Source organism: Coleofasciculus sp. C1-SOL-03, from assembly GCF_040220555.1.
GTDB lineage: Bacteria > Cyanobacteriota > Cyanobacteriia > Cyanobacteriales > Coleofasciculaceae > Coleofasciculus.
The window spans coordinates 1-57,671 of sequence record NZ_JAVJUO010000078.1 but is presented as its reverse complement, the minus strand read 5'-3'; the positions used below and the strand labels follow the sequence as shown (position 1 = coordinate 57,671).

General features: G+C 44.9%; 56 protein-coding genes (1 of these 56 running past the window's edge). 29 read left to right on the top strand and 27 right to left on the bottom strand.

The window, feature by feature from the left end; translation table 11 throughout:
* Positions 1–2,981, bottom strand: partial view of a PAS domain S-box protein gene (locus RIE73_RS13840; protein WP_446401722.1) — the 5' portion only. The gene continues 1,240 nt to the left of window position 1, outside the view; the window shows 2,981 of its 4,221 coding nt (coding positions 1–2,981); it begins with the start codon at positions 2,979–2,981; its stop codon lies beyond the left edge, outside the window.
* Positions 2,982–3,352: 371 nt separating this feature from the next.
* Between RIE73_RS13840 and RIE73_RS13835 the strand changes: the two genes are divergently transcribed.
* The 3 genes from RIE73_RS13835 (at position 3,353) to RIE73_RS13825 (ending at position 5,811) form a co-directional block, all read left to right on the top strand.
* Entirely contained in the window at positions 3,353–4,561 is a 1,209-nt protein-coding gene (locus tag RIE73_RS13835) for a NupC/NupG family nucleoside CNT transporter (RefSeq protein ID WP_446401721.1), read from the top strand.
* Positions 4,562–4,787: 226 nt separating this feature from the next.
* The gene (locus RIE73_RS13830) at positions 4,788–5,135 is read left to right on the top strand and encodes a translation initiation factor (protein ID WP_446401730.1); all 348 of its coding nucleotides are present in this window, start codon (positions 4,788–4,790) and stop codon (positions 5,133–5,135) included.
* 106 nt (positions 5,136–5,241) lie between these two features.
* The gene (locus RIE73_RS13825; protein ID WP_446401720.1) at positions 5,242–5,811 is read left to right on the top strand and encodes a Uma2 family endonuclease; all 570 of its coding nucleotides are present in this window, start codon (positions 5,242–5,244) and stop codon (positions 5,809–5,811) included.
* Positions 5,812–5,878: 67 nt separating this feature from the next.
* Here the strand turns inward: RIE73_RS13825 and RIE73_RS13820 are convergent, their stop codons facing one another.
* From RIE73_RS13820 to RIE73_RS13800, 5 genes are all read right to left on the bottom strand, one after another.
* A complete protein-coding gene (locus RIE73_RS13820) occupies positions 5,879–6,688 on the bottom strand; it encodes a DNA adenine methylase (protein WP_446401729.1) in 810 nt (269 codons plus the stop codon).
* Positions 6,684–7,811, bottom strand: coding sequence for a hypothetical protein (locus RIE73_RS13815; RefSeq protein WP_446401719.1), 1,128 nt, complete (start codon positions 7,809–7,811; stop codon positions 6,684–6,686). The genes RIE73_RS13820 and RIE73_RS13815 overlap by 5 nt, the downstream gene beginning before the upstream one ends.
* Positions 7,812–7,890: 79 nt before the next feature.
* Positions 7,891–9,603: a helicase HerA domain-containing protein gene (locus RIE73_RS13810; protein WP_446401718.1), complete on the bottom strand. Its 1,713-nt coding sequence runs from the start codon at positions 9,601–9,603 to the stop codon at positions 7,891–7,893.
* 194 nt (positions 9,604–9,797) lie between these two features.
* A complete protein-coding gene (locus tag RIE73_RS13805) occupies positions 9,798–11,117 on the bottom strand; it encodes a hypothetical protein (RefSeq protein WP_446401717.1) in 1,320 nt (439 codons plus the stop codon).
* Positions 11,118–11,332: 215 nt separating this feature from the next.
* Positions 11,333–13,396: a serine hydrolase domain-containing protein gene (locus RIE73_RS13800; protein WP_446401716.1), complete on the bottom strand. Its 2,064-nt coding sequence runs from the start codon at positions 13,394–13,396 to the stop codon at positions 11,333–11,335.
* On the opposite strand from RIE73_RS13800, the gene RIE73_RS13795 reads away from it, so the two are divergent.
* Positions 13,395–13,601 carry a hypothetical protein gene (locus RIE73_RS13795; protein ID WP_446401715.1) on the top strand — a complete coding sequence of 69 codons (207 nt, stop codon included), beginning with the start codon at positions 13,395–13,397 and terminating at the stop codon, positions 13,599–13,601. The genes RIE73_RS13800 and RIE73_RS13795 overlap by 2 nt on opposite strands.
* Positions 13,602–13,850: 249 nt before the next feature.
* On the opposite strand, the gene RIE73_RS13790 is transcribed toward RIE73_RS13795, so the two are convergent.
* Positions 13,851–14,648: a glutathione S-transferase family protein gene (locus RIE73_RS13790; protein WP_446401714.1), complete on the bottom strand. Its 798-nt coding sequence runs from the start codon at positions 14,646–14,648 to the stop codon at positions 13,851–13,853.
* A 75-nt stretch (positions 14,649–14,723) separates the two neighbouring features.
* Positions 14,724–15,500: an MBL fold metallo-hydrolase gene (locus RIE73_RS13785; protein WP_446401713.1), complete on the bottom strand. Its 777-nt coding sequence runs from the start codon at positions 15,498–15,500 to the stop codon at positions 14,724–14,726.
* Between the two features lie 95 nt (positions 15,501–15,595).
* On the opposite strand from RIE73_RS13785, the gene RIE73_RS13780 reads away from it, so the two are divergent.
* Entirely contained in the window at positions 15,596–15,787 is a 192-nt protein-coding gene (locus RIE73_RS13780) for a hypothetical protein (protein WP_446401712.1), read from the top strand.
* Positions 15,788–15,882: 95 nt separating this feature from the next.
* Entirely contained in the window at positions 15,883–16,125 is a 243-nt protein-coding gene (locus RIE73_RS13775) for a hypothetical protein (protein WP_446401711.1), read from the top strand.
* Between the two features lie 160 nt (positions 16,126–16,285).
* On the opposite strand, the gene RIE73_RS13770 is transcribed toward RIE73_RS13775, so the two are convergent.
* Positions 16,286–16,978: a carbonic anhydrase gene (locus RIE73_RS13770; RefSeq protein ID WP_446401710.1), complete on the bottom strand. Its 693-nt coding sequence runs from the start codon at positions 16,976–16,978 to the stop codon at positions 16,286–16,288.
* A gap of 211 nt (positions 16,979–17,189) precedes the next feature.
* Between RIE73_RS13770 and RIE73_RS13765 the strand changes: the two genes are divergently transcribed.
* A complete protein-coding gene (locus RIE73_RS13765) occupies positions 17,190–19,469 on the top strand; it encodes a GspE/PulE family protein (protein WP_446401709.1) in 2,280 nt (759 codons plus the stop codon).
* A 125-nt stretch (positions 19,470–19,594) separates the two neighbouring features.
* Here the strand turns inward: RIE73_RS13765 and RIE73_RS13760 are convergent, their stop codons facing one another.
* Positions 19,595–20,926 (bottom strand): ATP-binding protein, encoded by a 1,332-nt coding sequence (locus RIE73_RS13760; RefSeq protein ID WP_446401708.1) that lies wholly within the window; start codon positions 20,924–20,926, stop codon positions 19,595–19,597.
* Between the two features lie 255 nt (positions 20,927–21,181).
* Complete coding sequence (locus tag RIE73_RS13755) at positions 21,182–22,234, bottom strand: diguanylate cyclase (RefSeq protein ID WP_446401707.1); 1,053 nt, start codon at positions 22,232–22,234, stop codon at positions 21,182–21,184.
* Positions 22,235–23,238: 1,004 nt separating this feature from the next.
* Between RIE73_RS13755 and mnmA the strand changes: the two genes are divergently transcribed.
* Together mnmA and sat are read left to right on the top strand one after the other, a co-directional pair.
* The gene (gene mnmA, locus RIE73_RS13750) at positions 23,239–24,303 is read left to right on the top strand and encodes a tRNA 2-thiouridine(34) synthase MnmA (protein WP_446401706.1); all 1,065 of its coding nucleotides are present in this window, start codon (positions 23,239–23,241) and stop codon (positions 24,301–24,303) included.
* Between the two features lie 288 nt (positions 24,304–24,591).
* Positions 24,592–25,761: a sulfate adenylyltransferase gene (gene sat, locus RIE73_RS13745; protein ID WP_446401705.1), complete on the top strand. Its 1,170-nt coding sequence runs from the start codon at positions 24,592–24,594 to the stop codon at positions 25,759–25,761.
* 226 nt (positions 25,762–25,987) lie between these two features.
* Here the strand turns inward: sat and RIE73_RS13740 are convergent, their stop codons facing one another.
* Positions 25,988–28,024, bottom strand: coding sequence for an ATP-binding protein (locus RIE73_RS13740; protein ID WP_446401704.1), 2,037 nt, complete (start codon positions 28,022–28,024; stop codon positions 25,988–25,990).
* 106 nt (positions 28,025–28,130) lie between these two features.
* Here RIE73_RS13740 and RIE73_RS13735 point away from each other — a divergent pair, with 106 nt between their 5' ends.
* The 10 genes from RIE73_RS13735 to RIE73_RS13690 all read left to right on the top strand — a co-directional run bounded on the left by RIE73_RS13735 (position 28,131) and on the right by RIE73_RS13690 (position 37,268).
* A complete protein-coding gene (locus tag RIE73_RS13735; protein WP_446401703.1) occupies positions 28,131–29,303 on the top strand; it encodes an eCIS core domain-containing protein in 1,173 nt (390 codons plus the stop codon).
* A 66-nt stretch (positions 29,304–29,369) separates the two neighbouring features.
* Positions 29,370–30,479 carry a WG repeat-containing protein gene (locus RIE73_RS13730; RefSeq protein WP_446401702.1) on the top strand — a complete coding sequence of 370 codons (1,110 nt, stop codon included), beginning with the start codon at positions 29,370–29,372 and terminating at the stop codon, positions 30,477–30,479.
* Between the two features lie 91 nt (positions 30,480–30,570).
* Positions 30,571–30,975 carry a hypothetical protein gene (locus RIE73_RS13725; protein ID WP_446401701.1) on the top strand — a complete coding sequence of 135 codons (405 nt, stop codon included), beginning with the start codon at positions 30,571–30,573 and terminating at the stop codon, positions 30,973–30,975.
* Positions 30,976–31,087: 112 nt separating this feature from the next.
* Complete coding sequence (locus RIE73_RS13720) at positions 31,088–32,569, top strand: eCIS core domain-containing protein (protein WP_446401700.1); 1,482 nt, start codon at positions 31,088–31,090, stop codon at positions 32,567–32,569.
* 66 nt (positions 32,570–32,635) lie between these two features.
* Complete coding sequence (locus tag RIE73_RS13715; RefSeq protein WP_446401699.1) at positions 32,636–33,271, top strand: hypothetical protein; 636 nt, start codon at positions 32,636–32,638, stop codon at positions 33,269–33,271.
* Positions 33,272–33,553: 282 nt separating this feature from the next.
* Positions 33,554–34,183 (top strand): hypothetical protein, encoded by a 630-nt coding sequence (locus RIE73_RS13710; protein ID WP_446401698.1) that lies wholly within the window; start codon positions 33,554–33,556, stop codon positions 34,181–34,183.
* A 64-nt stretch (positions 34,184–34,247) separates the two neighbouring features.
* The gene (locus RIE73_RS13705; protein WP_446401697.1) at positions 34,248–34,874 is read left to right on the top strand and encodes a hypothetical protein; all 627 of its coding nucleotides are present in this window, start codon (positions 34,248–34,250) and stop codon (positions 34,872–34,874) included.
* 360 nt (positions 34,875–35,234) lie between these two features.
* Positions 35,235–35,927: a peptidoglycan-binding domain-containing protein gene (locus RIE73_RS13700; protein WP_446401696.1), complete on the top strand. Its 693-nt coding sequence runs from the start codon at positions 35,235–35,237 to the stop codon at positions 35,925–35,927.
* Between the two features lie 99 nt (positions 35,928–36,026).
* Positions 36,027–36,485 (top strand): hypothetical protein, encoded by a 459-nt coding sequence (locus tag RIE73_RS13695; RefSeq protein WP_446401695.1) that lies wholly within the window; start codon positions 36,027–36,029, stop codon positions 36,483–36,485.
* An 18-nt stretch (positions 36,486–36,503) separates the two neighbouring features.
* Positions 36,504–37,268, top strand: coding sequence for a hypothetical protein (locus tag RIE73_RS13690; protein WP_446401694.1), 765 nt, complete (start codon positions 36,504–36,506; stop codon positions 37,266–37,268).
* Between the two features lie 39 nt (positions 37,269–37,307).
* Here RIE73_RS13690 and RIE73_RS13685 read toward each other — a convergent pair whose 3' ends face one another.
* The 3 genes from RIE73_RS13685 to RIE73_RS13675 all read right to left on the bottom strand — a co-directional run bounded on the left by RIE73_RS13685 (position 37,308) and on the right by RIE73_RS13675 (position 43,578).
* A complete protein-coding gene (locus RIE73_RS13685; RefSeq protein WP_446401693.1) occupies positions 37,308–38,486 on the bottom strand; it encodes an SUMF1/EgtB/PvdO family nonheme iron enzyme in 1,179 nt (392 codons plus the stop codon).
* 24 nt (positions 38,487–38,510) lie between these two features.
* Complete coding sequence (gene ileS / locus RIE73_RS13680) at positions 38,511–42,014, bottom strand: isoleucine--tRNA ligase (protein ID WP_446401692.1); 3,504 nt, start codon at positions 42,012–42,014, stop codon at positions 38,511–38,513.
* A gap of 124 nt (positions 42,015–42,138) precedes the next feature.
* Positions 42,139–43,578 (bottom strand): Ycf66 family protein, encoded by a 1,440-nt coding sequence (locus RIE73_RS13675; protein WP_446401691.1) that lies wholly within the window; start codon positions 43,576–43,578, stop codon positions 42,139–42,141.
* Positions 43,579–43,592: 14 nt separating this feature from the next.
* On the opposite strand from RIE73_RS13675, the gene RIE73_RS13670 reads away from it, so the two are divergent.
* The 4 genes from RIE73_RS13670 to RIE73_RS13655 all read left to right on the top strand — a co-directional run bounded on the left by RIE73_RS13670 (position 43,593) and on the right by RIE73_RS13655 (position 44,940).
* Entirely contained in the window at positions 43,593–43,889 is a 297-nt protein-coding gene (locus tag RIE73_RS13670; RefSeq protein WP_446401690.1) for a hypothetical protein, read from the top strand.
* A gap of 34 nt (positions 43,890–43,923) precedes the next feature.
* The gene (locus RIE73_RS13665; protein ID WP_446401689.1) at positions 43,924–44,208 is read left to right on the top strand and encodes a hypothetical protein; all 285 of its coding nucleotides are present in this window, start codon (positions 43,924–43,926) and stop codon (positions 44,206–44,208) included.
* Positions 44,209–44,269: 61 nt separating this feature from the next.
* On the top strand, positions 44,270–44,539 hold the full coding sequence (locus tag RIE73_RS13660) for a hypothetical protein (RefSeq protein ID WP_446401688.1): 270 nt from the start codon (positions 44,270–44,272) through the stop codon (positions 44,537–44,539).
* Positions 44,518–44,940 (top strand): type II toxin-antitoxin system VapC family toxin, encoded by a 423-nt coding sequence (locus RIE73_RS13655; protein ID WP_446401687.1) that lies wholly within the window; start codon positions 44,518–44,520, stop codon positions 44,938–44,940. Before RIE73_RS13660 ends, RIE73_RS13655 begins: the two co-directional genes overlap by 22 nt.
* 276 nt (positions 44,941–45,216) lie before the next feature.
* Here RIE73_RS13655 and RIE73_RS13650 read toward each other — a convergent pair whose 3' ends face one another.
* Genes RIE73_RS13650 through RIE73_RS13640 form a run of 3 tightly spaced genes read right to left on the bottom strand, consistent with a single transcriptional unit; the run spans position 45,217 to position 48,011 of the window.
* Positions 45,217–45,582 (bottom strand): hypothetical protein, encoded by a 366-nt coding sequence (locus RIE73_RS13650; protein ID WP_446401686.1) that lies wholly within the window; start codon positions 45,580–45,582, stop codon positions 45,217–45,219.
* Positions 45,572–47,041: a tetratricopeptide repeat protein gene (locus RIE73_RS13645; protein WP_446401685.1), complete on the bottom strand. Its 1,470-nt coding sequence runs from the start codon at positions 47,039–47,041 to the stop codon at positions 45,572–45,574. Before RIE73_RS13645 ends, RIE73_RS13650 begins: the two co-directional genes overlap by 11 nt.
* Complete coding sequence (locus tag RIE73_RS13640) at positions 47,028–48,011, bottom strand: ImmA/IrrE family metallo-endopeptidase (RefSeq protein ID WP_446401684.1); 984 nt, start codon at positions 48,009–48,011, stop codon at positions 47,028–47,030. The genes RIE73_RS13645 and RIE73_RS13640 overlap by 14 nt, the downstream gene beginning before the upstream one ends.
* Before the next feature lie 233 nt (positions 48,012–48,244).
* Between RIE73_RS13640 and RIE73_RS13635 the strand changes: the two genes are divergently transcribed.
* Both RIE73_RS13635 and RIE73_RS13630 read left to right on the top strand, forming a co-directional pair.
* Positions 48,245–48,541 (top strand): BrnT family toxin, encoded by a 297-nt coding sequence (locus RIE73_RS13635; protein WP_446378304.1) that lies wholly within the window; start codon positions 48,245–48,247, stop codon positions 48,539–48,541.
* The gene (locus tag RIE73_RS13630; protein WP_446378306.1) at positions 48,531–48,815 is read left to right on the top strand and encodes a hypothetical protein; all 285 of its coding nucleotides are present in this window, start codon (positions 48,531–48,533) and stop codon (positions 48,813–48,815) included. The genes RIE73_RS13635 and RIE73_RS13630 overlap by 11 nt, the downstream gene beginning before the upstream one ends.
* Before the next feature lie 156 nt (positions 48,816–48,971).
* On the opposite strand, the gene RIE73_RS13625 is transcribed toward RIE73_RS13630, so the two are convergent.
* Positions 48,972–49,241, bottom strand: coding sequence for a hypothetical protein (locus tag RIE73_RS13625; protein WP_446401683.1), 270 nt, complete (start codon positions 49,239–49,241; stop codon positions 48,972–48,974).
* A gap of 616 nt (positions 49,242–49,857) precedes the next feature.
* On the opposite strand from RIE73_RS13625, the gene iscB reads away from it, so the two are divergent.
* A complete protein-coding gene (gene iscB, locus RIE73_RS13620; protein WP_446401682.1) occupies positions 49,858–51,141 on the top strand; it encodes an RNA-guided endonuclease IscB in 1,284 nt (427 codons plus the stop codon).
* 94 nt (positions 51,142–51,235) lie between these two features.
* Positions 51,236–52,702, top strand: coding sequence for a Fic family protein (locus RIE73_RS13615; protein ID WP_446401728.1), 1,467 nt, complete (start codon positions 51,236–51,238; stop codon positions 52,700–52,702).
* A 117-nt stretch (positions 52,703–52,819) separates the two neighbouring features.
* Here RIE73_RS13615 and RIE73_RS13610 read toward each other — a convergent pair whose 3' ends face one another.
* From RIE73_RS13610 to RIE73_RS13590, 5 genes are all read right to left on the bottom strand, one after another.
* Positions 52,820–53,116 (bottom strand): type II toxin-antitoxin system RelE/ParE family toxin, encoded by a 297-nt coding sequence (locus RIE73_RS13610; RefSeq protein ID WP_446361209.1) that lies wholly within the window; start codon positions 53,114–53,116, stop codon positions 52,820–52,822.
* On the bottom strand, positions 53,116–53,337 hold the full coding sequence (locus tag RIE73_RS13605; RefSeq protein ID WP_446401681.1) for an addiction module protein: 222 nt from the start codon (positions 53,335–53,337) through the stop codon (positions 53,116–53,118). The genes RIE73_RS13610 and RIE73_RS13605 overlap by 1 nt, the downstream gene beginning before the upstream one ends.
* A 30-nt stretch (positions 53,338–53,367) precedes the next feature.
* Positions 53,368–53,712, bottom strand: a complete 345-nt coding sequence (locus tag RIE73_RS13600) for a hypothetical protein (protein ID WP_446401680.1) — start codon at positions 53,710–53,712, stop codon at positions 53,368–53,370.
* 286 nt (positions 53,713–53,998) lie between these two features.
* A complete protein-coding gene (locus RIE73_RS13595; protein ID WP_446394472.1) occupies positions 53,999–54,568 on the bottom strand; it encodes a hypothetical protein in 570 nt (189 codons plus the stop codon).
* A 185-nt stretch (positions 54,569–54,753) separates the two neighbouring features.
* Entirely contained in the window at positions 54,754–54,963 is a 210-nt protein-coding gene (locus RIE73_RS13590) for a helix-turn-helix domain-containing protein (protein ID WP_446394474.1), read from the bottom strand.
* 305 nt (positions 54,964–55,268) lie between these two features.
* Here RIE73_RS13590 and RIE73_RS13585 point away from each other — a divergent pair, with 305 nt between their 5' ends.
* A complete protein-coding gene (locus RIE73_RS13585) occupies positions 55,269–55,751 on the top strand; it encodes a hypothetical protein (protein ID WP_446401679.1) in 483 nt (160 codons plus the stop codon).
* Between the two features lie 265 nt (positions 55,752–56,016).
* Here RIE73_RS13585 and RIE73_RS13580 read toward each other — a convergent pair whose 3' ends face one another.
* The gene (locus RIE73_RS13580) at positions 56,017–56,259 is read right to left on the bottom strand and encodes a helix-turn-helix domain-containing protein (protein ID WP_446401678.1); all 243 of its coding nucleotides are present in this window, start codon (positions 56,257–56,259) and stop codon (positions 56,017–56,019) included.
* Between the two features lie 364 nt (positions 56,260–56,623).
* On the opposite strand from RIE73_RS13580, the gene RIE73_RS13575 reads away from it, so the two are divergent.
* Positions 56,624–56,830, top strand: coding sequence for a hypothetical protein (locus RIE73_RS13575; RefSeq protein ID WP_446401677.1), 207 nt, complete (start codon positions 56,624–56,626; stop codon positions 56,828–56,830).
* 7 nt (positions 56,831–56,837) lie between these two features.
* On the opposite strand, the gene RIE73_RS13570 is transcribed toward RIE73_RS13575, so the two are convergent.
* Both RIE73_RS13570 and RIE73_RS13565 read right to left on the bottom strand, forming a co-directional pair.
* Positions 56,838–57,062, bottom strand: coding sequence for a helix-turn-helix transcriptional regulator (locus tag RIE73_RS13570; protein ID WP_446401676.1), 225 nt, complete (start codon positions 57,060–57,062; stop codon positions 56,838–56,840).
* A gap of 19 nt (positions 57,063–57,081) precedes the next feature.
* The gene (locus RIE73_RS13565) at positions 57,082–57,324 is read right to left on the bottom strand and encodes a helix-turn-helix transcriptional regulator (RefSeq protein ID WP_446373621.1); all 243 of its coding nucleotides are present in this window, start codon (positions 57,322–57,324) and stop codon (positions 57,082–57,084) included.
* Between the last annotated feature and the right edge of the window lie 347 nt (positions 57,325–57,671).

Below are 57,671 nucleotides of genomic sequence, written 5' to 3'. Positions count from 1 at the left end.
TTATTGCCTTTAAGCGCTAATTGCCAGCGTTCCTCACTCTTTCTCAGTTTAATTTCTGCCCGTTTGCGTTCCGTGATATCTTGTCCGATGCCAATACTGGTGCCATCACTGAGGCGAATATTTGCCCACGAGGTTTCCAGAATTTGACCGTTTTTAGTCCGCAGGCTGAAATCTTGCCATTTTCCGGAAGCCTTGAACATAAAATCCAAAACCTTCTGGCGATCCGTTGGATTGGGATAACATTCGGTTAACAAATCAATCGTATCTAGTTCTGCTTTATCCCACCCTAAAACCCGTTCCACCTCTCGGTTAACTAATCGAATATGACCCGTGGCATCATAAAAACAAATCATCACCGGAATATGGTCAAAAATCTTTTGTAACAGTTCTTTCTGATAGCGGAGTTGTTCTTCAGCTTGTTTACGTTCGGTGATATCGCGGGTAGACCCCACCAGTCGCACCGGATATCCGGCGTCATCCCAGAGGGCTTGGGCGCGAGACTGGAGCCACTTATAGGTTCCATCCTGACACCGGAAACGATATTCAATCGCGTAATGGGGTATTTTTTGCGCCAGGTAATCTTGTAGACTCTGATTAACTAGGGAAAGATCATCGGGATGGAGACGATTTTGCCATCCCTGAAAATCAAGTTCAAATTGATCGTCATCGTAGTCCAAGATTTCCCGGTAGCGATCAGAAATCAAGGCTTGACCCGTAGTTATATTCCAATCCCAAATCCCATCCTGATTCCCCTGAAGCGCTAATTGCCAACGTTCTTCGCTTTCCCGCAGGGCGGCTTCGGCTTGTTTGCGATCGCTAATATCAGTGGCGGTTCCTAAAATTTGCTCCGGCTTCCCTTCCTGGTTCCAGGTAAAGACTGTCTCCCGACTAGACAGCCAGCGCCATTCCCCATTTTTGTGCTTAATCCGATATTCTAAATCAAACACCTGGTCAGCTTGGGCGGTTTCCAAGTGCTGAAAATGGTGGAGAATTCTTGGTAAATCATCGGGGTGCATCAGCGTCACCAGAAGATCATCCTCCATCTGGATCACGTCTTCCGGTGTATAGCCAAGTAGGTTCTGGATTTTGCGATTAAAGTAAAGAATTTGCTTATGGATGCGGTCATAAATATACAAGATGCTGGGATTTGCCTGCGTAATCGCCCGCAGCAACCGTTGGTTTCCTTGCAGGGCTTCTTCAATCTGTTTTCGCTCGGTAATATCTTGCATTTGAGCAAGACTATACAAGGGGTTACCCTGACTATCTCGCACCAGGGAAACGCTCAAGAGAATCCAGATACTATGTCCTTGTTTATGACTATATCGCTTTTCTAAATGGTAGTAACGAATGTCACCGTTGAGGAGTTGACGGGTATAATCGCGTTCTGCTTCTAAGTCGTTGGGATGGGTAATTTCTGCACAAGTCTTGGCTAATAATTCGGCTTCGGAATAGCCAAGAATGTCACACAAGTAACGATTCACTTTCAGGAAATGTCCATCGAGGGCGACTAACGCCATCCCACTAGCGGCGTAGTTAAACGCCTTACGGAAACAGTCTTCACTCTCTCGCAGTTCAGCTTCCATCCGTTGGCGATCGCTAATATCCCGCGCCACCCAGACAACTGAGTGTTCGGCGATCGGGGAAATACTGGCGCTAAACCAAACCTCTCGCCCCTGTAGCCACAGACAGTAATCTAAAGTCAGGGTTTGCTGGGTTGCGATCGCCTGTTGAATTGTTTCCACCCATACTGAATCGGTTTGGCTGGGATCTCCTAACAATCGCTGGATCGTCTGATCCATAAACGTGGTATCGTCGTACAGACAACTTGAAGCAGTGGGAATAACTTCAATCTCTTGAATCTGGTGATCATGAGTATCAATCACCAGGACGATATCCGTCATTGCCTCAAACACAGCCCGGATCTTGGCTTCAGAGGATTGAAATTTTGCTTGCAGTAATTCACGCTTACTAATTTCCTGTCGCAGTTGCTGATTTAACTGGCGTAATTGAGACGTTTGCTGATCTAACAAATGTTCTAAGGTATCCACGGTTTGATAAATATCAATGGGATTAATCGTGTTCAGGATTTGTGTCTGCGTAATTAAACCCGCCAATTCTCCGGCTTCACTTGAGACAACCAACCGTCGCACGCGATGCTGCTGCATGAGTTGATGGGCACTCCAAATCGAGTCAGTGGGTTGAATGAGTAATAGCGGGGTACTCATTACGGTGGTAACGGGGGTGTTTGCCAGATCCAATCCCAAGTTGCCAAACTGGACAATATCCCGTTCGGTGACAATACCGATTGGGCGGAGTAAGTTTTGAGTGTGTAGGGACGGGTTTAGGAAATTCGATTGGGCTATTGATGGTAATGTTTCTGCAAAACCCGCCTTGACTGAATTTTGCGGGGAAACCGGAAATTCAGTCTCTTCAACAATCACCACACAACTGACTCGTTGTGCATTCATCACTTGTGCGAGTTCCAGAATAGAAGTTGTCTCCATGGCGTGAATCACACGGGTAGCCATCACATCGGAGACTTTTTTGTGGTTCAGTAAATCAACGGGTTGGAGAACATCCCGAATCGTTTGCGGTGTGATTACACCGATTAAATTTCCCCTCTCTCCCACCACCGGAAGATGACGAATTTTATACTGACGCAACCGATTAATCACGGTAACAATATCTTGGGCTTCAGTTTCGGTGATCGTCATCACTGAAGTTGTCATCACCGACGCCAGAGATAAGGTTCGCCAGTCAACACCGGAAGCAATGAGTTGCACGGTATCTCGTTCAGTAAAAATACCTACAACCGGACTATTCGGTTGATGATTTGCTAGTACAAGTAGACAACTGCTGTGAGTCTGAGTCATCCGCGCCAAAGCCTCCTCCACCGAGATATCGGGTGTCGCGGTGAGAGGATAGCGATTGATCGCTAAACCATTGTTATGATTCAGTTTGAAAGCAGTAGCAATGCTCATGGAGAAGCGCTCCTGAAGCCAACGGTTTTTCTGTCTTCCTATTTAATTCAAGATTTCTAGACTTGTTTCAGGGTTTTATCTAATTTTTTCTCTGGATACTTCATACTGGCTGGCTGGGGCGATGATTTTTTTTCTGCGATCGCCACGAAATGACTTAGGATTAAACCTGTCAAGTCCAATGCGTAAACCTTAAGTATAGACGACTTTTGGAAATAAGTAGTCGGACAAAAGAAAACGGTACTGTATTAAGTTTCGTAAATCACTCTCAAACCCTTACTGTTCCCTGTTCCCTGTTCCCTGTTCCCTAACCTCAACCGTTAACTTTAATTGTATCCACCTACTTATCTGTATTTTGTGGTCAGAGAAATACTATGGAACGCTTAATTTCTGCCTCGGGGCTGCTGGTGTTCATCGGTTTAGGTTACGTTTTATCTGTCAATCGGCGGGCGATTCGCTGGCAACCTGTATTATGGGGTATTGCTTTGCAGTTAATTCTGGCGGTGTTAATTCTCAGAACAGCACCAGGGTTGGTTGTCTTTGAATTTTTAGGACAGTTAGTGACTCAGTTCCTGAATTTCTCTGATGCTGGGGCAAAGTTTGTCTTGGGGGAAAATTTAGAGGAGCGCTTTGTTGCCTTCAAAGTCTTACCTACGATTATCTTTTTCTCCTCTTTCATCACGATTCTTTATCACTATAAAATTTTGCCGCAGGTGGTTAAGGCGGTGGCTTGGGTAATGTTCAAAACCTTGAAAACATCGGGTGCAGAAACTCTGAGTGCAGCAGCGAATATCTTTGTCGGTTCAACGGAAGCCCCGCTATTAATCAAACCTTACGTATCGACAATGACGCTTTCGGAGTTACACGCCGTCATGACAGGGGGATTTGCCACTGTCGCTGGAGGTGTCTTGGCGGCTTATATTTCCTTTGGAATTCCTCCCGAACATCTCATCGCCGCTTCGGTGATGTCTGCACCAGCCGCTTTAGCCATGTCTAAACTGTTGTATCCGGAAACAGAATCCTCGAAAACCGCCGGGAAAATTACCCTGGAGGTGAAGCCGACAACAGTGAATGGGATTGATGCGGCGGCGACAGGGGCGCTGGATGGGTTAAAATTAGCCGCCAATGTAGCAGCAATGTTGATTGCATTCTTGGGACTGTTAGCCATGGTGAATGGTATTCTGGGGTGGTTGGGTGGATTAGTGGGACTACCCCAGCTCACACTAGAATCAATTCTAGCGATTATTTTGGCTCCTGTGGCGTGGTTAATGGGTGTTCCTTGGTCAGATTGTGGTCAGGTGGCAGTTTTATTAGGAAAAAAGACGATTTTGAGTGAGTTTATTGCTTATCTGGATTTGAAGGCATTGATTGAGCAATCTCAGCTATCGGAACGGTCAATTATTATTGCTACTTACGCCTTGTGTGGCTTTTCCAATATTGGTTCAATTGGAATTCAACTGGGTGGAATTGGCGGAATCGCACCAAATCGGCAACCTGATTTAGCACGGTTAGGGGTGCGAGCATTAGTTGGCGGCACACTTGCTTGTTTTATGACGGCTTGTATTGCTGGAATGTTATTGTAGAAATTAGAAACTAACATGGCACGTCTTTCCTTAAAACTCGTCCTCGCCACCAATAATTGAACAAGCCACTGTAAGGGCGGGTTTAGGCACAATTGTAGGGGCGGGTTTAGGGACTAAATTCAGATATTCACCGATAAATGAATAACAAAACCCGCCCTCTTGACCGATAATGAAACAACAAAACCCGCCATCCACACCGATAATTGAACAAAACGATTTAACAGCTATGTCTAAACGCAAATCTTCTAACTCCTCCCAAAAGCGCGTAGCTTACCAAGAATTTGGTAGTAATTCGGCGGCTACGGAACGGGCGGTTCAAGAACTTCCACCCAATCAGCAAAACTTGCGCGTTCAAGCGTCTCGCAAGGGGCGCAAGGGGAAAACTGTTACGGTGATTAGTGGTTTTCAATGTAAACCAGATACCTTAACTCAACTGCTAAAACAGCTTAAAACTAAATGTGGTAGTGGTGGTACGGTTAAAGATGATACGTTGGAAATTCAAGGGGATCATGCTCAGAAATTGCTGGAAATTTTGACCCAGTTGGGGTATAAAGCCAAAATTAGTGGCGGTTAGTGCCTTTTGAAAAATGTTGTAGTCAGTGTATCTAATTAGTTGGGGGCGCAAGCCTTGCGCCCCTACATTTGCTATACTATGGAAAACCTTTTATAACAAAACTACGATGATTGCTTCTCCTCAACATCCTTATCTTACACCTGACCAATACCTCAAAATGGAGGAACAGAGTCCGATCAAACATGAATATATTGATGGGCAAATCTATGCTATGGCGGGAGCAAGTGACCCTCATGTTACGATTGCTGGAAACCTTTTTGCTCTACTCCGTAGTCATGTCCGTGGTTCGGGTTGTCGAGTCTATATTGCCGATATGAAAGCCCGCATAGAATCGTTAAATCGGTTCTATTATCCTGATGTTATTGTTACTTGTGATCCACGAGATCAAGAAACCTCGACGTATAAGCGATTTCCAACTCTGATTGTTGAAGTTTTATCGGATTCGACTGAAGCATTTGATCGAGGCGATAAATTTGCCGACTATCAGGAATTGGAAAGTCTGCGTGACTATGTATTAATTAATACTAAACGGCAACGAGTTGATTGCTTCCGCCGCAATGATGAAGGGCTGTGGCTGTTGCAGTTTTATACTCCTATACAGCAAGAATTTAAACTCGAAAGTATTGGTTTTACCGGAACGTTGGTAGCGATTTATGAAGATGTAGATTTTTCCTGAAATTTTAGTGGTGGTCAAGGAAGATTATCACGCTGTATCTCTATCTTCAACACAGATAAACTACAGATTAGTAATTTTTGATAAATAACTCACTCCCTTTTGCTGCACGCTTTTTCTTATAATTATTCATGCCATACTGGAGTTTCCATTCGACTATTTTCGCAAAACTGAATAGTTCCCTAATTTCAGGTGAGTCATCATAGGTGATTAACCATCTATGATTGCACTTTTGCATAATCTTAGCAAATCGCTGATGATCAAACGAGGTATGTAAATTACCTCTAACACCATACAATTTAGATTTTTGTGCTTGATAGTAAGGTGGATCAAGAAATATAAATACATTTTCACCATCTTGGGAAATTAGTTTTTCATAATCTCCATGAGTAATCGTTACAGATGAAAGAAATGGAGCTACATTAATTAGCCTATCTATAGAAGACTCTGTGAATCTCTGTTCAAAAGCTTTCTGAGAATATCCTCCTGAATCGACTGTTCCTGAAAAAGTAATTCTATTCAATATGAAAAATCGAGAAGCCAATTCAAGCTCGGATAGATTACTATGTTTTGATGTCAATGACTTGTACAAGTCTCTACCGTTTGGATAGATGTATCGAAGCTTTTTTATCGTTTCTACAAGTTCTTCATTATTTAATTTTGCCATTCTCCAAAAGCAGTATAAATCATAATTCAAGTCGTTGATCCAGTAATGTATAGGAAACAATATCCTACTACCTTCTAAGCCTAGGAAGACAGAACCTCCTCCGACAAATGGTTCTCTAAATTCTTGAATATCCCAAGGTATATGCGGTAATATTTGATCTAATGCCTTGGATTTGCCTCCGGGATATCGTAGTGGACTTTTACTCATGTTAATTTGCTGAGGTTATTAATATAGACAGCTTATGATTGACAGTACACTCTTGAGCCAGTGTCCAAATGGTTTGTGATTGCACACGACTAAATCGATTGATTTTACAGAATTCTCTGATTACAGCATCATCTGTTGGCAGTGATAGAGAACTAACTATCTGTCCCGTTATTTTTAGGCAGACGATAAAGCTTATTTCGCACTCGTCAAGCAATAGTCTTTCTAGGTTAGCAAACAAGATTAGTTTAAACAATCCATCTTTGATGTCAGCTTTTGCAGGAAATTTTCGGCTACTATTTTTTGATTCTTGTAGAATGTAAGTATCGTCTTCTCTGTAAACTTCATCAACAGTGAGGTAGTACTCTCCTCCTAAATAATTAGAAATTTCAAATATTCCCTTGTCTCCGTCTGCCAAATACTCCAATGCATGACTGGTAATAACTTCTCGCTGAGCTGCTTTTAGAGAATTCGGTAAAGTATATTGTTTGAATTTTTCCAAACTAAAATTATTGTTAATACTCAACTGTTCAAGAACAGTCATTTGACCATCTCTAGAGTGTACTGCAACCCCCTGATTTTGAGAGATAGCTTGATAACTATCTACTGCACGTCTATAGACGTGGTTAAAATCCTGTTGAAAATGGGTCGTGTTCCAGTGTAAAGCTGTTAACTGATAGTTGGCTATTTCTTGAATCTTTTCTTTAACATAATTAGAATTAAATTTTTGCTTGGTCAACTTAGCCGAGTTCGCCTTAGCTATTTCCGCTTTTTCATACCAAGCTAATATGATGTATACATTCATTAAACTCATCCAAGAAAAGGTGATAAAGTTGACTCGATCATTATCACCTGCCAATCCCTCATCCTTAATAATTGGAATAATTGTTACTTTTTTGGTGTTTAAATAATACGTGTTGTAGAGTCTAGCAAAAGGATAAGAGCGAGTTCTTTTCGGTGAAACCCACTTTGAGAATGCCAAGGTATTTTCTGGACTGTCTAATTCTATGATTCCACAGGTCTTTGAGGTATTAATATTAAATGAATTTAGCGGGTAAACTTTTAGTTTAGAACGTAACTGGGGATTATAGCGAATATCTCTAATAAATCCCTGGAATAATAAGGATGTCATACGGATAATCAATATAGCTGGATTGAGTGTTTCTCATGGGTGTTTTGACGTTTAGGGCGCTAAAGCGCAACTACAAACTTTAAAAGCCTAAGTCGGCTTTGGCGGCGTCGGCGGCGGAAAATACCTCCTCGTCGGACATTTCATCCCAGGAGGGTTCGCCAATTTCTGTGTAGAATGTTTGATCGTAGGGACGAGTTCGTACGACAACGGGCATGGGTACGGCATGTCCTAATATTAATGCCTGTTGTTTGGAGTCTAGTTTAGCTAACACCGATCGCAAACTTTGTCCCCCGGAAACTCCGGTGAAGATAGCTTCGATGTCTTTGTCATCATTCAGTAAACAGGTGATCCGGGTGCCAACCTGGGACATGACTTCATTATCAATCCCTGATGGACGCTGATCGACAATCAGTAATGTAACGAAATATTTCCGCATCTCGCGGGCGATAATGCCAAAGATGGTTTGACGTACTGTGGCTGAATCCAGGAAACGGTGCGCTTCTTCGATTGTAATCACTAATGGGCGCGGGCGATCGCATGGATTTTTGCTTTGCAGAAACTTCTCCGCCTTCCGCACGTATTTACCATGAATGCGGCGTGTCATCACATTCGTGGCTAACATATAGGAGAGCATATTCGATTGCGAACCAAATTCCACGACTACGTGTTTCCCCGCATCCAAGGATTGCAGAATCTGGTCAATATAATTTTGGGGACAAGCACTTCGCATGTACTTTAACTCATCTAAACGCAGTAACTTGCGCTGTAATGCCATAATTGAAGACTTATTTCCCCGCTTCTCATCGCAAAATAACTGGATATCTTCATTCGTCATATTCAGGAGTTGCGTAATCCAGGTTTTGCCAAACTCGTTGCGGAGAATAATCGCATTTTCCAGACTCGCTTCCGATAGGTTTAACTCCCCGCGCACCAGCATGATATCTTCGACTTCAATTTGATCGTAACTGAGATACATGGCTTGGGCGTCTCGAATCCCTCGGCGTTGGGTGGATTCCGGGTCAAGGGTGTACACTTGGACTTGATTGGGAAAGAGTTGGCGTAATCCTTTAACGGTACTAAATTGTTTTCCTTCCGATACGGCTTCCCATCCATATTCGGAGTGCATATCAAAGATTAAATTAACCGCCGCTTGCTTGCGAATAATCCCGGATAATAATACGCGAGTCAGAAAGGATTTCCCGGTGCCCGATTTGCCAAACACGCCGTTACTACGTTCCACAAACCGATCCAGGTCTAAGCATATTGGCACGTCCATGTCAAGGGGTTGACCCACTGAAAAATTGCGTCGATGGGGGTCATCTTCCCAGCCAAACACCGCCCGAAAATCGCGTTCACTGGCATCATAGACTTGGGAGAAGTGACTGGGAATTGTTTTCACCGGAAGCAATTCCATGTCCTCGCTACTTTGCGGTTGAAATGACGCTAAAGGACTTTTGCCATTCAGGTTCAGGTTGGGTGTCTCCCGTTTTCCCGTGTTTGGCGTAAACATCAGCATTGGGGTTAAATTGATCGTCCCAAAGGTGCCACTTCCGGCGAGAACCTCACGTAAAAAGCTATCATCGGGATGGGGGGGATTCGCCCAAATCCGTTGACTAGAGGTTCCTAGCGCCACATCCGTCAGCATACAGAAAAAGCGCGATCGCATCCCTTGAACCACCAGAAACTTACCCACGCGCATATCTTCGACGGAGACATCCGCCTCCAATCGCACTTCCAATCCGCCGGAGAGAGAACCTTGAATGACTGAACCTAAGGGTTTATCTACATCCATCACTGCTAGGGTTTGAACGAAGCCAAGCCTATCTTATCGTTCTCTTCTGGGTTATTGGGCGTTTTCCTTGGATTTAAGGGGTAAATTAGCAATATTTTTAAGGAAACCGGATTCCTCACGATTTGTTTTGTCAGTATTATCTTCTTTTTCGTCCTTGTCTGGTCATACAAGCGATGCATCCTATAGCGGTTGGATCAATGGCGTAGCTGTAAACCTGTTCCTTCCCGCCGATTGCGGAGATCATAGTAAATGAGCGCTTTAATAATCTGCCAAAATGGCATGACTAAAAGACCAATACAGGCAAAGGCAATAAAGAGTAACGGTACTAACATTCCTAATGCCGTAAGTAACGCCTCTGGCGATGGATTAATCAATACAGTGGGAATCGTTATCAGTATAGGAATTAAGACAATTAAGCCTAGCGGAATTGTGAGTAGAGTCCCAACGGCAATTATCCCCATAATATTGGGAACAAATCCCTTGCTTAACTCCCAACTGCGGTTAATGGCAGTTTTGGGCTTCATATTTCTTTCTACGGCTAACGGTAACTCAGTAATAAAGAAGTGGGCATAGACCCAGAGGTAAATGCCGAGAGTAACTAAGTTAATGATAGCTTCTAGACTTGATGCTATTCCCACGATAATTCCTGAGACTATCGACAAACCAAAATTTACGGCAAAACCAATCAAACCAATTAAAATTTGAGCTGTCCAGAAATCCCACATTTTTCGATCAAGCTGATTGCGAATACTCTCGATAGTTTCCGGTTGTTCAGAAAATTCACCGATAGCATGACGTGAAATAATACCCTGAATTTGATATAATTTTGCCCATCCATAAATTGGTACTATTCCCCACAAAAATCCCTGAAATGCCAGACCAAAATATAATTTGAAGCGATCGCGGTATAAACGAAGACCCGCACTAACCACATTCCCTACACTTAGGGGTTTCATGGGTTGGCGAGGTTGGGAATGGCTGGATTGAGTGCTACGGTGTGAGGCATGATCCCTTGGTTGTCGAGTCTGTGAGGATGTATATCCTCCAGCAGCATGGCGAGGAACTTGGGCAAAATTTGAACCGGGTGGTGGTTCTGAAACAGAGGGTTTAATATCATCAACATCCGAGGATATATCGTTGTCAGAAGCCACATCGGTGGGAGTGTGATGCAGATTTAAATCAGGATCGGAATGGTGAACGTCTGCGACTTGAGGAGGAGAGAATTCTATATCAAAGCTTTGATTCCAAGCAAAAGAGTCTTGTCCTTTCTGACGCCCATAAACCTGCACCGTTTTAATCGTCTCAACGCCTAGCTTGGTTAAACCCTGACGAATAAAAGAAACCATCGCCTTTTGGTTAGGAATTTGCGCTGATTCCACCAAGACTTGCAAACAATCGTCTTGGCGATTAACCTTGGCGATGATGTGTTTGGCTCGCAGTGAGCGGTTAATCATTGCCGCAATTGCTTTCGGATTACCTTGTTTAGCGAGCTTTAACGTGTTTGGCTCAGCCATAGCCCTGTCTCCAATTGGGGTACGTTCAGATTAGATGGAAGTTATCAGCAGACACCAAAGAACCTTCACAAGTGACTCTAAATTTCGCGGTTGCTTTTACGCAAAATGCCCCGTTTTGTGATATTTATTTACATTTCCCAATAAAACGTCAGGTAAATAGACTTGGCGATTTCCGGCTACAGATGGTAAGGAAACAGGGAATCGGGACTTCAAGATTAGAATTGAAATCCGAGTAAATTCCAGTACGCCAACACCCCAATGAAAACTAAGGTGGTTAATGTGATCAGAGAATAATGCGATCGCGCCCCAAAAGACCAATCGTGATTTGTCCAAGCTAACACGGTAAAAGCCAGTAATCCCAGGGTAGCCAAAGCCGTTAACACAGGAAGACACAAGAATGCGATCGCCACAGGGAGAACGCCATAGACTAACTTCCAGACGCCGATTAGCCAGAGTGACAGCGGTAAGCCAATCAGGAAGACTAGATTTAAAGTCGCGATCGCTCCCGCTAATAGCCATGCTGAGTTATACTGCTGTTTATCCGAAGTATGCTTGCCCCGCCACCATTGAATTAAAGGGTGTACGATTCCCCTAATCATGGCGGATAGGAACACCACAACACAAAACCCAACCAGTCCAAACTGCACCCAAATCCCTTCATACCAGGATATACGCTGATATGTGCCAATCTTGGGAAACAGGGGATTATAGGCAAACGTAATCTCTCCCGCCTCATTTTCCTCAAACGCCGTAAACGTCGGCGTATCCATTCGTTTAAATAACAGGGGTGCTACAGGTTCAAGCTGAACGGGTTTGATTTTATTCAAAAAGAAAAGATTTGGCGTCTGAATTTGCAATCGGTTGTCATCACCTTTTTTAATCTGGATATGTTTGAATGATCCGGCTAGTTTTGCCAACGTATGGCGGGGATATTCCAGATCTCGATAAGTTCCCGTAAACCGCTCCAGTTCTACCTGGGAAGCATCAAGAGATTGAGTCGGTGTAGAATTTTGGTCAACGGGAAAATAATGATCAAAAAACTGAGTAAGGAATTTACTATGAATTCCGCTAAAACTATTAGAGGCAATGAAAATACCAATATTTTGCTCAGGGATTAATGTCAACGAACTCGAATACCCCCGCAAGCTGCCTAAATGCCCGATCGCCCGCATATTATTAACCAAACGTTCTCGAAAACCGTAGCTGGTTCCAGGTAATTTTGGGTGAGGTTTAAAGTGTGTCTGGTGCATGAGTTTCGCCGTATCCGCCTCTAAGATACGCTGGTTTTGATAACGCCCCTGTTGCAAGTGAGCAATCATAAAATGTGCCATATCCGTGGCGGTGGCACTCAGGGAGGCGGCAGGTGCAATATTAAGGTAGAGGTAGGGAACCGCTTTGTAGTTACCTTTTTGATACTGATAGCCAACCGCCAAATTATCCGCTAAATCCGGTGGTGGCGGTTGAGCAAAGCTGCTGCGCTGCATATCTAGGGGTTGTAAAATATTGGCGTTGATATAGTCCAGATACGGACGACCTGATATCTGTTCTACCAAGTAACCCAATAACGCGATCGCATGGTTAGAATAGCTGTAAAATCTTCCCGGTTGCCAGACAATCGGCGGCATATAATCAGCCAGATAATCCCCTAGAGGTGTCATCTCTGGTTCAGTGCGGGCGGCGAGTCCAACCAAACGCTTCGTGCTACCATCGGTATGCATCATTAGCTGGGCAAAGGTCACAGGTTGAGAGTGGGGGTTGTCGAGTTGAAAGCGTTCCAGGTATTGGCTAACATCACCCTCTAGATCAAGCCGTCCCTGCTCGTATAATTGCATTGTGGCGGTAGCCGTGAACAGTTTAGACAAAGACGCCACCCGAAACAGCGTGCGATCGGCAACAACGGGAGTTTTTTTCTCCAGGTTGGCATAGCCATAGCCTTTGGCGAAAAAAACAGTCCCATCTTTGACCACAGAAATGACTGCACCAGGAACGTGAGATTTGGACATCTCTTGGTCAAAGAAGTTATCTACATAATTGGCAAATTCTTGTTGGCTAATAATTCCGGGTGTACCCGGTGTTGGGGAAACCGGGGGTTCTGTTTCAATCGGTTCCTGCGGTTGGCGATCTAAAATAGGAAACTGCAAGGTTTTATTTTGCGCCAATGTGGGAAACCCCGACAGGGACAGAAACAGGATGAATCCGAGGAGTCCGCTAATAATTCCCTTAAACCATTGCTTCAGGGGTAATTTATGTCGGGTTTTGTCCGCCTGCTTTTGAGTCATGCTTCAAAATTATGGAGTTGGCAACAGAAATCAGGTAGGGATATTAGAGGATGAGTATCCCCACCTTGGTAGTTTACCCAGATGGGAAATAGCTGGAATCTGTATAGAGGATGATGATTCCCAAGTTGCGGTTAAAAGCCGTGTAGATATAGCAAAAGGCAGAGGGCAGAGGGCAGAGGGCAGAGGGCAGAAGGGAAAAGATTGACTGGTCAAGGTTTCAGCACCTTCCTTTGTCCTAATCGCCTTGGCGACTGCTATACAAACGCAACAACCTAAAGCGCGATGGCGTGTAAGTGAGGTACACAGACAGATCCCCGACTTCTTGGAGAAGTCGGGGATCTGGCTTAGACGTATACCCGTAGTGCTATAAATAAAACAAAAAATTAGCGACCTTGTGTTGTAATTCTGGTCGCTAAAATCTGTTACAGGAAATTAGTATCTTGCTACTAACTTTTTATTCAATTTCAATCGAGGTGGGTGACGAATCGCTGGTTCCTGTTCCGGTTGTGGTCAAGGGTGTGCGATACTCAGCATAGAGGCGATCGCGCCAGTCGAAGAAGGTTTGATACACGCTACTATCGGCTAAACCAGGAATGCCTTTCCCTTTCAGGGAGTCAGGCAAATCTAGATAGGAACCTTCGGGAAATTTCAGCAGTAAACTCACCCCAGCCACGGCAAAATCAGCTAAACAGGGACTATCGGTAACCAGATAGGGGCGATCAGACAAGATTAAACTGAGGGCTTCTAAATCCTGCTTCAGGCTGTCTCTGGCATCTTTGAGGGCGTCTGCACCGCAGCCGAAACCAATCCCCAAAACTTCAAATACTTCTGCGGGAACACCGCCGAGAACGGTTTTGAAGAAATCGGGCGTATCTTTGGGTAAGACTGATGTACGATAGCTAGGATTGTGACTTAATGCCCCATAGAAGACTTTACGACTTTTGACACCAATGGATTCATCCGCCCATTCTTCCATCAGCAAGCATTGGGCGCGTTGGTGGGGATCGGTAGGAATGAGAGGTTTGTCGGGATACTTGCGATCCAAGTACATGGTGATCGCTGTCGAATCAGCGATGACGGTATCCCCATCTTTGAGAACCGGGACTTGTCGTTGACCCGATAGGCGATATAAATCTACCTGTCCAATTCCTGGGGTGACTTCAATTTTGCGATAGGCTAGCCCTTTGTAATCGAGAATTAGCCGTACTTTTTCCGAAAACTGCGACAACTCAAATTGATACAGTTCCAACATGATTTATCTCCTTAGTTATTTGTCTTATGTCCTTGGTGATTGCCCGAGTTGATACCAATAACTCCGGACGGTAATCTAAGCCATTTGAGGCGTCAGGTTGAGTTCTAGCGCTTCTTGTGGCTGAGGGTCAATCACCTGAGTGGATAGGTTGTGCTGTGCCAGTTGCGATCGCAACTCTTCCAAACTACCAACCTGATTCAACAGGGAATCTAGTACTCCCTCGTACTGAACTCCACCTCCGGCGGCTGTGGGTAGAAACACTTGGGGTTGCACCCATTGTGCCAGTTGCAGTGCGGTACGATGACCTTGGATAATCGGTCCAAGCACAGGTAATTCCAACGTCACCACGGGACTAATCACCACATCGATGGGAGCATACTCTTTTAACTGGTCAGGTGGATACCCGTGAGGTTCATAATAGAGACTGGTGCCACTCTCTAACTGTTTAATCAGATAGGCGTTTTCCTGCAAAAAAGGACCAATCGGTGCCCCTGGTAAGGCGCGGATTTCAATTTGGTCAGCGAGGGTGAAGGTTTGACCAAAGGCTAACGGCGTCACCTGAGTATAGCCCAACTCTCTCACTACCGTGGTGGCATTTTCTGAACCAACGACAGGGATTGTCTTGTCCAGTTTTTCCAAAGTGGGTCTATGGGCGTGATCCTCTAATCCCTGGGATAGCAGAATCAAGTCTATTTGATCAGGAAGCGCATCCAAGGCGGGAGGTTTGTCACCTTTGAACAACCAGGGAAGATTGCCAAAGACTAAGGAATCCACAAGCCAGGGATCAATCAGGATGTGTTTTTGCCCAAGTTCGAGTAGCCAACTATTGGCGCCGAAGTAGGTTAGGTGCATGGCAGTCCGACTCTTATGATGTCATCTCTCCCCATCATTGTAAAGTTTCTTAACGTTTCTGCCCGTTGTCTAGGGGGAGCATGTAGAGACGTTGCATGCAACGTCTGGGAGCTAGGGGAGCTGGGGGAGCTGGGGGAGATGGGGGAGATGGCGGAGATGGGAGACAAAAGTTCTATAGCCCATTACCCTGTTCCCTATTCCCTATTCCCTATTCCCTATTCCCTATTTCCTGTTCCCTGTTCCCTATTCCCTCTTCTTTGACGAATGCTAGGGTAGAAATGCTCTGACATGGCCGCGTCAAAAATACAGGGAAGTCTACCAGAGGCTAGCCAACACCTGATAGCCACTGACATTTCTATCCGAGAATGAGCTGATTTTCCCTATGTCAACCTTAATTGAAAAATTACTTGCAGCAGGCTGGTGTTACGAAAGTAATCGACCCAGCCATAGTCATGAAAAGGCCGAAATCTATAAAGATTGGGAGATTATTACCTATCCTGAATTGGCATTGCATTATCTGCCAACTGGAGAATATTTTATTGGTTCGACTAACCCCACCTTAGGCTTAAAAGTCTCCCAAGCTAAAATCGGCGTCATTAAGGCACTGATTGACTCTTCCGACTAAAATCACGCCATTCAATTGTAGGGGCGGGTTTAGCCACTCAGGTAACTTGACAGTAATAACTAATCAACAAAACCCGCCCTTATTCAAAAGCATTCGCGTCGTTAGCATGACAAATGACGTAGCTTGCTTCTCGATGAAAGCGAGTATGACAAATGACCACCTAATGAGCATTATAAGAGCCTTTAAAAATACGCTCTTGCTGTTCTGGCGTAATCCAAGTGGCTCTAGCAAATTGGGTTCTCGGTGGTACGAACTGACCTTGAACCGGGTTATATTCCATCACTTCTCCCGATTCAATTTCATACACCCAAGCATGGAGTTGCAATTTTCCGGCTTTGAGTCGAGACTGAATTACCGGATACGTGCGTAGATTTTCCAATTGGTTAAGAACATTCTCTTGAATAGACACATTAAGCAGGTCTTCACCTTCGTAACTTTGGTAATGTTCCTTAATAATCCGCCGCGTTGCTTCCGCGTGTTTGAGCCATTCGTAAACCATTGGCATTTCCTCTTCCAGCTTGCTGAGTTTCAGCAATCCTTTCATTGCACCGCAATGGGAATGACCGCAAACAATGATATCTTCAATACCTAACGCATGAATAGCATACTCGACGGCTGCACCTTCTCCGCCATTCGTCGCTCCATAAGGAGGAATAATATTCCCCGCATTACGGATGATAAACATTTCCCCGGGTTTGGTTTGGGTAATCAGATTGGGATCAATCCGGGAATCGGAGCAAGTAATAAACAGAACTCGCGGATGTTGTCCTTGAGAAAGTAACTCAAATAGCTCCCGGTGAGCTGTAAAGTAATTGGTTTGGAACTCATGCAGACCCTGGATTAATTGTTTCATCGATCAACCTTTCCACAAGACAAGGGGACATCATTGTCTATGATCCCACACAAGCGTAAGTTGTCACCCATTTAATTTGATAGTTGAGGCTGACAGGGGGATGGGGGAGATGGGGGAGATGGGGGAGATAGGGGAAACGAATGACCAATGACCAATAACAATATCTGCTATAGTTGCAGCAAATCTGGTGCATCGACTGAAATGACCATCAATGGCAACAACTGTCATGTCTGTACCAATTTATTTCTCGGCGCTAGCGAAAATTTTGATTAAGGCAAGGTATGTTAACCCTGAGCAGATGGAGGAAGCGATCGCGCTCTTTTTACAATGGAGCAAATCTGCCCAACAACAGTCTACCGTGAAAGGCTCACGACGCACAACTCAATCGCCCCACCAACGCGCCGCTATCCTGATTGAGATTCTCGAATCCCTCACCGAGTCTCAAATCCCACCCCATTTACGGTGTCAAGTAATCTGCTTCTTTTCACCCTTGTCTCCCTTTGCTAAAAAATTGGTTCAATCGGGTTACGTTAACCTAGAGCAAATGCAGACAGCGTTGATGGAAAGTCGAAAATCAGGAAAATCCCTGATCAACGTCCTGGAATCCATTTTAGGTTATCTGTCACCACCTGAATTAGTACGCCAGTACAGGATTTACCACTTATTGGAATTAAAAATTTTATATGGCGTTCCGGCTTTTGATATTGAACGCATGACTATTTCTCATCATCAGATCAGTCAACTCATTGAAAATGTAATTTCTATAGACATCTGTAGTCGCTATCGCTTACTTCCGCTATCGAAAACGGAGACTCAACCACCATCCCTTTTCGTCGCTATGGTTGATCCTGACAATTTAGACGCCCAAGACGATGTGAATCGGATACTGCGACTTCAAGGAATTGGACTACGGCGGATGGTGATTATCCAGGAAGACTATCAGCGTCTGATTAGTCAATATCGCGATCAAAAATTGGCACAAGAGAAGGAACAGGAAGCGGCAAAACAGACTGAGATAAGCCAAGATATTGAGAATATCGATACCCTATCTGATGCACCAGAAGAAACTGAAGCAGATTTATCTGAAGCTTGTAATGAAGCCGGTGGCGCTCCTGTTATTAATCTCGTCAATAGAATTTTGGCTAAGGCATTGCAAAATGGAGCCTCTCATATCCATATTGAACCTCAACAAGAGTATTTAAGGGTACGCTTCCGGAAAGATGGAGTCCTACACCAAGCGTTTGATCCTCTCCCCAAGAAAATCAAAGATGTAATTTCTACTCGCTTCAAAATCATGGCAAATCTTGACATTACCGAACGGCGAATGCCGCAACAGGGTAAAATTCGGCGCATGTTTCAAGGTTGCTTCGTTGATTTTATGGTTAGCATTTTACCGAACCGTTATGGAGAAAAGGTGGTGCTAAAAATAGTCGATAATTCCATTGCTCAGCTTGGCTTAGATATTCTCATTACTGATCCAGATACCTTGAAGATTGTCAGAGACATAAAAAGGCGTCCCTTTGGACTTGTTTTAGTAACTGGACATACAGAGTCAGGAAAAACAACAACTTTATATTCACTATTGGCAGAAAAGGCTCATCCGGGTGTGAATATTTTGACTATTGAAGATCCAATTGAGTATTCGTTGCCTGGAATCACTCAGGTTCAGGTTTGCCCGGAATATAGCAGAGATTATAGGGATATTTTAGATACTGTATTTTCGCAAGATGCTGACGTAATCCTGATCGATAAAATTCAAGACAAAGAAACTGCAATCAAGGCAACAAGTACGGCGATAAAAGGTCATTTTATTTTAACTGAATTATATGCCAAAGATACGGTGAGCGCAATCATAAACTTAACGGAATTTAGTGTTAATCCGTGGATACTCTCTGAGGCACTCTTAGGAGTCATTGCCCAGCGATTGCTTCGACGAGTCTGTAGTGAGTGTCGTATTCCTTATCAACCGGATATATCTGAGTTAGAACAATTTGGTTTATCAGCGTTGAGTCAGGATCAACGCACATTCTATAAAGCAAATACTATGCAACCTGAAGAGGTTTATGAGGCGAGAGCGAAAGGAACACTCTGTCCTAAATGTAATGGAATCGGCTACAAAGGTCGAATTGGCGTTTATGAAGTTTTACGCAATAGTGAACGGATACAATATTTAATTCGGGAAAAATATCCAGCAAAATTTATCAAAGAAATTGCCATTGAAGAAGGAATGAAGTCCTTATATGACTACAGTTTAAATCTCGTCAAACAAGGATTCACTACACTCGATGAAGTCAAACGAGTCACCTGGAATGATGCCATTTTAGCGGATAACATTCATAGTAGAGGCAACGCTAATTCTTCCGTAAATTTCAATAGACAATCTCTCGACTCTTGGCAAAAACTTCAGCAACTTGAGCAACAACTGGAAAGTCTGACTCGTCAGTATCAACAGTTAAAACAAGAGTTAGAACAGTCTGAGGATACCCAGTAAGCTGTTGATTATTTGATATACTGTAGGGTGGGCATTTCCCACCAGCCTTAACTTTTAACTTACGAGGGTTGAGTGAATTGAGTAGACACCGTTGTTGAGCAGACTCTAAATAAATTATAGATTAATTACTCTAACGGTAATAAAATTTCAAAGGTTGTCCCTTTGCCTAACTGCGACTGCATTAATAACTTGCCATCATGTTTCTCGGTGACAATCTGATGGGTAATTGCTAACCCTAACCCTGTTCCTTTTCCGACTGGCTTCGTCGTGAAAAATGTCTCAAATATCCGCTCTTGAATATTGGGTGCTATTCCTGAACCATTATCAGCAATTTGTACCGAAACCCAATCTCCTTCCTCTTTGGGTACTAAACGAGTGCTAATCTCAATCTGAGGCTGCCATGAGTCAGACTCATTTTCAGATTTTTCTGTCTTTTCATTCAGCGCGTCAATGGCATTACTAATCAGATTCATGAAAACTTGGCTTAGTTGACCCGATGAACAATTCACCATGGGCAAGTTTGCATAGTTTTTAATGAGTTCAATTCCTTTTTTAAGACGATTATTTAAAATAATTAATGTACTTTCAATACACTCATGAATATTGGCAGGCTGATGTCTCGACTCATCCATGTGTGAGAAGCTTTGTAGACTACCAACAATTTTAGTTAATCGTTCTGAGCCTAATTGCATACTTTTCAGGATTTTCGGCAAATCCTCTACAATAAAGTCGAGTTCATAGTCCTCTTTTAGCTCACTTAAATCTGCTGATGGCTGGGGAAGTTCTGCGGCGTATGCAGTTAATAGCTCAATTAACTTGGCACAATAATCGTCTAAGAATTCAAAATTTCCGCTAATACACGCGACTGGATTCTTTATCTCATGAGCAATTCCCGCTACCATTTGTCCCAAACTTGCCATTTTTTCGGTTTGAATCATTTGAGCTTGAGTTTGCTCATGCAAAAGCTGGGTGGTGAGTTCCTGAATTTGCGACTGAGCCACGAGTAATTGATGCACGTCTAATAGCCGATAGGTTCCTGGCTCGAGTTCGACAACAATCGGTTCGTATACCAATTTCGGTGTACGCTGAAGTGAGCGACGAGCCGCATCAACTATTTTTGTATCTCCTCTCAGGATTAAAACATCCCCACTGACAAAGCGGTATAACGAGTGCAGCGGACGTTTTAAGAACAGTTCTAACCCATAAGGACTGCTCATTTGTTCCAAAAACTGCCTTCGGGAAATCATCCCGACAAGTTTTCTATGTTGGGTGAGAATAACTCCAGGTAATAGAGGATTTAATTGAAACGATTGAGCCACGTCTCTACCGGGTTGCACTGATTCCACCTGAAAGTGATACAGATTAAGTTCTCGGATAGTGGAATCTAACGTCAGATTAGCGGTCTCGGCTTGGGGCAAGACGCATAAGTCGGGGTAGTAGTCTTGAACAGAAACCATAATGCTATAACAATTAAACCTCTAATTTGTATATAAACCCACAATCAGCCATTTGTCATTTGGCTTGTAAAATGATTTAATAGTTGGTTGGTACGAAATATTCTAAAAAATGAAGATGCCCTGAAATGTTAATATCGTTTTAAGAAACGATTAAACTTTAATAAAGACTCAGCTAAAACAGAAAATTGATCCAATTTAAGTCGAGAATCCCTGATATAATCTAGAGAAGGTTTAAGTTATCCGCCAGAATTAAGGCTAACGGGTATAGACAACCACGCGATCGCGTCCGGCTGATTTAGCTTGATACAGTGCCGCATCGGCGGCGGCGGTCAAGGTGGTTGGCGATCGTTGTGGACTGGGAATAATACTGGCGACGCCAAGACTCAAGGTAACCCGATGACTCGCCAAAGAGGTTGCATGGGGAACGTTTAAAGTCCGCACCGCTTCTGCAATTTCTTGAGCCACCTGAGTTGCACCATCAATAGGCGTTAGAGGTAAAATGACCACAAATTCTTCACCCCCATAACGCGCTACTAAATCTGCGGGTCGCTTCACTTGACGCTGGATAGCCGCCGCCACTTGTCGTAAACAATCATCACCCGCTTGATGACCGTAAGTATCGTTGTAGTATTTGAAACAATCAACATCACACATAATTAGCGACAGCCAAGAGTTTCCCACACAATGTTGTTGCCAACAGGTTTGTAAATAGTCATCAAATCGCCGCCGATTGGCAACTCGGGTTAAGCCATCAGAGGTAGCCAGTTGCTCTAATTGCCGATTCGCGACTTCTAAATCCTGATAAAGCTGCTTGAGTAACCGGGTGGCTAGTTCATGAATATACAACTGAGCCACTAATAATTGATAGGCATCCAATAGGCGGTAGGTTTGGGTGGTTAACTCCACAGCGATTGGTTCATAGAGTAAGGCGGGAGGACGTTCTAAACAATGGCGTGCTGCTGTAACAATTTGGGTATCTCCGGTTAAAATTAACACCTCGGTCTGGGCAAAACGATATAATGATTTGAGTGGTCGCCGCAAAAAGAGTTCCAGTCCATAAGGACTGCTCATCTGTTCCAGAAACCGTCGCCGCGAAAGTATCCCCATAAATCTCCCCTGTTCAATTAAAATAACTCCTGGTAAGACAGGGTTTTGTTGGAAGATCTGAGCCACTTCCTCTCCAGGTTGAGACGCTTCAAATTGGAAATTATAGAGAGGTAATTCTTCCAGCGTCGCATTGATGCTCAATTGCTTGATCTCTGGATAAGATGTCTCAAGTTGCATAGATGACTGTTGTATAGAATACATAGATGAATCCATCAGGGTTCTCTCATTCTCTCTAGCAACTGTTAAAAATAAAATTTTAACACCGATTCGCCAATAGTTCGGATTTAAATTATACATTTTTTACAATAGATTTAAATTAAGTTAAGTCAATAAAACCAGGTTAAGATTAGGTTATTAAAAAGTAATCAATAGAAAGTTAAAAGGGTAGCAAGTAGGTTGGGTCGAGGTACGAGACCCAACGCAACAAACCTGAAAAGGGTAGAAGGGTAAGGTTTGTATGGCAGTGAACTACAGGTATGACGGATGAACGACACAACCGGGTTTAATTGTGTTGGGTTTCGGCGCGTCAACCCAACCGACAACAGTGAAAGCTTGACTAGGTTCCCCACAAACCAAATAGCCGGTGGGGATGTTAGCCTAGATCAACAATTGATCTTTCAAAAGGATTAGTTGTCCATTCATGTCGTCAGGAACCCCACGGCTATAAGCCGGAGGCATCGAAATTGCCTATACCTGACCAGCCTAAGACCTACGAGGTCTACGTTACGCCCAAGAGTTAAAGTTCCTACCTTGGGATGCGTTCGCGTAGCGTGCGCGTAGCGCGTAAGCCAGTCCCATGCTCTAGAACTCCAGCATTAAACAGGCTTATAGGGTTAAACCAGTGTGTTGGAGATAGTACCGAGGCGTAACATTGGCGAGGCTAACGTCACCCCTCCAAACGGGAGTTCGGGGCAACCATACCCCACCCATATCGTACAGGTTGAAAACACGAGTCTGTAATTGCCCAGACGAAAGGTGAACGCAATACATCGAACGAGGTAAGTAAATCCAAGGCGGTAGGGGTTTGTACAGACGTAGCATGCTACGTCTGTACAAATAATGCAGTTTTGTACACGGGAAATGGAGCCGATGCACTTCCCAAAAAGGAAGTCCTGTCGGACTGCTATTTATGTAAGGGAACGAATTCCTCCCCATACATAAATGACAGGGGTTTCCATTCGCCCCCTTACCAACCCCGATTTTCGATGAATAAAGTTGTCGTCGGTCTATCCGGTGGAGTTGATAGTTCAGTTGCCGCCGCTACCTTACATCATCAAGGCTATGAAGTCGTTGGTTTGACCCTGTGGTTAATGAAAGGCAAGGGTCAATGCTGTTCTGAGGGAATGGTCGATGCGGCGTTTATTTGTGAGCAACTGGGCATTCCTCATCATATTGTGGATAGTCGTGAGGTGTTTCAGGCAAATATCGTCGATTATCTGGTTTCGGGGTATGAATCGGGAATCACGCCCTTACCTTGTTCTCAGTGCAACAAAACCGTTAAATTTGGTCCGATGCTCGCCTACTCGCGGGAGACGTTAGGCATTGATAAAATGGCTACGGGTCACTATGCGCGGATTCGCTATGATGCCAAGCGCGATCGCTATCAGTTGCTACGGGCAGTAGACTCGAATAAAGACCAGTCTTATTTCCTGTACGACTTAAGCCAAGAGTTACTCGCCGCCTCGATATTTCCTTTAGGCGAACTCCAGAAGACGCAAACCCGACAGCTTGCGGCTGAATACCAACTCAAGACGGCGGCTAAGCCAGAAAGTCAGGACTTGTGTTTGGTGGAGTCCCATGGTTCGATGCGGAAGTTTTTGGATCAGTATATTTCCCAAACCACGGGAGATATCGTAGATATGAAGGGTAAGGTCTTAGGGCAACATAACGGGATTCACCATTACACGATTGGACAACGCCGAGGACTGGGTATTTCTGCGCCGGAACCGTTATACGTTGTGGCGATTGATGCTGGGGCGAATCGTGTCATTGTCGGCGATCGCGCTAGTGCAACGCAACCCGATTGTACCGTGGGGCGAGTCAATTGGGTATCAATTCATCCGCCAACAACTCCGATTCAGGCGTCGGTGCAAGTGCGGTATCGCAGTCGTCCGGTAGATGTGACGGTGATTCCTCTAGAGGGGAATCGGATGAAACTGATTTTTGATCAGCCGCAATTTAGCATTACTCCCGGACAAGCCGCTGTTTTGTATGATGGAGAAATGCTGCTAGGGGGTGGAATTATTGAACGAAAGCAGGATGCAGTGTAGAGACATGCCATAGCACGTCTGGGATATGGGGGGTTGTTCTGTAGGGTGGGCATTGCCCACCTACGGTAACTGTTTTGGCAATGGTTCAATCTGTCCATGAGCGTAGCCTATTTTTCCATAAAGAATGTCCTAACCTGTCTTAGTGCCGCTATAACTGGGGCTTGCTGGACGAATGACAAATGACAAATGACAAATGACAAATGACGAATGGCAAATGACGAATAATTGCCCAGAACCCATAAAGCAGATTATTTTAGAGGTGCAGTTGACGCAAGAAAGGAAAAGACATTGAGTAAGCATTCGGATGGAATCGCCCCTCATGGGGGTCAACTCATCAATCGCATTGCCTCAGAACAACAGCGGTCAGAATTTTTGGAGAAAGCGGATTCTCTACCCAGAGTGCAACTTGATGCCTGGGCTACCTCTGATTTAGACTTAATCGCGATCGGTGGATTTAGTCCCTTGACTGGGTTTATGGAGCAAGCGGATTATGAGTCAGTTGTGGATAATATGCGTCTGGCAAGTGGTTTACCTTGGTCTATCCCGGTGACTCTATCGGTTACTGAGGATGTGGCTGAACCGTTAAAGGAAGGCAGTTTAGTGCGTCTGGATGACCAGAATGGACACTTTGCCGGCGTGTTAGAACTCACCCAGAAATATCGCTATGACAAAAAGCGGGAAGCGGAAAATGTGTACCGCACCGATGAGGAAAAGCATCCCGGTGTCAAGGTGGTTTATAACCAAGGAGATGTGAATCTAGCCGGTCCGGTTTGGTTATTGCAACGGTATCCCCATCCCCTGTTTCCGAAATATCAAATTGACCCGGCTCAATCGCGGACGTTGTTTAAGGAACGAGGCTGGAAAACCGTGGTAGGGTTCCAAACCCGGAATCCTATTCACCGGGCGCATGAATATATTATTAAATGTGCTTTGGAAGTCGTGGATGGGTTATTCCTGCATCCCTTAGTCGGTGCCACCAAAAGCGATGATATCCCTGCTGATGTGCGGATGCGTTGCTATGAAATTATGAAAGACAACTATTTCCCCCAAAACCGGGTGATTTTAGCGATTAACCCTGCCGCGATGCGTTATGCCGGTCCCAGGGAAGCCATCTTCCATGCGATCGTGCGTAAGAATTACGGGTGTACTCATTTTATTGTCGGGCGTGATCATGCGGGTGTGGGTGACTATTATGGCACTTACGATGCTCAACATATTTTTGAAGAGTTTGAGCCGGATGAATTAGGAATTATGCCGCTAAAATTTGAACACGCTTTTTACTGCGAAGTGACGGAGACAATGGCAACCGCCAAGACAAGTCCCAGCACTCCCGATCAACGGATTCATTTATCAGGAACCAAAGTCCGGGAAATGTTACGCAAAGGTGAGTTACCGCCGCCGCAGTTTTCTCGACCATTAGTCGCGGCGGAATTAGCTAAGGCGATGAAGGTGGAATAGTGTTTGGGTTTGTTTGTAGTCAGGGCTTTAGCCTAAGATTTTATTCGGTTTCCTTGGCTCAACCCCCAATGAGTGTTCTGGGGCGCACGTCGGTTATCCGGGTCAACTTAATCTAAACCCCTCACCCCCAACCCGTGTAGAGACGCGCCATGGCGCGTCTTCCCTGCTTATTCAGCTTGATTCGGAATTGGACACAGTGAAGATCGCTGCGCCCAAAAAGTTTAACTTATTTGGATTTAGATTTGGACTTAGATTTAGATTTAGATTTCGATGGTTCCAGCCAATCCTGAGTACCAACACTAATCACGGTTTGAATTTGCATCTTGATCCCTTCAGTTTGCGCGGCTGCCAATAGATGCTTCATTCCCACTGGTTCTGAGGCTTCAGCGGCGAGAAAGGCTGCGGCTAAAGCAATATTGTGGATACTGCCTCCGGAAACAGCCAGCCGCGCTAACTTCTCAAAATTCAATCGTCGGGTGGGGGTAGACTTGGGAAAGACGCGCCGCCAAATCTGCTCTCGTTGCATTGCATCGGGGAAAGGAAATTCCAGCACAAAGCGCAACCGTCGCTCAAAAGCTGAGTCAATCGAGTCTCTTAAGTTGGTGGTGAGAATTGCCAACCCTTGATAGTTTTCTAAGCGTTGGAGTAGATAACTGACTTCTTGGTTGGCATAGCGATCGCGGGCGTCTTTGACTTGACCGCGTTTGGCAAATAAAGAATCAGCTTCGTCGAATAATAAGACTACACCGCCGACTTCAGCCGCGTCAAAGATTTGAGCGAGGTTTTTCTCCGTTTCTCCGATATATTTACTGACAACTGCACTCAGATCGATGCGGTACAGGTCGAGGTGCAGTTCTTTGGCAATAATTTCAGCAGCAGTGGTTTTACCTGTACCACTTTGACCGTAGAATAATGCTGTTAGTCCCAGTCCCCGACTCTGTTTTCCACCCATTCCCCAATCCTGATAGACTTTGGCGCGTTGGCGGGTGTGGGCGACAATTTCCTTGAGGGTTTTGAGTTGGGATTCTGGCAGAATCAGGTCATCCCACGTCATTGGCGTTTCAATGCGTTGGGCAAGTGCATCTAGGCGGGGACGGGCTTGGTGGCGGCTAGTATTCCACAGGGTTGTTCCTAAATTGGTGTGACGATTGCGGTTAACCTGATGGATGGCTTGGGTGCAGACGGAGTGAATCGCACTTTGGCTGAGATTGAATTGGGCGATTAAGCGATTAATGTCGCCATTGAGTTCGTTTCCGTTGTCTGCCAGATAGGTGAAAAATAGGGAACGTTGTTCTTGGAGAGTAAGTTTGGGTATATCGTAGGTGGTTAGGGAGCATTCTGTTACGGGAAGTCGCTGTTGGCTACTTAGGATTAGGGGAGTATTGATTTCCGCGATGAATTGAGAAATCAGTGATTGTCCCTGTGAATCTGTCATGTTTAGAGAGTCACATTCGAGGAACAATACACCATTGGTTAAGATAGCTTCCCGTTCCCAGCGTCGCCGTAATTGATGCAGTTGGGTGGAATCTGAGGGGAGTACCGTTGCTGACATACGACGGATAGAACAGCCAAATAACGTCGTGGCTTCAGCCGCAATGCGGCGTTTTGTGGTCAAATCTGAGCCAGACAATTCGATAATGGGCAGGTTTGAGGTGGGGGGAGATTCAGACCAAGCCGAAGCAATGATCTGGGCAATTTGCTGATGGGATGGGGGAAGGGTTAATTCTCCTGTTAAACCGAGATCTAGGAGTTTAACTCGCTCATCAAGTTGAACATCGATGCTGGGTTCACCTAAAAGATAGCAGAGGATACGGGGGTCAATGCGGAGGGGCGATTGGGTTAAGGTTACGCCGGGAGCGATTTCAATCAGTTGCCAATATTGTAAGGGGGATTGTCGTCCTAGGACACTTAAACTGATGTTGGGTAGGGCAGATAAGGCTAAACTCAGGGTCGGGTAATTAATCTGGGAGTCGCCACTGGCTTGACGACAGAGTGACGGGAAATCGGGGTCGAGTTCCATGCCTACACATAGGAGAAGGATATCGCGATCGCAGGCAGATAAGCCGAATTGGGTGCAGAGGATATCCAAGGCAAAGGGAGTCGCCGAGTTAGGTATTTCCGGTGGGGAAAAATCGGGGTTTGGATCAGTTATCTGATTCTGTTTCTGGGAAATATAGCATTCAAGATGACGATAGACTCGGTTAACCGAGGTCATCAAATATTGATAATTGGCTTTGTACCAATCTATTGCTGTAGAAGTCATAGAATGGATAGAACCCCTGAAGTGGAAGTGAAAGTTGTCCGATATAATTTTTATATACAGCATATAGTTTACTATAATTAATTGCAAGTTATATAGTCATCCGCTTATGCAGGAAGCTCAACAGAAGAAAAGTTCGTTTATTCGACCCGCCCTGGCGTCCAAAGACAGTGCAACTAAAGGGTTTACACCACCGCGATTTCCCGTACAGCCACAAGCCAAACCACCGTCAAAGGCGACTCGCGCTTATTCGAGTGATCAGAGAGATTTAATTCAGGCAAAGCTGCTTGAAGGGATGGATAAGGCGATTCAAAAGCAGGCGCCAGCGGAAGCCATCCAGCCCAAATGTGCCAAGTGTGAAGCCGAGGATGGGGTGCAACTCAAAGACGATGGGGAGTCGGTACAACAGAAGTCACCCCAAGACATTGCCGCTGATGGATTCACAGAAACGCCCAGACAACTACCGCATTTGGATAAGATCCAAAAGTCCTTTGGTCAAGACATGTCCCATGTTCAAGCGTTTATCGGCGGCAAAGCGACAACGGCGTCTGTTCAGTTGGGGGCGGCGGCTTATACCTCTGAGAATCGGATTGCTTTTGCCAAAACTCCGAGTTTGGGGTTAGCCGCCCATGAAGCCGCCCATGTGGTGCAGCAACAATCGGGGAAGGTGCAACTGAAGGATGGTTTGGGACAGGTGGGGGATAAATATGAACAGCACGCCGATGCGGTAGCCGATGCCGTGGTAGCTGGGAAATCGGCTGAACCTTTATTAGGAGAGTATACAGGAGTAGCACCACCTCTACAAAAGGAATATCCTAATTTTGTACAGGGTGAGGACTCACAGAGTAAATTCAAGCTACCAATGTTCCCTCAAACCAAGACTATTCAGCACCAACCAATGAAGGGGGAAGTAGGAAATATTCAAGCTCAAGCTGATCGCCCTGCTACAAGTTTTCAAATCGGGCAAACACTAGGAGTTAATACTCGTGGTTATCGGGGTTGGCAAGAAGGAACAAGCGGATGGGTGACAGCCCTAGACGAGAGTGGTCAACGAATTAGTTTACCTGATTATTTGAAAGTTAAATATGAGGGATTCAGGCAGGGACGAGATTACTTTGAGTCCTTGGAAGGACATGAAGAAGACTTATACAGAAAAAAACTAAGTCTCGCACCGGGCTATCTTGACGATACTATGACTTGGGGTGGGTCGGCAGATCTCACCTATACTGATATGAATTTGATAAATTATATATGGAATCGAAATGCGAATTCCCCTCACTAATTTGAGCTAAAGTTATTTGGTGAACTTAGTCAAAATCCATGTTAAATTCTAGTTTTGAATACCAGTATGTGCCTAACCTCAAACAAAAATATTCTTCAAATAAGTTTGATGTTTTTGGTTTTGGGTCTGGCTCTTGCCGCTTTAATTTCCTGTAGTCCGGCAGATCAGAGACTAATCTCAAACAATTCCTGGGAGTCAGTTGACTCACCCAATCTCTCACCGATAGAAAGTCAAGAAACAAATCAATTACTTCCGATTATTCAGGGTGATAAATATGGTTATATAGACTCAACGGGGCAGATTATTATTGAACCGCAGTTTAATGAAGCTGGTTTTTTTTCTGAAGGACTAGCATGGGTCAGAATTGGGGGTAAGAATGGCTTCATTGACAAAACGGGGCAGATTATTATTGAACCACAGTTTGATCGTGCTTCTTCCTTTTCTGAAGGACGAGCTGCTGTAGGTATTGGTGGTAAGATGGGCTATATTAACAAGACTGGCAAACTGGTTATCCCACCACAATTTAATACAACGTATCGGTTTTCCGAAGGGCTAGCTAGGGTCGCAATTAATGGTAAGTGGGGCTATATCGATAAGACGGGCAAGATAATTATCCAACCGCACTTTCATAAAGCTAGAGACTTTTCCGAAGGACTGGCATTAGTTAGGCTTGGCAAACAATCAGGTTATATCGACAAAACGGGGCAGTTTGTTATCGAGTCACCTTTGAGTTTAGATAGAAATTTCTCCGAAGGTTTGGCAGTGGTGAGATCGGGTGTCGAGTGGGGCTATATCGACAAAACTGGACAAATAGCTATTGATTTACAGTTTAGACAGGCTTTTGATTTCTCCGAAGGGTTAGCCGCCGTAGTCACAGGTCCACCTATTCGGGAAGGACCACTAGAAATGACCGATGTAACTTGGGGCTATGTTGATAAAACAGGTCAGATGGTGATTAAAACGGAGTTTGATAAAGTCGAAGACTTTTCTGAAGGGCTTGCTGCTGTAGCTGTGGGTGAAAAGTGGGGCTATATTAATAAAAGTGGGCAGATCATAATTGAGCCTCAATTTGATTTTGCCAGTGAATTTTCCCAAGGATTGGCATGGGTGACAATTGACAGCAAGTCAGGTTATATCGATAACACCGGAAGGTACATTTGGTCTCCCAAGAACTGATTTATCGAGTTGACATGAAGCATAACTATAGGCTATTCGTGAGTCCTTGTTTGAACCTTGACAAAATATATTTATATTATGTAAGAGGTTTATGTTATTTATTTTTTTATCTCCTTTTATTTATTTGCCTTTACTCATGATATATACCATTAAAAACAATGAAACACGCCGTACAAAAATAAAAATTATATCTACAATATTATTGACCAAAATAGCCATATTTTTTAGTTATTTTAGTAATGCGTTTGGCGTAGAGGTACGACTAGAAGAAGAGTCTCCTTTTAATCCTCATTTTCATATAGACCCTAGACTGGATATCGCTCGAGATTTTGCAGCGATCAGCGTGTTTTTATCTATGTTATCAATCTTTTTGTGTTTGGTGATTTTACCTCAAAATCGACGAATAATACGTTGGATAATAACGCTCACGGCTATAGCCTCATTAAGAATTAGTGCTTATCGACTGGCAGAAGCTATGTGGCTCTCCCGTACTTGAGGTGATAATTTTGTTTCTGGGAAATATAGCATTCAAGATGTTGTCCGATATAATTTTCATATACAGCATATAGTTTACTATAATTAATTGCAAGTTATATAGTCATCCACTTATGCAGGAAGCTCAACAGAAGAAACCTTCGTTTATTCCACCCGCCCCTGCGCCCAAAGATAGTGCTACAGGGTTTACACCACCGCGATTTCCCGTACAGTCACAAGCCAAACAACCTTCTGCTTCAGGAAAGGTGACTCGCGCTTATTCCAGTTATGACCGAGATTTGATTCAGACAAAGCTGCTGGAAGGGATGGATAGGGCGATGCCAAGGCAGGCACAAACGGAAGCCATCCAGCCCAAAGATGCCCACGGTGAAGCCGAAGATGGGGTGCAACTCAAAGGCGATGGGGAGTCGGTACAACAAAAATCGCCTCAAGACATTGCTGCTGATGGATTTAGGGGGACACCCAGACGACTGCCCCATCTGGATAAAATCCAACAGTCCTTTGGTCAAGACTTATCCCATGTTCAAGCGTATACGGGTAAAGAGGCGGCGGCGGCATCTCAGAAGTTGGGGGCGGCGGCTTATACCTCTGGAAATCGGATTGCCTTTGCTAAGACTCCGAGTGTCGGATTAGCTGCCCATGAAGCTGCCCATGTTATGCAGCAACAATCTGGGAAGGTGCAACTCAAGGATGGTTTGGGACAGGTGGGGGATAAGTATGAACAGCACGCCGATGCGGTAGCCGATGCCGTAGTAGCCGGGAAATCGGCTGAACCTTTATTAGGAGAGTATACAGGAGACACTGCGATCGCGCCGTCGATGCCTTCAGTGATGGCACAAGCCGAAAATGCACCGCGACAACCGGGTGCGATCGGGCAAGATGTTTGGGCATCCGCAGAGGTCAAATTGATTGATGAGAGAAATTTTGGCAGTGCTTTGGCGGGAAGAGGCGGAAACTTAGGCAGTGAGGGAACCTATTACATTAATCCCAGAATCTCTGCCACATTGGGCGCAACCCAAGGTAAATTCCAAGGAACGCCCAGATTATTTCTCGGCGACAAAACCATTGGTAGCCACGTTCGGTTGATGGTTTCCAGCGCCAAAACAGAACCAAAAGATTTCGGGGGAGGACATGAAGGATACAAGTTTAGTGCAACCTACATCTTAAAAAATGCGAAAACTTGGGAAACACCTAACATGAGTTTTAACTTTGGCGTCCATAATCGTCGGCAACTAGAGGGAAGTCTCGGTGCTTCTGGAAGGTTACCAATTAAAAAGCTACTTCCTGTAGAAGCAAATGCCAATATTGGCACGAATTTCAGCAGTGAACAGGATTTTAAGGCAAATGTTGAAGAGTTTTCATTAGGCGGAACCAACAGCTACTATGCCCACACTCATGAAATTTCTCTCTATATAAGTTCTGCGGGGAATGCAGGTGGTAATCCCATTGAATCCGGAGGTGATGGCAATCATACTCCAGAGGGCGTTTATGTCTCTCAAAAAGTTAAGAGTAAAGACGTTGATCCTGATGATGGTAGTCATAGCTATATTACTAAACATGAAAATGAGCGAGTGAATATGCCTTTGCAACAATGAGAAAATAAGCCGAAAATGAAACCTCGAACAAGAATAGACCTTATAGTAATAGTAGCTGCCATAACAATGGCAAGTTGTTCAGGAGACAACATCCCCTTTCTCGGACAATCGCGCCCCCAGCCAATCCCCCCGCCAGAACCGATTAATTGTCCAGAAATACCGACGGTTGAGGAAATACCAAACACTCCTGTCTCTGGTCAAGTTTATGGGCGAAAGTTTTCCTTAGACAAGTCAGATATTTCTCTTCTTTATTTACGGATACAACACGGTAATCTTGATCCCCAGGCAATCACGGTGCGATTTAGTTTTGACATCCCAGTTGGATCTTCATATTTTGACCCAGTTGAATCTTCATCTTCTGTAGAACCGATAGAATACTACACCTCCAGGGCGGAAGGAACAACTTATGCTTACGGAGGAAGATATGGCACAGAACGTGAAAGTATCTGGGATTACCGTGTTGCCGCAACGGAGTATGTAAAGAATCTGCAAGAGAATTCAGATGTCGATCATTATATATTGTGGTCTTACAGCACTTCGCTTGACTATCCAGATTACCGAGTATTTGTGCAAATTGGTCAGCGACAGGGAGATTACCTTCCGGGCAAACTCTATTTGTGCATACCGGAAGCTGCAACTGAGATTCAAGGAACTTTTAATGCTAAACTATCACCCCCTAACGGGACTTTTGTTGATGACTAATACCGAGTAGCAGTCTAACCTGAAGTCCCCATGTGCGGATGTACTACACCTAGGCTAAAACCTTATTTCGTAGTGATTTTAGCGCTAAACCCCCTCAAAAATCGTATTTGATTTTTTGGCTGGGGGAACTTCAGATTAACGTAAAATTTGGTGAATCACAGAGTCACTACAGAACACAAAGAATTCCATAAATATGAAAAGCGTTGTAATTTCAAATTCCTAATTAATCATTTTAGACGTAAGCCGACAATGAAGTCTCAAACCAGAATAAATGTTGTAGTCATGTTAGCGACTATAACAATAGCAAGTTGTTCAGGAGACAGCATTCCTTTTCTCGGACAATCGCGCCCCCAGCCAATCCCTCCGCCGGAACCGATTAATTGTCCAGAGATACCAACAGTTGAGGAAATACCAAATACTCCTGTCTCGGGTCAAGTTTATGGGCGCGAGTTTTCCTTAGACAAGTCAGATATTTCGTTTCCTAAACTACGGATACAACATGGAAATCTTGATCCCCAGGCAATAACAGTCCGATTTGTTTTTGACATACTCATTGGTGCTTCATCTCCTGTAGAACCAATAGAATACAACACCTCCAAGGCGGAAGGAACAACTTATGCTTACGGAGGAAGATACGGCACAGAACGCGAAAGTGTCTGGGATTATCGTGTTTTAGCTACGGAATACGTGAAAAATCTGCAAGAAGATTCGGATGTCGATCACTATACGTTGTGGTCTTACGGGACTTCACTGGAGAACCCAGATCATCGTGTATTTTTGCAGATTGGTCAGCGACAGGGAGATTACCTTCCGGGAAAACTCTATCTGTGTGTACCGAAAATGGCAACCGAGATTCAGGGTACTTTTAACGCTAAACTCTCGCTGGGTGGCGGAACTTTTGTTGGTGACTGAATTTCTGCAACAATGAGGAAGTAAATCCAAAATGAAACCTCGAACAAGAATAAATGTTGTAGTAATGTTAACTACTATAACAATGGCGAGTTGTTCAGGAGACAGCATCCCTTTTCTCGGACAATCGCGCCCCCAGCCAATCCCTCTGCCGGAACCGATTAATTGTCCAGAGATACCAACGGTTGAGGAAATACCAAATACTCCTGTCTCTGGTCAAGTTTATGGGCGAAAGTTTTCCTTAGACAAGTCAGATATTTCGTTTCCGAAACTACGGATACAGCACGGTAATCTTGATCCCCAAGCCATCACAGTGTTATTTATCTTTGACATACTCATTGGTGCTTCGTCTCCTGTAGAACCGATAGAGTATTACACCTCGAAGGTGGAAGGCACAACTTACGCTTACGGAGGAAGATATGGCACAGAACGCGAAAGTATCTGGGATTATCGTGTGGATGCGACGGAGTATGTGAAAAATCTGCAAGAGGATTCGGATGTCGATCATTATACGTTGTGGGATTACAGTACACTTGACGACCTAGATTACCGAGTATTTTTACAGATTGGTCAGCGACAGGGAGATTACCTTCCGGGAAAACTCTATCTGTGCGTACCGAAAATGGCAACCGAGATTCAGGGTACTTTTAACGCTAAACTCTCGCTGGGTAGCGGAACTTTTGTTGGTGACTGAACATTCAGTACCTTTTCCTTAAACTGTCATGCATTTACAGCGCTTTTTAGGCTTATGGAATACAAAAATGTATCGGCTTGCTTTTCAGCGCAATCATCGTCTATAGTCTACTAACTTGAAAACTGCTGTAAATTGGGTATTAGTAGCGAGCAAGATGCTCGCACTACAAGGCTTTCGCTATTATTGACATTAAGGTTTAAATGCCGAACAGCTTATCACCATATAGCAGTAGACAAATCTGTTAGGATCAACACAATTCCTGAAGACGTTCCGCTGGAACGTCTCTACAAATCAATACTGTCCTAACACTACTGGCGACAGCTATAAATACGGAATACTTGGTCAAGGATGTTTCCGGGGGTGCATCCAACTAGGGTATCCTCACCATCGGCGACATCAGCTTCATCGCTGCCGAGCGACGACGACTTTGAAATCATTGCCGAGCATTTTAACGAGCATGGATATCCTTACAACCTGTCAGAGAACGTCAGGAGAATCAAGGAGTTTTTAGGGCTAACACCTGTCGATGGCAATTATGGACCGACTACTGCCATGACCGTTTATTTGTGGCAACAGAACAATGGACTGACTGCTGACGGAGAAGTCGGATGGAACACTTGGTCAAAGATGTTCTCTGGAATTGAACCTTACCAACTAACCGAATCTACACCACCAATAGAAACCTCACTACCGGCTAGTGCTATTGAGGGACTCAGATTCCTTCTACAAAGTTTGCCTCCTGAAATCAAAGAGAAACTGGGGGGTGAGGCAAACTATCTTCCTCTGGTGGATTATTATACCCAACTTGCACGTATTGCTTTTCTTTTACTACAACTAACACCAGAACAGGGTTACACAGGATGGCCTAATAGTTTTGTACCGCCTGCTGACAGACAAGAGTGTAATACAGACTGTTCAATACCATCTCCAAACGAGCCGTTCACTGTCAAATGGAGGGTTCCCATGACTAATAGAGAAGAGATACTGGAGCAACTACGCATACTAGACCGAGGGCGAAACCCAAATAATTTACCAGGTGACCCAAACCCATAAACTTGATGGTGGCAGAAACAGAAGATATCTACTTATACAACATATTGTTTCGCCGTCTAGTCCAGTCAAAAAAAAGAGGTTCAAAAGATTTAACCAAAGATGACACAAATAATAAGAGGTTTGTCAGAATTGATAAGCGTGGCTAAAAAAATATTTGGTAATTTGAGAAAGTACGAATTCAGAAGACGTGCTTCCTTAGACAAAGGTCAGGAAGTTCTTGCTTGGGTTAAGACTCAAAATCTACCGTTGGATACTGTTGATGACTTCCAACTGCCTCCTCACTTGGTACATATCACCCAACGGGGATCTGTCCAGGCTCTTCACACTGCTGATGGTCGCCACTGCGTGCTGATGAAAACTGATATTAGCTGGCAAGAAAACTTCATTGGTACACTCTATTGCGATGAACCGTTGTCGGACAGTGACTTTAGTCACCGTCGTAGAGCTGAATGCATAAGTATTGAGGGAAAATACGACGGCTGCTACGACTTTAGAGAGCTGTATGTACGTAAACGTCACAATGACTGTCTGTTTGAAGTTCACTACCTTTTAGGCTAATGGCAGTAAGCTGAAGGGGTGACAAGCAGCTCAAAAGCTAAGGAGCCACCCACGGCGATTGATGAGGAAATAAACGAACAGATAGGACAGATAGAACAGCTAGAACAGCTATTGGCTATGTCTCCCACAGAAATGACAGAGCCACTTGAAGAAAGAGAGCGAGAGCCTCGGTATGCTACTGATGAAGAGAAAAGAAATCCTATCTGTGGACCATACGCAGATAAAGCCAATCAAAGGCAACGTAAAACTTTTGAGCCTAAAAACAAACGTATGAGCAAGATATCAGCAGCAATAGTACACCTATTAGAAAAAATGGTGTTTGTGTTATTTTGGGCAGAGTCTTTGTCTGGTGAAATCGCGTACAAAAACCGAAGACGTGCTTCGCTGAAGAAATATCAGGAAGTTATGGATTGGGTCAAAACTCAGAATCTACTCCTAGATACGGCTTGTGAACTTCCATTACCTGAGCACCTAGCCCACATTACCCAGCGAGGTTCAGTTTTTGTGCTGCATACGGCTGATGATCGCTACTGCATTCTGCTGAAAACTTGGATTTTTTCAGGCAGAGAAAACTTTTGGGGTACATTCTATTGCGATGAACCCTTGTCTGAAAACGATTTTCGCAATTACCCCTATGAAAATAAAAACTGCATTAGAATTGAGGGCAAATATAATTGTATCGATAAGAATGGCAAGGAAGATTACGGTCTTAACTTTAAGGAACTGTACGTAAGCCGAAACCACAACGACCAACTCTTTGAGGTTTACTATACCTTGAATTAATAATGGGACTTTTGACTTTTTACTTCCAAGGTAACGGTACTAACGACCAAACATAAGAGGATATTCCTGAGAAACTGCCACCCGAAAACTAATTAATCCGTCCGCTCTGCCGCTGTCTGATTCATGTTTATCCCGGTATGCCGAACGGCAACCTTTAGGATGGAGATTCCAGGCACCACCTCGCAGCACCCGATACCGAGTATCTCCCTCTAATTCCCAAACCGTTCCATCAGATGGTGCGCCTTCGTAGTTTTCATGCCAAGGGTCAGCACACCACTCCCAAACATTCCCGTGCAAATCGTATAGTCCAAAAGCATTGGCAAAGACAAAGCTATTAACACGGGTTATCTGTTGACGGCACTTCCCCTTTGAACCCAAAGCATAAGTTCTGTTCGCGTTGTAATTAGCCAGTAAAGGAGTAATGGTCTGACCAAAATGGAACGGTGTTGTTGTCCCAGCCCGACAAGCATATTCCCACTCCGCCTCACTCAGTAACCGATAGTTGCGCCCCGTTTTCTGGGTCAGTCGCGCACAGAACTCCACAGCCTCATACCACGAGACACCAACCACAGGTAAGTCAGCATCGTTGAGGTAGGAACGCCGCCATGGTTCGGGAAATAAGGCATGGTTGACCTGAGGTAAGGCAGCTACAGCCTGCCACTGAGCCTGAGTCACCGGAAAAATTCCGATGTAAAAAGGAGCAATGTTAACTAAGTGTTGCGGTCCCTCAAAGGGATAGTGACCTTTTTCTGTTTCTGGCGAACCCATCGAGAAGCGACCACCGGGAATGTAGGTCAGTGCTAACGATACGCCTTCACCGAGTTTCTCGACAAATATCCTTGCCGATTGAACTTGGCGAGCGATTTCCTGACCCTGTGCATCCACAGAGGTGACTTTGACTCTGTATTGTCGCTCTGAGAGCGCCTGCGCGATTTCTGGCTCTGTTCGTTGCCGTAGCAGCAAGTAGGCAGCGACCTGTACGTCCCAGGATTCGTCATTTAATGCTGCGATCGCTAAATCTATACCTTCAGCTCCGTAGTTTAAGACCTCTTGTAGGGCTTGAATTCTTTCTGGAACTCTAGAAATAACGAAGCGACGTTTGACACCTTCAAGTCCTCCCATCACTGCATCCCCTATCGGGACTGAAGCGTTATCCCCCCATACACCATCGTCATCTTTTGGCTGATTGAATTGATCAGTTATTTTATCGTTACACATAACGAATAACCAAGAACAAATCCTTTACCATTGACCCGCCAACGCCGCCCGACAGCGTTCGCAAATCGTGGGATGTTCGATAATTTTACCCACAAACGGAGAATAGTTCCAGCAACGATCGCACTTTTCGCCTTCAGCTTTGACAACTCCTACCCAAACCTGTTCCGACTGACTGCGATAGTCAGCATTTTCAAGCGCATCCGGGGTATCTAACACCTCAACTTGGGAGGCTAAAAATAGATAGCGCAACTCATCCACCCCGTTACTGAGAACCGTAAACCGTTCCCCTAGAATTTTGGGTTGGGGTTGCGGTTGTACTGGTGCTGGAGGTTCGGCTTCAGGTTCCACCGTTTCGGGTTCCGGTTGAACAGAAGCTTCACCCAATACCTCGGTTTTTAGCGATCGCGCTTTTTCTGCTAATTCTTGCCGATTGGGGGCGCGGAGTAAATAGCGATTGATAAACCAAGCACTGTAGCCTACTCCTACCAATTGTAAGATATCAGCAACTAAAGGCAGACGTGCGATTGAAGCTAATACTGTTGCGGTTACTTTTAAGGTAATCGGTACCGCTACCACGACTCCCACCGTTAACCATACGCGCTGATTTTCGCTGAACACCTGGCGTAGTGTCGTTAAGACAGTGAACAGAATTTGATTAATATTCCACTCTTGTTCCCCTGTCTCTGAGGACAGCATTTCAGGAGGTGGTGATGCTTTTGGTTCCTCCGCCATCACCATCAGTTCCGGTTTCGGGGTTTGCAACCACAGGCGCGGAATCCCACTGGGGTTTAATTTCCGCAACTGTTGGCGTAATTGCGTATCGGGGACATGAAGCAAGACTTTTGCTTCTAAAGAAGAACCGATCATCTTCTCTGCCCTAGCTTGTTCTAACACCTTATTCACCTCGGTGCGGATATTACGTAACCTTGTCCATTTTTCGACTAATTCTGGCTTTTTCCAGGTTTCATCTAACTGCACCCATCCCGACTCAAACACCGATTTATAGGGAGTGGGATAAGGCAGATATTGCCAGATATCTTCTGCGGTATGGCATAATACAGGCGCAATCGATCGAGCTAAATTTTCCAGTGCGATCGCTAATACCGTCTGACAACTGCGGCGTCGTACCGAATCCGGATGACTGATATACAAACGATCCTTGGCAATATCTAAATAAAAGTTGGACAAATCCACCACACAGAAATTCTGCACCGTTTGGAAGAAGCGGAAAAACTGATAACTGTCAAACGCCTCCGTCACCTCACCAAACACCTCCGTCATCCGGTGCAGCATATAGCGGTCTAGTTCCGGTAACTGTTCATACGCCACCGCATTTTTAGCCGGGTCAAAATCATGCAGATTTCCCAATAAAAATCGCGCTGTATTGCGAATCTTGCGATAAATATCGGAAAGCTGCTTCAGTATCCCTTGACCAATGGGAACATCGACTGAGTAGTCCACCGACGACACCCATAGCCGCAGCATATCCGCCCCATACGGCGGTTCCTGTTTATGATTTTTCCCGCCTTCAATAATCGTCGCGGGGTCTACCACATTCCCCACAGATTTGCTCATTTTACGTCCTTGTTCATCCAGAACAAAGCCATGGGTTAATACTGATTTATAGGGCGCACAACCATTTGTCGCCACACTGGTAAGGATACTGGATTGGAACCAACCCCGATGTTGGTCTGACCCTTCCAGGTACATATCGACAGGGTAGGATAATTCCTCACGTTCTTGCACAACTCCCGCCCAAGACGAACCGGAGTCAAACCAGACATCCATCGTATCGGTTCCTTTGCGGTAGGTGCGACCATTATTTCGGTAGGATTCGGGTAATAATTCCGTTACGGGCAATTCCCACCACGCATCTGACCCTTTTTCAGCGATAATCTTTTGGACGTGGGCGATGGTTTCTTCTGTCAGTAGAGGTTCATTCGTCTCCTCATCATAAAATACCGGAATCGGCACCCCCCAACTCCGTTGGCGCGAAATACACCAATCGGAACGTTCTGACACCATAGCAGTAATCCGGTTTTCGCCTTGGGGAGGAATCCAATTAACCGACTGAATCGCCTGCATCACTTCTTCCCGGAAGCCATCCACCGACGCAAACCATTGTTCTGTCGCCCGGAAAATTGTTGGTTCTTTGGTGCGCCAATCGTAGGGATATTTATGGACGTAGTTTTCTTCTTTGAGGAACGAACCCGCCTCTTTCAGGGCGTCAATCACCGCTGGATTCGCATTCCGCAGCACATTTAATCCGGCAAAGGGACCCGCTTCGGTGGTAAAATCTCCATTTCCATCTACGGGAGAGATAATCGGTAAATTGTAGCGCTGACCGACGATATAATCTTCTTGACCATGACCGGGTGCGGTATGAACTAATCCAGTTCCCGATTCGGTGGTAATGTAATCGCCACCAATCACAATCGGACTTTCCCGGTCAAAGAGGGGATGGCGATAGGTACACTGGTCTAATTCCTGTCCTTTCAGCGTGGTTTTGACGGTTAGGGCTTTATCCAGAGTTTGAGAGAGGCGTTCGACTAATTCCGCCGCTACGATTAAGTATTTAAACCCTTCGGCTTCCGTGTCTGAGTCGGCTGATGCTTCTGCTTCTGGGGATTCCTCGGCTGGCGTTGGCGCAAATCCTTTTGCCTTTGACTTACTTGATGACTTAGAGGATTTCTCCGCCTCCTGACTGGCTGATTTTGGCGACACTTCTACAATCGCATACGTCAGTTCTGGATTCACCGCCACGGCTAAGTTACCGGGAATTGTCCAAGGGGTGGTTGTCCAGATAGCGACACCCAAATCCACTAAATAGGGTTTTAGCTTTGCTTCCACGGAGTCGGAGGCTTTGGTCAGGGGAAATGCGGCATAAAGACTGCGGGAGGTATGCCCTTCCGGATATTCTAACTCCGCTTCTGCCAAGGCGGTTTGGGAACTGGGACTCCAATGAACGGGCTTCATTCCCCGATAGATATAGCCTTTTAGCACCATTTGACCAAATACGCCAATTTGCGCGGCTTCGTATGCGGGGGTTAAGGTCAGGTAAGGATGATCCCAGTCTCCCCATACACCATAGCGTTGAAACCCTTGGCGTTGCTGATCAACTGTTTTCAGAGCAAATTTTCGGGCTTTGCGCCGCAGCTTTATCGGGGTTAGGGCTTGGCGTTCTTCGGAGTCCATGGCTTGCAGGACTTTCAGTTCAATGGGTAAGCCATGACAATCCCAGCCAGGAATGTAGCGAACTTTATGCCCTTGCAGCAGCTTATACTTATTGATGATATCTTTAAGAATCTTATTTAGGGCGTGTCCCATGTGTAACGCCCCATTCGCGTAGGGGGGACCATCATGCAAGATGAAACTATCACCGGGATTCGTCTGTGACAGTCGCTGATAAAGTTGTTGGTCTTGCCAAAATTGTTGCAGTTCCGGTTCCCGTTTGACCGCGTTTGCCCGCATACTAAATTGGGTTTGGGGCAGATTTACGGTGTCTTTGTAGGATTTAGCGTCTGTCACAGTTCGACCTATGGGTTAATGGTTGTACGTAGGGGGGAGTCGGGATTCGTCCCGATGATCCCTGTTTACAATAAGATATTGGATCTATCCCTACATTATGGTGAGAATTTGCCCTGGTTTCAACTTAACTGGGAGGATTTTCCGAACCTGGAGATACTTCGCCAGAAGATGGGCGAGATTTGGGGTCACCCTCACCTATTGGTTCCGCTGGGGGCGATAGTTGCGATTCTGGGGCAATGTCTTCGACTGGGATTTCCGGGGACTCTGAGGATTCAGGTTCAGCCGATTGGTTCGCTGCGTCTACCTGTTCCGGTTCCGGCGGATTCGGGCGCATGAGTTGTTCGGAGTCGTCGGCTTGAGTCACCTCTGTGGTTGATTCTGCTGGAGTTTCTGGGGGTTGGGTGTCCTGATTTTGGCGGAGTTCCGGTTCCGGTGGCGGTGTTTCTTCCCCTAAGGTAGTGTCAACGGTTTGGGTGTCCTCTGGGGTGTCGTCGGTTAGGCTGTCCTCAGCTTTGCCTGTTTCTTCTCTATCCTGACTCGGCGTTGGGGACTCCTGGAGTGAGGTATCTGGCTGACTGGATGCAGGAATTTCTGGTTCAGGTGAGGGCGGAATATCCGCTGATGCTGTTTGCGGTTTCTTCGTTTTAGCGGGTTTGGATTTCCCTTTACCCAAGAGATTATTGAAAAAGCCACTAATTCCCTGGCGTTGTTTGGCTTGTTTCGGGGTTGGTTTTGCGGGTTGTGTTTGTTCTTCTACAGGAGTCTCGGCTACAGGTGTCTCAGTTAACGGTTGTGCTTCTGTCGGCGTCTCGGCTACAGGTGTCTCGGTTAACGTTTGTTCTTCTACAGGAGTCTCGGCTGGAGACTCGTCTGGGACAAATTCCCCTATCGCTTCTGGCGGCGTTGTTTTCTCTACCCGTTCAGTTGGCGTTGTTTCCACGGTTTCTGTGGCTTCAGTCGGTTCGGTGATATCCGCCATTACGGGTTCTGCTGCGGTTTCCTCCGTTACCTCTGTGGGAGACGCGACGGGGACATCACGTTCTGCTGATGGTGGTTGCACCTCCTCGGTTATCTCTGTAACTGTCCCAGGGAAGGGTTCGCCGATTTCCGTTTTGGCTGGGGCGATTTCCGTCTCTGGCGTCGCTGGTTCGGTGGCTGGTTCCGGTGTAGTCGCGACTGGGGTTGGCGTAACTGGCTGTTTACGGAACACCCGGGCGACGGGTTGAACCACTAAATTTTTTGCCAATTGGAAAATTCCAGAACTGGCTATTTTCTCCTGAACTTGGGGCGAAATTTCGGTTTGGGCTTCAGGTAAAGCCAACTGTCGCCGCAGCATCAGAGTTTGCCAGCCTAACCACCCCAACAGGGATACACTGGCGAGTTGACTCAGGAGTACCGCCCCGGTAATCCGCCCTGCACATACCCACAAGACGAGGGCGTAGAAAAATCCTACACCACTCCAGAAGAAGTCGCTTTTGCGGTGGACTTCAGGAAAAAAGAATGCTGCCATGTAATAGGCAAAGCTACCAAGACCGATAACCAACGCGAGGACGTATGGCAACATGAGGCGGAGACTCCTTGAAACAGACGTTCATCATTGTAGAGGGTATAGGGTTAGAGGAACCCTTAACTCTATCCTTATTATTTTCAGCAGGTCGAGTGCGATCGCGCCAAGTCCATTGTAACGAGATGTTACAAGCTCCCGTTTATTCACCACCTTGTCGGGGCACCATCCTTGCGCCCGATTCAAGTCCCATCGCTGATGACAAACCCATGGTACTGACTGGTATGCTGGTGGGCAATGCCCACCATACTATCGGCATTTTCCGGTTGACAATCTTTGCCTATCCTACATGGCTATTTTGGCTAAAATAAGTGTTCAAAGGGATGTGAATCAAGGAAAGACCCTATGGCTAATTATAACGAGGTACTCCGTCTATCTGGCAGCCTCACTCTTGATGAGAAAGTGCAATTAATTGAAGCGTTGTCAAGGTTAATTCGCCAACAAATTAACTTATCTCAGGAAACGCCCTCATCCATCGTGGATATTGATGTTGAGTCTGATCCATTAATAGGGTTATTTGATGGCACAGAAAAAACAAGAGGAAAATTGGGAAAATGGCGGGGATTTTTGCCTAAGCGTGTGGATGGTTTAGAATTCCAGAATTCACTCAGACAAGAATGGAATGAATAATAGTTGCATTAGGATGGGCTAAAATAAGTGTTCAAAGGGATGTTAATCAAGGAAAGACTCTATGGCTAATTATAACGAGGTACTCCGTCTGTCTGACAGCCTCACTCTTGATGAAAAAATGCAATTAATTGAAGCGTTGTCAAGGTTGATTCGTCAACAAATTAACCTATCGCAGAAAACACCCTCATCAATCGAGAATACCAATGTTGACTCTGATCCGTTAGTGGGACTATTTGCTAGTACGAGTGATCTTGCCACTCGTTCAGAAGAAATCCTGCAACAAGAGATTACTGAAAAATCGGGGTGGACATGGAAAGAATCTCAGCCGTAGTTGATACGGGGTTTGTTGTTGCGCTGTTGAATCGCTTAGATACGATGCATAGAAGTGTGATGACGATTTACTTCAGCCAAACATCGGCAATTTTATTACCACAAACTGTATTGGCAGAAGTGGCTTATTTAGTTGGGCGTAATGCAGGAATAACAACAGTAGTCAGTTTTTTACGAGGACTATCTGCCAGTCGATTTCGTTTAGTTGCTTTGACAGAGCAAGACATAGAACGGGTGGCAGAAATATTGGCAGACTATGCAGATAGTAGGATTGATTTTGTGGATGCAAGTGTTATGGCTGTAGCCGAACGCTTTGGGAGTACAAAAATATTAACGTTGGATCAGCGTGACTTTAGATTATTTCGACCTCGACATTGTGAAAGTTTTGAAATTATCCCCTGAATCAAATAGAATGACCTGAAACCAGATGTTACGAATACATCTAGCGAGATTCTTCCCTTCAGTCTCCAATGACAGGTTAAAATAGTTTGTAGTAGGCACTTTAGTGCCTTATAATGTCTGATGTGTCGGTATCGAAATTATGTTTTTTTAACGCAGAGGACGCAGAGGGAAACGCAGAGGTACGCCGAGGAATTGGCAGTATTGAGGGGAATTGGTCGAGGTGGGGAGAAGTAGGTGGAAATTATATGATAGGTGGTTTATCTGTTCGATTGTTTCTCATAAGTGCTGACGCGGACGCTTAACGAAGGCGCGAATGATTCGCCATAGGATTAGGGTGGTAAATGTAAGTAGGGCAAAAGGAAATGCGATTAATCCCGCGATGAAGCACAAGGCTAGATGCAGTTTACCCCGTTGAGCAAATTTAATTGTTGATTTGAACCACTGCGGATAAGGCATAGAATCAATAGGAAGCTCAAGTTCTTGTAATATTTGGGTGGCTTGATACGCAGTGGCAAATCCTTCCTTCACTCTACCGCATTGATAATAGGCTTGAGATAAACTATTCAGAGTTCTGGCAATCTCATGGCGATTTCCGATTTCTTGAAAAATCATCAACGACTGCTGATAATTTTCAATTGCCATTTTGTATTGCCGTAGGTGATGACAAACACGACGAAGCATTCCCTAAATTATTCAGGCAAATAGCAATGTACTTTTGTAAATTACAATGATCTTGAAAAGAATTACTGTTGTTTTCAAAGAAAGCTAAAGATTGCTGAGAATATTGTATTGATTTTTTATAGTCTCCTATAAAATAATAGGCATTACCCAAGTTCAGCCTAGAAATAGCAATATCAGTGCAATCGCCTATTTCCTCAAATATGGCTAAAGACTGTTGCGTGCATACTATAGCTTCTTGGTATTCTCCTAAATGAGAATAAGCACTTCCCAAATCTCTCAGTAATTCACCAAATACCCAATCTGACTTGCTTCGATTCCATGCCTCAATTAATTGATTATACAATTTAACCTGAATCTGACTATACCCACGCAAGCTTAAAAACTCATTGCAGCAGCGCAAAATGTTCAACGCTGGAATATACTTTTTGATTTCACCGTTATGATAGAAGGTTTCCAGATATTCAGCTACATCCTCTAGTGTTTGCCACGGACGCTTTTTAAGATTTAAAAGATAGTAGTTTATCGCCCGTTGATGCGCCTGGGTTAAATCTCTCGCCTTGTACTTCGCATATTCCTGAATCAACGGCTGAAACTTAAACCACCGCCCCCCATTTTCATCTCTTTCTTCCTTTAATAGAGAACGTTTCACTAACTGGCGCAAATCTTGTTCAATGCTTTTGAGATCAGATTCTTCTTTTTGATGAAATTGACTATTAAGTACACTTGAAAAACCTAACTCTTCCAATTCAAATTTTATTACCAGAAACGAGGGAGAATTCGTATGAATATTGCTTTTAATATTGCTCCCCTTTCCACCTCTCTTATTCTCCCTTGCAAGAGGAGAGAAGTAAGGAATAATTTTTATTGTTGGAAGGGTTGGGGGAGAGGTCATTTGTGCCAGCGCCATGGCTGAATTAAAGGGAATCCGATAAACACATACTCCCAATATCAATTGCTGCATTCTCTGGCTAATTCGCCCAAAACTCTCATCCAACACCCGCCGCATCCAGATATCAACTGTACCCCGATGCAATCCGGTTAAATTCTCATCGGTTAATAAATAGGAGATATCCGCCAACCCATAACGCTGTAAATACTGAATCTGTGGATCTAATTCTTCCTCTTCTAATAAAAAGCCAGCTACCAGCGTTAATAATAATGGATGTCCCTCTACCTTCTGGGAAAACTCAACTAATTCCTCCTCTGTTCCCCGAATTCCCAACGTCTGTAATAACGTCGCCCCTTCTACAGGTTCTAATCCCGGTAAGGATAACCATTGACATTTAATCGGCGGCAAATTCAACCGTTCCCGCGTTGTTACCAGTACGACACTTTTCTCGCCACATTCCAACCAGCCATAGAAAAATTGCCGATAGGATTCATCGCGAATAGATGTATTCTTGTTGTTAAGAGATGGCATAAATCTCGGCGTCCTGGCGACACACCCGCAGCGTTTCCACTGTTATATCGAGGAGTTCAGCGGCTTTCATTTCAGAAATTTTGCCTGATTTAAGGGCTTGCCAAATTAATTGTTGATAACGTTCATTTTCGGGAAAGTCTTCTGGCTTGAGTTCTGGCGGTAACTCCATTGTATTTTTCAGCGAGGAGCTATGCTGCTTTTTGTAGACAGCACAAATTTTGGCTTTTTCTTTGGCATAGTCAATTACTTCCATCTGTGCCAAACGGGTCAAAATAACTTGATAACCGACCCGAAAATGTTGTTTGAGTTTAACGATATTAGTGGTTAACTGGTACATCCGCTCTAATTCTGCTTGGGGAACTAACAGATGACCAGCAAAGCAGTCAGCCACTTTTTCCCGTGCTTTTTCTTGTTCCTTTGTTCCTTCTTCGATCAGAGTATCTTTGTACCCATCTCGATGACAGATTAAGTGTCCTATTTCATGAGCTAAGGTGAACAGTTGCCGTTCTATCGTAATGTTATGGCTGTTGATTAAGACAAAAGCGCCTTGAGCATCACTACAGGCACTTAAACTAAAGAAACCTTTAATCGGATAGGAAACCCGCAGGACTTTTAAGCCTATTTCTTCTACCGTGTCAAATAAATTGAAAATCGGTGCTTCTCCCAATCCGATACAGCGACGAAACCGACTAGCAATTTCAGCGATGCGTTTTTCATTACCCTCAACTTGATAGCAAGGGGTACTTTCTGGGGTGTATGGGGGTAAACCCACGGCTTGCTCCAGAGTGTTATAGGTTTCCAGCATTCGCAGCACTTGGGCGGCAAATTGGGGGTTGTTGCCCAAGGAAGCATGAGCGCGGAAGCGGAAGTTAGGTAGTCCCTCGCTTCCCGGGCGTAGGCTTGCGCCCTCTAAGGTTGCGGTTCTAAACGATAGGTTTAAGGGCGTATGCCAGGAAGCCCCTACAGTCATATTGTTTGGTAACGTGGGAAGGATTGAGGCGCGATCGCATTCTCCACCCCAAAAAACGAGTCGCCCACCCTGTCTCAGTTTTACTCTATCGCTGTTGCTGCCTAGTCTTGAGACACCAGATGAACTGATACCGCCTCAATCAATATCATCGGGCAAGTCGTCGATTGACATTTCCATAAACTCAGTTAACAGCGTATTGACGATGTAAATACATTCTGCCTACACTTAGAGGCATGGACGTATATTTCGTACTCAACGGCATCACCTTTGTTTGGAATGAACAGAAGGCGCGGCAAAATCCTGCCAAGCATGATGGTGTTACCTTCCAACAGGCTACAGAAGCTTTCTTCGATCCCTTTTTAGTTGTCGTTGATGCGAGTCGCAATGATGAAGCGCGAGATGCTGTCATTGGTTTGGATAAACGCTGGAATCTCCTGTATGTGGTTCATATTGAGCGGGATGATGACATGATTCGGATTATTTCGGCTCGTAAAGCAACGAGAAAGGAGCGTGACTACTATGAAACCTGAAGCCTTGAAAAAACGATTGGATAAAAACCGTCCGATGACCAGTATCACAATTCGCATTCCTGAAGATGTGGTCGAGGATCTCAAGCGGGTGGCTCCATTACTGGGTTTTTCGGGTTATCAACCCTTAATTCGTGCCTATATTGGTCAGGGGTTACGAGCTGATCTTGAGCGATTAGAAGGAGATACGGTTTCTGCTTTAATTGCTAGTTTAAAGCGTCGCGGCGTGAGTGATGATGTGATTCATGAAGCACTCAGCGAAGTGGCTCAAAACTGAATCTGATTAGAGAGGCGATCGCATTCCTCACCCCAAAACACGAGTCGCCCACCCTGTCTCAGTTTTACTCTATCGCTGTTGCTGCCTAGCCTTGAGACACCTGATAAACTAGACACCGCCTCAATTGAGGTCGATTGACATTCCCCTTGGTTCTAGCTATAGCCAACAAATCTTCACACGTTTCGACCGTGAAGACTCCTTCGACGCTTCCTGTGTTACTTGTTCAACTTCAGGAAGCAAATCCGCAACACCGAACACCTGACCAAGGGGTGATGTTTTGAGAAAAGCTTGCCGTTGAGCATGATTCATAACAACTTCTGTCCCCGCCCTGATTTGATCACGACTCAAGCAGGGTTGGGATTCCCCATTCCCGTTCATGTCTTTGACAGAAGGTGGCTGCTGCTGTTCGTAAAAATCTGAAGGCATATCCATCTTCACCGGGCGCGATTGTTACAGCGTCCAGATACTCCATTTGAATCACATTTCTATAATGGGCGACTGCACCAGCTAAAGAGACCAACACAATTAACGGATCATTGGCTGATCCTGAACAATATTGCAGCCCAACTTTGGTAGAGTACCAAATGAACCATTTGCCAATAGGTACAAGCAGTCGATCCGTTCTTTCTCCTCGGCTGGTCGGATTTGCCTTTAGTTGTTCTATTTCTAAGAATCTCGGTGTGCCAGGATAAGGATAGAGACCATATCGAACTAAACCCTTTAGGTAGGGGCGCAAGGCTTGCGCCCTCTCAAGTTACTCAGCGTTATACTATTTAGGTTCACTTGTCAACAACTCACCGCTAAGTTCTAACGAACTATAGCGGGAGCTTGTAAAAACAGGCTCTAGTTGACCAGACTAAGGTTTGAAACAAACCTACGTTCAGAGCAAGAGTTAAAGTTCCTACCTTAAAATGCGTGCCAGTTTTAAGCTCTAGAACTAGAAAGTTAAACATCTGTAGTTGAGTTAAGGAAGTGCTTTCTAGGTGTACCGACTCTGAACATTGTCGAGGCAAACTTTACCAGCAATGAGAGTCTCAAAGTAATGCGAGTCTTCGTTCTAGACAAAAATCTACAGCCTCTTGACCCAACGCATCCAGCGAGAGCAAGAGAATTACTCTCGCAAGGGAGGGCTAAAGTATACAGACGATACCCGTTTACCATTGTCGTGCAAGACAGAACCGTTGAAGAATCGGTCACGCACCCACATCGGGTCAAAATAGATCCTGGCAGCAAAGTAACGGGTATTGCAGTTGTTCAAGAGAAAACAGGACGTGTAACAAACGCCATTGAAGTCTCACACCGAGGGCAACAAATTAAAGATTCCCTCTTAGCTCGCAGGTCATTAAGAAGGGGACGCCGTAACCGTAAAACCCGTTACCGCCAACCTCGTTTCTTAAACAGAACCCGTAAAACCGGATGGCTACCACCATCGCTGGAGAGTCGGATTGCCAACATTGAAACTTGGGTACGACGGATTAGAAAACTCTGTCCGATTTCAGCCATCTCTCAAGAACTGGTAAGGTTTGACCTTCAGCAAATGCAAAATCCTGAAATTAGCGGGGTTGAGTACCAACGAGGTGAACTCTTTGGCTTCGAGGTTAAAGAGTATCTTCTTGCCAAATGGGGTAGAAAATGTGCTTACTGTGGCGCTGAAAACGTTCCGTTCGAGATTGAACACATTCTGGCAAAAAGTAAAGGCGGCTCTAACCGAGTCAGCAATCTTTGTCTTAGTTGTCATTCTTGCAACCAAGCTAAAGAAAACAGACCCGTTGAAGAATTCCTAAAAAAGAAGCCAGGAGTCCTTAAACGGGTATTAGCTCAAGCCAAAACACCTCTTAAAGATGCTGCGGCTGTTAACGCTACCCGATGGGAATTGTACAGACGACTTCAGCTAACAGGTTTACCCGTAGAAGTAGGCTCTGGAGGTCGCACTAAGTTCAATCGTAAAACCAGAGGGATTGAAAAAGCTCACGCTTTCGATGCAGCCTGTGTGGGAACATCTACTCCTGAACGATTATTAATTCGAGGCATTAAACCTCTCAAAGTTACCGCGAAAGGACACGGAAATAGGCAGCGTTGTCGCCCTAACAGGTACGGATTCCCTAAAGCTCACGCTCAATCAGCCAAATATTTCCAGGGTTTTCAAACTGGCGATATTGTTAAAGCTGATGTTCAAAAAGGTAAGTTTGAAGGTCAATATGTTGGTCGAATTGCGATTCGATTTAGACCGAGTTTTGTCTTGCAGTCGCCAACACAAAAGTTTGATGTACATCCCAAATACTTGAGAACTATTCACAAGGCAGACGGCTATGAATATCAATCCTGAAAATAATGATTCGCTGTCGCTCAATTTCAATGTTGGCGGCAATTCCCCTCCCGCTAACCTTCGGTATAACGGGAGGGGAATTGCCGCATTTAAGATGGAGTGGCAACCGATAGAAGATTTACCATCAAACTGGCAAAATTTGGCTAGTTCTGAGTTACCCCCCTTAGTCACTGTTTGGGATGAACAAGCAGAACGCCTTCGCACATCGGGTGAGTTTAAAACGTTTATGGATAGGCTACGCCGAGAGATAGCTATCGAAACGGGAATTATTGAGCGGTTATACACTATAGATCGAGGAATAACTCGCCTTTTAATAGAACAAGGAATTAACGAAGCTCTGATTCCTCATGGAGCAACAGATCGTCCGGTAAAACAAGTCGTGTCTTTAATTCAAGATCAAGAAACGGCAATCGAAGGACTATTTGATTTTGTCGGTGGGCAGAGAAGTTTGTCCACATCTTATGTCAAGCAATTACACCAGGTTTTAACGCAGAGCCAAGATAGTACAGAGGCATTAGTTCCACAGACAGGGCAAATCATTCGCGTTCGTCTCATACGAGGTGACTGGAAGCAACAACCGAATAATCCGATGCGGCTAAATGGGACGATTCATGAGTATTGTCCTCCAGAACAAGTGGCATCGGAAATGGATAGATTGATTGAATTGCATCATCACCATCGAAACCAGAAGATTCCTCCTGAAATCGAATCAGCTTGGTTGCATCATCGATTTACTCAAATTCATCCATTTCAAGATGGGAATGGTCGAGTGGCTCGATGTCTTGCCAGCTTAGTCTTTATTCAGGCGGGATGGTTCCCACTGGTTCTTACTCGTGATGATCGTGCTGCTTATATTGCGGCTTTAGAACAAGCTGATCAAGGTGATTTGAAAGGCTTGATTAATCTATTTACCAAGAGTCAAAAGCAAGCTTTTATCCGTAGTCTTGGTTTATCTGAGCAAGTTTTATCGGAGACACGACGGACTCAGGTAATTATTGCTTCTATTGCTGAAAAGTTAAAGCAAAATCAATCAGAATCTCTGCAAGCGCGAAATCAAAAAGTGGAAGGTTTTGCTGCCAATTTATTTGAGATTGCCTCGAATCGCTTACAAAATGTCGCTAATGAAATCAAACTATCTGTTCAAGCTTTAGTTGATGAACCTGAAGTGTTTACCGTTACGGCGTCTGCTGGCGACACTCGTTCCTACTATCATCGTTACCAAGTTGTCGAGACCGCTAAACAGTTAGGATACTTTGCTAATCTTCGTAATTATCATAGTTGGATACAGTTGATTATTAATGTAGAAACATCAATGACAATTTTACTATCGTTTCATGTTCTGGGACATGAGTATCGTGGTTTGCTGGTATGCTCTGCCTGTGCGTACTATAGAGATAATACAGAAGAAGGTGAACGGAACATTAGTGAGATTCAAGCGTTAACCGATTCTCCATTCCAGTTTTCTTATGCTGACGACGAAAGCAATTTGATAGAGCGCTTCAAACAGTGGTTAGAGGATGTGATTTTGACAGGGTTAGAATATTGGAACAAGAGTCTCTAAAAAAATAGCGATCGCACTCCTCATCCCAAAACACGCGATCGCACGGACTCACCCCAAAACACGCGATCGCACACCTTCTATCAGTCTTACCCTATCTGTGTTTCTATCCAGTCCAAGTTAAGTTCGTGCCTGCCACGACTTGGGATCTCGCCGACTATGAAAAATTGCCGTCACAATTACCCGACTTGATACAATCCGATAGTATACGGCATAAGGAAAACGTCGCACTACTGCCCGCCGGACATCACGATATACGATGGCATAAGACTCTGGCATCAGACAAATTCGATTTAGCATCTCATCCACACAGTCCAAAAACTCATCACCAAGTCCTCGTTTTTGGCTCTCGTACCAACGATATGCGTCGTTAAGCTCTTCACGAACTTCCGGGCGAAATACCAGTGCGTAATTCATTACTGCCCCTGAATCGATCCTTTTATTTCCTCCCAAGTCATTACATTGTCCGGATTTATTTCATAGTCATCAATTCGATGATCAAGTTCCTGTTTTTGCCTCTCTGTTAGATCGGGATAGGCTTGCTCGGCTGCAATACTATCCCAGATTGCTTGTACCAGACGGATTCTCTCTTCAATGCTGAGAGATACAATTTCATTCAATGCTGCTGTAATATTCATAAAACCAATCCTGATCATTTACCATTTTAACTAGCAATAGGAAAACTTTTCCTGTTGACCACCTAAAAATTGACGGGGAAACAGAATCATCAGCGCTTTCTGGCAAAGTGGATGCCTGATGTACAGTTTGAGGTGGTTTTCGATGCGGATGCGGTAACTTCTACCGCTCAAGAGTGACATTGTATCCCATTTGGGTAGGGGCGCAAGGCTTGCGCCCTCTAAGGTTGCGGTTCTAAACGATAGGTTTAAGGGCGTATGCCAGGAAGCCCCTACAGTCATGTTGTTTTGTAACGTGGGAAGGATTGAGGCGCGATCGCACTCTCCACCCCAAAAAGCGCGATGCAAGGGAGCGCACTCCTCAAGCTGATCGCACACCCTGTCTCAGTTGTACTCTATCGCTGTTGCTGCCTAGCCTTGAGATGTCCGATGAACTAAACACCGCCTCAATTGAGGTCGATTGACATTCCCCTTGGTTCTAGCTATAGCCAACAATATCTTCACACGTTTCGACCGCGAATACTCCTTCGGCGCTTCCTGCGTTACTTGTTCAACTTCAGGGAGCAAATCCGCAACGCCGAACACCTGACCAAGGGGTGATGTTTTGAGAAAAGCTTGCCGTTGAGCATGATTCATAACAACTTTTGTCCCCGCCCTGATTTGATCACGACTCAAGCAGGGTTGGGATTCCCCATTCCCGTTCATGTCTTTGACAGAAGGTGGCTGCTGCTGTTCGTAAAAATCTGAAGGCATATCCATCTTCACCGGGCGCGATTGTTGTAGCGTCCAGATACTCCATTTGAATCACATTTCTATAATAGGCGACTGCACCAGCTAAAGAAACCAACACAATTAACGGATCACTGGCTGATCCTGAACAATATTGCAGCCCAACTTTGGTAGAGTACCAAATTAACCATTTGCCAATAGGTACAAGCAGTCGATCCGTTCTTTCTCCTCGGCTGGTAGGATTTGCCTCTAGTTGTTCTATTTCTAAGAATCTCGGTGTGCCAGGATAAGGATAGAGACCATATCGAACTAAACCCCAAACCTGACCTGAATAAACAAGTTTGACAATGTTTTGACAATCAAAGTCAGTGCGTTGCCACAAACTCGACCAGTTGAATGTCCAATCATTTGGCATATCCTTTTCTGTAGCGGAAGCAAGCACCGCCAATTGCTCACCAGCAGATTGAAGTTGGACTTTTACTTGATAGGAGCCAATAGTAGTCAATTGAATTTTTAGCGCACCTAGATTAGGGTTAGACTCCTGTGATTATAAAGCAACGGTAACGAGGGAAAGCTTTTTGGAGCGATCGCACGGACTCACCCCAAAACACGCGATTGCACTCCCTCTCTCAGTCGGACTCTATCCCTATTGCTGCCTAGTCTTGAGCCGCCGGATGAACTGATACCGCCTCAGTCAATATCATCGGGTAAGTCGTCGATTGAGAGTCCCCCCTGTTCCAATAAAGCTTGTAGCCGCTTTATTTGGGAAAAAGTGAACTTAATGCGCTGATGTTGACCCCGTTCATAGCGACTGATAGTACTAGCCGTTATCCCAAGTGCTTGTCCTAGTTCCTCCTGTGTTAACCCTAAGTACTCACGAAGTTCTTTGAGAGTTGTCAATTTAGGGTTGCTATTTGAGTTTGGATGTTCTACCATCTTATCAAGTGACTATGCGAAACGCACAGTTGAGACCAAAGGCTGACGGGGAAACGCATAAGGGAAGTCCCTACACTTCCTGTTTCCCTGCCTATCTATCGGTAGTTTCTCACACGACGCCCGATTAGGAGGTGATGGAAAAGAGGATGAGTTCCAATTCAAGGCTTTAACACCGGATACGTATTTTCCATAAATAAGGGGCGATCGCATTTTTGCATTTTTGCCAAATGATCGCCCTTTCTCAAAAAACAATCACAATCATCATACCAATGAAACATTCTCAATGGCTTCGCCTGCAAGCTGAAGGCGACAGGATTGTTGCGTCTTTTCGTGCAGATGGGTTCAACTGTCGTAAACAGCCACGCCGCCTGTCTTGGCACATTAGCAAAGATTCAGTGACTTATCGGTTAACTTGGCTACCCGCACTAATCAACGAGTGGAGTTTGTTACCCAATGATGGGACGCCACAGCGAGAGCGACTTTTAGCGATGATTCATTCTATCTTGGGATATCGGGGATGTGGGCGCACAGCCGAACCATCACCCAAGTCTAACCATAGCTTTTGGAATCAACAGCATTATCCTTGGACACTGGTGAGGCTTTTGCCCAATGCTCAACATTATACGGTTGCTCGCTTCTACAGTCGCACAGAAGCCCAAAATCACCAGCGCTTTCTGGCAAAGTGGATGCCTGATGCACAGTTTGAAGTGGTTTTTGATGCGGATGCGGTAACTTCTACCGCTCAAGAATAGCATTGTATTCAATTTAGGTAGGGGCGCAAGGCTTGCGCCCTCTAAGGTTGCGGTTCTAAACGATAATTTGATGGGCGTATGCCAGGAAGCCCCTACAGTCATATTGTTTTGTAACGTGGGCAGGATTGAGGCGCGATCGCATTCTCCATCCCAAAAAGCGCGATGCAAGGGAGCGCACTCCTCAAGCTGATCGCACACCCTCTCTTAGTCTTACTCTATTCCTGTTGCTGTCTAGTCTTGAGCCACTCGATGAACTGATATTGTCTCAATCGATATCGTCGGGTAAGTCATCGATTGACATTCCCGCCTGTTCTAGGAGTTCTTTCAGGCGTTTAACCTGACTCACAGAAAACCTAATTTTGTGTTGCCCCCGTTCGTGGCGGCTGATTGTATTCGCTGCCATTCCTAGTGCTTTCCCGAATTCCTCTTGGGTCAAACTCAAGCGTAGGCGAATTTCTTTTAAGCTTGGCACCTTGGGGTTGATATTTTGATTTCTATCGTTTACCATCTTAGGTGACTCTACAACTTGTAGAGTTAAACAACATGAGCCTGGATGGGGAAACTTTCTGGAGGTAGTTTTCCTGTTTCGTTTCCCCTTCCTCACTCTATGAAGCGTATAGCAAACTTGGTTTTCTACAAAGTGTAGGGATCAAGACAGCGCCAGACGCTGAAACTTTATGCTGCAACAGGTGATGCGGCTAGCTTGAGGGGGCTTTGAGTCCATTTCAATGGACTTGAGCTATGAGCCGTGGAATTGATTCCACGGCGGGGTTGGGCTAGTTACTTTTAAGCCTTGCCTGAAATAAGGGGCGATCACATATTGTTTGTGCATGATCGCCCTTAGCTAAAAAACACTAACTCAAATCATAACAATGAAACATACTCAATGGCTTCGCCTGCAAGCTGAAGGCGACAGGATTGTTGCGTCTTTTCGCGCCGATGGTTTCAACTGCTGCAAACAACCACGCCGCTTGTCTTGGCAGATCAGCAAAGATTCGACTGGATGTGCGATCGCACACCCTCTCTTAGTCTTACTCTATTCCTGTTGCTGTCTAGTCTTGAGCCACCGGATGAACTGACACCGCCTCAATCGATATCGTCGGGTAAGTCGTCGATTGACATTCCTGCTTGTTCGAGAAGTTCTTTCAAACGTTTGATTTGCCCCAAAGTCAACCTCAGCTTGTGTTCTCCTCTTTCGTGACGTCCAATGGTTCGGGTTATTGTCCCCAGTTCACGCGCAAATTCTTCCTGAGTCATATTCAGGCGTTCACGAACTTGTCTAAGAGTTGGCAAGTTAGAGTCTTGAGACATCCGATGAACTGATATCGCCTCAGTCAATATTATCGGGTAAGTCATCAATTGACATTCCCGCCTGTTCGAGAAGTTCTTTCAATCGTCGGATCTGAGCAAAGTTCAGTTTTATGACTCGTTCGCCTGCTTCATGACGGATGACTGTTCTGCGCGATATTCCCAAGCAGTCAGCTATTTGTTCCTGGGTCATTCCCAGTCGCTCTCTTACTTCCTTAAGAATTGGCAATTCTGGGTTGCGTTCTGAGTTTTTATCGTTTACCATCCTATTAGGAAAGTGACATTCGGTCACTTTAATGACCATAAACAAACACAAGTGATAGGGAAACGCATAAGGGAAGTCCCCATACTTCCTGTTTCCCTATCCCTCTATGGGTAGTTTCTCACACGAAGCACGTTGCCCTCATGTTTAAGCATGAGGCTGTACAAACTTATGTGTAGCTGCGATTTCAATCGCCTCGTGCGTAAGTCCTGAGAAAGCTTTCCATAGAGAAGGGGCGATCGCATATTGTCTATGCCTAATCGCCCTTAGCTAAAAAACACTAACTCAAATCATAACAATGAAACATACTCAATGGCTTCGCCTGCAAGCTGAAGGCGACAGGATTGTTG

What these genes read in the sequence shown, in the direction of transcription:
- RIE73_RS13835 (WP_446401721.1), top strand. Translation starts at nt 3,353, where the DNA reads ATGGAACGCTTAATTTCTGCCTCGGGGCTGCTGGTGTTCATCGGTTTA.
- RIE73_RS13830 (WP_446401730.1), top strand. Translation starts at nt 4,788, where the DNA reads ATGTCTAAACGCAAATCTTCTAACTCCTCCCAAAAGCGCGTAGCTTAC.
- RIE73_RS13825 (WP_446401720.1), top strand. Translation starts at nt 5,242, where the DNA reads ATGATTGCTTCTCCTCAACATCCTTATCTTACACCTGACCAATACCTC.
- RIE73_RS13815 (WP_446401719.1), bottom strand. Translation starts at nt 7,811, where the DNA reads ATGACATCCTTATTATTCCAGGGATTTATTAGAGATATTCGCTATAAT.
- RIE73_RS13810 (WP_446401718.1), bottom strand. Translation starts at nt 9,603, where the DNA reads ATGGATGTAGATAAACCCTTAGGTTCAGTCATTCAAGGTTCTCTCTCC.
- RIE73_RS13805 (WP_446401717.1), bottom strand. Translation starts at nt 11,117, where the DNA reads ATGGCTGAGCCAAACACGTTAAAGCTCGCTAAACAAGGTAATCCGAAA.
- RIE73_RS13795 (WP_446401715.1), top strand. Translation starts at nt 13,395, where the DNA reads ATGCTTCAAAATTATGGAGTTGGCAACAGAAATCAGGTAGGGATATTA.
- RIE73_RS13800 (WP_446401716.1), bottom strand. Translation starts at nt 13,396, where the DNA reads ATGACTCAAAAGCAGGCGGACAAAACCCGACATAAATTACCCCTGAAG.
- RIE73_RS13790 (WP_446401714.1), bottom strand. Translation starts at nt 14,648, where the DNA reads ATGTTGGAACTGTATCAATTTGAGTTGTCGCAGTTTTCGGAAAAAGTA.
- RIE73_RS13785 (WP_446401713.1), bottom strand. Translation starts at nt 15,500, where the DNA reads ATGCACCTAACCTACTTCGGCGCCAATAGTTGGCTACTCGAACTTGGG.
- RIE73_RS13780 (WP_446401712.1), top strand. Translation starts at nt 15,596, where the DNA reads ATGCAACGTCTGGGAGCTAGGGGAGCTGGGGGAGCTGGGGGAGATGGG.
- RIE73_RS13775 (WP_446401711.1), top strand. Translation starts at nt 15,883, where the DNA reads ATGTCAACCTTAATTGAAAAATTACTTGCAGCAGGCTGGTGTTACGAA.
- RIE73_RS13770 (WP_446401710.1), bottom strand. Translation starts at nt 16,978, where the DNA reads ATGAAACAATTAATCCAGGGTCTGCATGAGTTCCAAACCAATTACTTT.
- RIE73_RS13765 (WP_446401709.1), top strand. Translation starts at nt 17,190, where the DNA reads ATGGCAACAACTGTCATGTCTGTACCAATTTATTTCTCGGCGCTAGCG.
- RIE73_RS13760 (WP_446401708.1), bottom strand. Translation starts at nt 20,926, where the DNA reads ATGGTTTCTGTTCAAGACTACTACCCCGACTTATGCGTCTTGCCCCAA.
- RIE73_RS13755 (WP_446401707.1), bottom strand. Translation starts at nt 22,234, where the DNA reads ATGTATTCTATACAACAGTCATCTATGCAACTTGAGACATCTTATCCA.
- mnmA (WP_446401706.1), top strand. Translation starts at nt 23,239, where the DNA reads ATGAATAAAGTTGTCGTCGGTCTATCCGGTGGAGTTGATAGTTCAGTT.
- RIE73_RS13740 (WP_446401704.1), bottom strand. Translation starts at nt 28,024, where the DNA reads ATGACTTCTACAGCAATAGATTGGTACAAAGCCAATTATCAATATTTG.
- RIE73_RS13735 (WP_446401703.1), top strand. Translation starts at nt 28,131, where the DNA reads ATGCAGGAAGCTCAACAGAAGAAAAGTTCGTTTATTCGACCCGCCCTG.
- RIE73_RS13730 (WP_446401702.1), top strand. Translation starts at nt 29,370, where the DNA reads ATGTGCCTAACCTCAAACAAAAATATTCTTCAAATAAGTTTGATGTTT.
- RIE73_RS13725 (WP_446401701.1), top strand. Translation starts at nt 30,571, where the DNA reads ATGTTATTTATTTTTTTATCTCCTTTTATTTATTTGCCTTTACTCATG.
- RIE73_RS13720 (WP_446401700.1), top strand. Translation starts at nt 31,088, where the DNA reads ATGCAGGAAGCTCAACAGAAGAAACCTTCGTTTATTCCACCCGCCCCT.
- RIE73_RS13715 (WP_446401699.1), top strand. Translation starts at nt 32,636, where the DNA reads ATGGCAAGTTGTTCAGGAGACAACATCCCCTTTCTCGGACAATCGCGC.
- RIE73_RS13710 (WP_446401698.1), top strand. Translation starts at nt 33,554, where the DNA reads ATGTTAGCGACTATAACAATAGCAAGTTGTTCAGGAGACAGCATTCCT.
- RIE73_RS13705 (WP_446401697.1), top strand. Translation starts at nt 34,248, where the DNA reads ATGTTAACTACTATAACAATGGCGAGTTGTTCAGGAGACAGCATCCCT.
- RIE73_RS13695 (WP_446401695.1), top strand. Translation starts at nt 36,027, where the DNA reads ATGACACAAATAATAAGAGGTTTGTCAGAATTGATAAGCGTGGCTAAA.
- RIE73_RS13685 (WP_446401693.1), bottom strand. Translation starts at nt 38,486, where the DNA reads ATGTGTAACGATAAAATAACTGATCAATTCAATCAGCCAAAAGATGAC.
- RIE73_RS13675 (WP_446401691.1), bottom strand. Translation starts at nt 43,578, where the DNA reads ATGTTGCCATACGTCCTCGCGTTGGTTATCGGTCTTGGTAGCTTTGCC.
- RIE73_RS13665 (WP_446401689.1), top strand. Translation starts at nt 43,924, where the DNA reads ATGGCTAATTATAACGAGGTACTCCGTCTATCTGGCAGCCTCACTCTT.
- RIE73_RS13660 (WP_446401688.1), top strand. Translation starts at nt 44,270, where the DNA reads ATGGCTAATTATAACGAGGTACTCCGTCTGTCTGACAGCCTCACTCTT.
- RIE73_RS13655 (WP_446401687.1), top strand. Translation starts at nt 44,518, where the DNA reads ATGGAAAGAATCTCAGCCGTAGTTGATACGGGGTTTGTTGTTGCGCTG.
- RIE73_RS13650 (WP_446401686.1), bottom strand. Translation starts at nt 45,582, where the DNA reads ATGGCAATTGAAAATTATCAGCAGTCGTTGATGATTTTTCAAGAAATC.
- RIE73_RS13645 (WP_446401685.1), bottom strand. Translation starts at nt 47,041, where the DNA reads ATGCCATCTCTTAACAACAAGAATACATCTATTCGCGATGAATCCTAT.
- RIE73_RS13640 (WP_446401684.1), bottom strand. Translation starts at nt 48,011, where the DNA reads ATGACTGTAGGGGCTTCCTGGCATACGCCCTTAAACCTATCGTTTAGA.
- RIE73_RS13635 (WP_446378304.1), top strand. Translation starts at nt 48,245, where the DNA reads ATGGACGTATATTTCGTACTCAACGGCATCACCTTTGTTTGGAATGAA.
- RIE73_RS13630 (WP_446378306.1), top strand. Translation starts at nt 48,531, where the DNA reads ATGAAACCTGAAGCCTTGAAAAAACGATTGGATAAAAACCGTCCGATG.
- RIE73_RS13625 (WP_446401683.1), bottom strand. Translation starts at nt 49,241, where the DNA reads ATGCCTTCAGATTTTTACGAACAGCAGCAGCCACCTTCTGTCAAAGAC.
- iscB (WP_446401682.1), top strand. Translation starts at nt 49,858, where the DNA reads ATGCGAGTCTTCGTTCTAGACAAAAATCTACAGCCTCTTGACCCAACG.
- RIE73_RS13615 (WP_446401728.1), top strand. Translation starts at nt 51,236, where the DNA reads ATGGAGTGGCAACCGATAGAAGATTTACCATCAAACTGGCAAAATTTG.
- RIE73_RS13610 (WP_446361209.1), bottom strand. Translation starts at nt 53,116, where the DNA reads ATGAATTACGCACTGGTATTTCGCCCGGAAGTTCGTGAAGAGCTTAAC.
- RIE73_RS13605 (WP_446401681.1), bottom strand. Translation starts at nt 53,337, where the DNA reads ATGAATATTACAGCAGCATTGAATGAAATTGTATCTCTCAGCATTGAA.
- RIE73_RS13585 (WP_446401679.1), top strand. Translation starts at nt 55,269, where the DNA reads ATGAAACATTCTCAATGGCTTCGCCTGCAAGCTGAAGGCGACAGGATT.
- RIE73_RS13580 (WP_446401678.1), bottom strand. Translation starts at nt 56,259, where the DNA reads ATGGTAAACGATAGAAATCAAAATATCAACCCCAAGGTGCCAAGCTTA.
- RIE73_RS13575 (WP_446401677.1), top strand. Translation starts at nt 56,624, where the DNA reads ATGAAACATACTCAATGGCTTCGCCTGCAAGCTGAAGGCGACAGGATT.
- RIE73_RS13570 (WP_446401676.1), bottom strand. Translation starts at nt 57,062, where the DNA reads ATGTCTCAAGACTCTAACTTGCCAACTCTTAGACAAGTTCGTGAACGC.
- RIE73_RS13565 (WP_446373621.1), bottom strand. Translation starts at nt 57,324, where the DNA reads ATGGTAAACGATAAAAACTCAGAACGCAACCCAGAATTGCCAATTCTT.